Raw genomic sequence first — 56,613 nt, forward strand, 5'->3', positions numbered from 1 at the left:
TGGGTAGCTACGTGCGGACGGGATAAGCGCTGAAAGCATCTAAGCGTGAAGCCCCCCTCAAGATGAGATTTCCCAATTAGTAAGACCCCTTGAAGACGACGAGGTAGATAGGTTGGAGGTGGAAGTGCAGCAATGCATGGAGCTGACCAATACTAATCGGTCGAGGGCTTATCCTAATATTCTAAAGTTTAGGCTTTAGGAGCAAATGCAAGTTTCGAACTGCAAATTCATTCGTATCTAGTTTTCAAGGATTAAACCTTGAATAACAGCATAATGCTGAATACCGTTTGGTGGCGATAGCGAAGGGGTTCCACACGTACCCATCCCGAACACGACCGTTAAGCCCTCCAGCGCCGATGGTACTTGGACCGCAGGGTCCTGGGAGAGTAGGACGTCGCCAAGCACAAGAATCACTGTTGATTTCGATCAACGGTGTTTTTTTTCTGCCTTTTTAAATAATTCGACGGGTTTTTAAAGAAATAGTGGATCAGATTAGAAATAAGCCTTGATGTAGTGACAGATGAGCAACAGGAAATACACCAGTTAATATGACTTGTACACGGTTTGGGGATAACTTGAGTAGAATTTTTCCATTTCTACATCTAATTAAGTTCTATAAATACATATTGATGAAGAGACAGCTGAATAAACTAGTGAAATACCGTTAAATATAGCAATAAAGAATAGTATCAATTACTTAATAGTAAAATTCTAATTTCATGTACTATGGAAGCCATGTAATAAATAATTGGTGGATAACATCGCATGAGGAGACGACCAGAGAAGGGTCTTGAGCTTGATATGTGTATGAGTTGTTAATAAAGTTTAAATATATTACCGTATTTGTAACCCATTTGGAATAATTGAGAAGTCTTGAGCGGAAAAAGCGGTTGTTGTCAACAAAGTACTCACAGCTGTGTACGAAAAGCCTAATCGTTGAAAGAAAAAAGAATAACCCACAGAAGAATATTATTCTATCCACAAGCCCACACTAAAAATAATCTCACCCCTTGGCAAAATACAAGAATATGATATAATATTAACAAAGTCAAAGAAAGTCAAAGTCAACAGGGATGTTATATGCATATGCTGTTAGCGAGGCTTCTTATTGGCTTAACGTTTTAATAGTGGAGGATGAGTGATGCGTAATATTTCTGATATTATTGAACAATATCTGAAGAATATTTTGCATGAAAGTCCCGAAGGAACCGTGGAAATTCAACGCAATGATTTGGCTGAGAGATTTGACTGTGTTCCTTCACAGATCAATTATGTCATAAGTACTCGCTTTACGTTGGAGAAGGGTTATCTTGTGGAGAGCAAGCGAGGTGGGGGAGGTTACATTCGGATACAACGAATTGATCTTCCAGAACACTCGGATCTTCATATCCATCTCCGACAGACCATTGGCGAAGGTATTGACCAGACGACGGCGGAAGGGCTGATCTATCAACTGGAGGGGTCTTGTTTCCTTAACAAACGCGAAGCGAATTTAATGCGTGCAGCGATATCCAGGGAATGCCTCATGATCAAACTTCCTTACCGGGATGAGATTCGTGCCAGAATGATGTTAGCGATGTTGATCTCTTTATTAGGTAAATGACCTACGAAGAAAGCGAGGTACATCGACGTGCATTGTCAAGAATGCGGAACAAGACAGGCAACTCTTCATTTCACAAAGATTGTGAACGGAGAGAAAACAGAATTTCATATTTGTGAATCATGTGCAAGGGAAAAGGGAGAGATTGTTCCTGGAACCTCAGGAGGATTCTCAATACATAGCTTGTTGTCAGGGCTTATTGATTTTGACACAGCTAGTAAAGTTCAATCCGGAGCATCGAAAGCTGCTCAACCCCTGCGCTGTGAAGAATGTGGAATGACATATACACAATTCAGTAAAGCTGGACGTTTTGGATGTAGTTCATGCTATGAATATTTCGATGAACGTTTAAATCCATTATTTAAAAAAGTACATGGAAGTACAACTCATGTTGGTAAGATCCCAAAGAGAGGCGGAAGCCAAATACAGGTTAAACGCCAACTAGATGATCTCAAAGCAGAGCTGCAGAAACGAATCCTTGAAGAAGAATTTGAAGCAGCAGCAACACTACGTGATCAGATAAGGGAGCTCGAAAAGGGATTATCTGAATAGTAAAGTTCTATCAAGAAGGAGGAATGCGTGATGCCAAATCTCCGGTTTACCGAAAAAGCACTCAGCGACTGGATGCTCGGTAACGCAAATGATTCCGATATTGCCATCAGTAGTCGTGTAAGAGTAGCACGAAATTTGCAGTGTCTTCCATTTCCATTGGTTGCGACAAATGAGCAGTCTATAGAAGTGCTTGAGCGTCTTACCGACATGGAGAAGTATGATGATTTACAATCATTCGGTACTTTTTATATGCTTAACTTAAATGATATTTCACCATTAGACAAAAAAGTTCTAGTTGAGAAGCATCTGATTAGTCCTAGTTTAGCTGACGAATCACATTATGGTGCTGTTATTCTTAGTGAAGATGAATCTATAAGTATTATGGTTAACGAAGAAGACCATCTTCGCATTCAATGTCTATATCCTGGATTCCAAGTTCGTGATGCTTGGGAGAAAGCAACAGCAATCGATGATATTTTTGAGGCTCATATCGATTATGCATTCGATGATACGAGGGGTTACCTAACGAGTTGTCCAACTAATGTGGGGACGGGGCTCAGAGCTTCAGTTATGATGCATTTACCTGCACTGGTAATGACACAACAAATCAATCGAATTTTGTCTGCAGTATCCCAAGTAGGATTGACGGTAAGAGGAATTTATGGTGAAGGTAGCGAAGCAGTGGGTAATATATTTCAAATTTCCAATCAAATCACGCTAGGGCAGACGGAGAACGAAATCATCGATAATCTGCACAGTGTCGTATTACAAATTATTGAGCATGAGAAGAATGCCCGTGAACGATTGCTTAATGAATCTAAGCTCCGTATGACTGATCGGGTAAAGCGTTCCTATGGTATTTTGTCATATGCAGAAATTATTGATTCGAAAGAAGCCGCGCAGCGTTTATCAGATGTTCGTCTGGGTGTGGATCTTGGCATTATTGAAGGTCCTTCAACGCCAGTGATGAATGAGTTGAATGTGATGACGCAGCCGGGGTTTCTTCAAAAGACATTCGGGGAAATTATGGGGAACGAAGATCGTGACGTCTACCGTGCCAAATTGATTCGGGAGAAGTTACGAACGCATAAGGATAATTCATAAATCAAAATATAAAAGGGTTTCAAAATTCATGGAGGTGTAGGAGAATATGATGTTCGGGAGATTTACGGAACGTGCGCAGAAGGTGCTTGCTTTGGCTCAAGAAGAAGCAGTTCGTCTAGGACACAATAATATAGGTACAGAGCATATATTGCTAGGTCTTATTCGTGAAGGAGATGGCATTGCTGCTAAGGCTCTAATTGGTCTGGGTCTAGGACTCGAGAAGATTCAAGATGAAGTTGAGACACTGATTGGTCGAGGACAAGAACAACCAACAAATATTGCCTATACACCTCGTGCTAAGAAAGTTATTGAACTTTCAATGGATGAAGCTCGTAAGCTTGGACATACCTACGTGGGGACAGAACATATTTTGTTAGGTCTTATTCGCGAAGGCGAAGGTGTAGCTGCACGTGTGCTGAATAATTTGGGGATTAGCTTGAATAAAGCACGTCAACAAGTACTACAACTGTTGGGTAGCAGTGAAGCTGTATCTAGCCACAATGGTGCACAAGCAAATGTGAATACACCAACATTGGATAGCTTAGCACGTGATTTAACTGCTTACGCTAAAGAAGGCAATCTTGACCCTGTGATTGGTCGTAGTAAGGAAATTGAGCGAGTTATTCAGGTTCTTAGTCGTCGTACGAAGAACAACCCGGTACTGATTGGGGAACCTGGGGTTGGTAAGACAGCGATTGCTGAAGGACTCGCACAGAAGATCATTAATAATGAAATTCCAGAGACCCTTCGTGATAAGCGTGTTATGACGCTGGATATGGGATCGGTTGTTGCGGGAACGAAATATCGTGGTGAATTTGAAGATCGACTGAAGAAGATTATGGATGAAGTTCGTCAAGCAGGTAACATCATTCTATTCATTGATGAGTTGCATACATTGATTGGCGCTGGCGGAGCTGAAGGTGCAATTGATGCATCTAATATTCTGAAGCCATCCCTTGCTCGTGGTGAGTTGCAGTGCATAGGGGCAACAACACTTGATGAGTATCGTAAGTATATTGAGAAAGATGCTGCATTAGAGCGTAGATTCCAGCCAATTACTGTTGATCAGCCGTCGCCAGAAGAAGCTGTTCAGATTCTATTTGGTTTACGTGATCGTTATGAAGCACATCACCGTGTGAAGATTACAGATGAAGCAATTGTAGAAGCTGTTAAATTGTCAGATCGCTATATTCCAGATCGTTTCTTACCAGATAAAGCGATTGATTTGATCGATGAGGCAGGTTCGAAGGTAAGGTTGCATTCATACACGATTCCACCTAATTTGAAAGAATTAGAAAGCCGTCTTGAAGATATCCGTAAGGAAAAGGATGCTTCTGTACAGAGCCAAGAGTTCGAAAAGGCTGCTGCGCTACGTGATACAGAACAAAAAGTTCGTGAAGAACTGGATATTACGAAGAATCAGTGGAAAGAGAAACAAGGTAGTACGGATTCTGAAGTTACCCCAGATGATATTGCTCAAATCGTTGCGAGCTGGACTGGAATTCCAGTAAGTAAGCTTAAGGAAGAAGAGACTCAGCGTCTTCTGAACATGGAGTCGATTCTGCATGAACGTCTAATTGGTCAAGAAGAAGCAGTGAAATCTGTAAGTAGAGCGGTTCGTCGTGCTCGTGCAGGTCTTAAAGATCCTAAACGACCTATAGGTTCATTTGTTTTCCTTGGACCAACGGGTGTGGGTAAGACAGAATTAGCTCGTGCTTTGGCGGATGCCTTATTCGGGGATGAGAATGCAATCGTACGGATTGATATGTCTGAATATATGGAGAAACACTCCACATCTCGTCTTGTTGGAGCACCTCCAGGTTATGTAGGGTATGAAGAAGGTGGTCAACTTACGGAGAAAGTTCGTCGCAAACCATACTCTGTTGTACTATTAGATGAGATTGAGAAGGCACACCCGGAAGTGTTTAATATCTTGTTACAAGTACTTGAAGATGGTCGATTGACCGATTCTAAGGGACGTGTCGTAGACTTCCGTAATACACTAATCATTATGACTTCTAACGTAGGTGCTGAAGCCCTCAAACGTAACTCAACGTTAGGCTTCACAGCAGTTCAAGACGGGGGAGCAGAGTATTCCAACATGAAGGAAAAAGTAATGGGTGAACTTAAAAAGACATTCCGCCCAGAATTCTTGAACCGGATTGATGAAATCATTGTATTCCATTCGTTAGAAGAGAAACATATAGCGCAGATCGTAACGCTGATGTCGGAGGAACTTCGTAAACGACTACGCGAATATGATGTGGAATTCATCTTAACAGATGAAGCTAAAGCATTCTTAGCTAAAGAGGGTTATGACCCAGCCTTTGGTGCTCGTCCACTTCGTAGAGCGATCCAAAAACATATTGAGGATCGTTTATCTGAAGAATTGTTAGCTGGTAAAATAAGTAAAGGTGATTCCTTAATCATCGATAAGGGAGAAGAAGGATTGTCTGTAGAGAAGCAAGATCCTTCTGTTACTTCAGAATAATAAATACGATTGGATAGGATTTAATCTTGAAGTAGTGCTCTTCAGTAAATGAAGGGCACTATTTTTTTGTGGGTAATGGCTTCTCTTTTGAGTTATTATAAGAAGAGATGTAAACTTTTTATGTAAACTATTCGATATATAGATATAGATGGCTTACTTGACTACTAAATATGGCTGCTTTATAAGTATGAAATATGATTTGATTAACTGAGGAAGTGAATTTTAAATATGAAAAAGAAAACAATATATAAGTGTACCAGTTGTGGTCATGAGCATATAAAATGGCAAGGTTCGTGTAATGATTGTCGAGAATGGAATACGCTTGAAGAAGAAGAGATTGGCGATGTGAGTGGTGGACAAAAGAGTATTAGTAAGAAGAAAAATGTTAAAGTAAACCGTCTGACAGATACCATATCTCAAAACAGTGATAGGATTGTCACGAAATACAATGAATTTAACCGTGTAATGGGCGGAGGAATTGTAAAAGATTCGATTACGATAATTACTGCTATTCCAGGGGCAGGGAAATCAACCCTCTTGTTACAAATATCCGATGATATGGCGAAGCAAGGATTAAAAGTGCTATATGCTTCTGGTGAGGAAAGCGATTCACAGATCAAAACAAGAGCCGAGCGCGTGCTACAAGATATGCATAAGGATGTATGGGTATATTCTGATAATAGCTTGAACAACGTATTAGGTTGTATTGACCAAATAGACCCCGATGTTATTATCATCGATAGTATCCAAACTTTTGTATTAGATGAGTACCCTCAAAGACCGGGCTCTCCTACGCAAACGATGGAATGCGCGAATACCCTTTTGAAAATTGCCAAAGATGCGCAAAGACCAAGAGCGATCATTATGGTTGGACAGATGACCAAAGATAACGAACTGGCCGGCTTGAGAGCATTAGAACATTTGGTCGATACTGTTCTTATTCTCGAGGGAGAAGAAGGCGAAGAGTTGAAAATGCTATTTTCTTCTAAGAATCGTTATGGAAGCTCAGGAGAAATTGGGTTTTTCTCAATGGGAGAGCAAGGAATGACAGCCGTCGATAATCCATCCGAATTCTTTATGACGCAAAGAGATGATAATGATGTGATTAGCGGTAGTGCATTAACTGTTGTTAAAGAAGGAACCCGGCCCATTATTCTTGAGATAGAGAGCTTGGTATCATCAACCTTTATGCCATATCCGAGTCGAATTGCAGAATGTTTAAAGAAAGACCATGTAAATACACTCATAAGCATTATGGAACAAAGAGCTAGTATTCCGTTACACGATAAGAATGTCGTAGTGAAAACAACGGGGGGTATTCGTTTGAAAGAACAATCCTCCAACTTAGCAGCGATTATGAGTATTGTATCGTCATACAAGAATAAAGGAATTCCTAATGATACAGTTTTTATTGCCGATATTGGATTAACGGGTGAGTTGAAGAAAGTGCCTACCTTAGAATTACGTATTAAGGAACTTGAACGAATGGGGTTCAAACGTGTGTATGTTGCGTTTAATGGATTGAAGAGTACAACGACGTTTTCTAAAATCAAGGTTATTCCATGTAAGACGTTAAGCCAAGTGATCCAATCTGTATTTGGAACTTCTACTTCCAAAGGTGGTAGTAACCGTGCTCCTTGGGATGAGGAAGAATGAAGATATCTGTATAACAGTTTCTGTTAAAGGTAAGAATTATCCGTTATACTTAGTTGTAAGTATTTAGCATTTGGACGTTGTCATAAGTTCGATAGGGTTTAGGGTATCTATGTTAATGTAAAACAGCATGAATTTTGATTAGGAAATATATAATATAAATGTTCCATCAGAATCAAGATGCCTATATCAACGAGTGCTGGTGGCGTGAATCTTGACGAACCTGCGGTAGATTTGGCAATAGCTGTGAGATGATGCTCGAGAAGAGTTTGAAGGGATGGCGACATCCTAAATAAATGGAGCTGATGGGTGTAACTACTTGTGAGACACAAGCACTTGCTGTTGCGTTAGATTAGGGGGCATTTAATGATGAAAGAGAGTAATCAAGTAGATATAATGAATGATTTACTGAGGTTAGTTGCACCTGGAACAGCTTTTAGAGATGGCCTGGAAAATGTATTGCGTGCGAAGACGGGAGCGCTAATCGTTGTTGGCTATAGTCCTGAAGTCATGGAAGTTGTAGATGGAGGTTTTTCAATCAATTGTGATTTCTCACCCAATTATTTATACGAATTGGCCAAGATGGATGGAGCCATAATATTGAGTGAGGATCTCAAACGGATTTTGTATGCAAATACGCAGTTAATCCCCGACTCCTCCATTGCATCATCCGAAACGGGCATCCGGCATAGAACAGCAGAACGTGTAGCTAAGCAGACAGGCAAGTTGGTTGTTTCCATCTCGCAGCGACGTAATATTATTACCTTGTATCAGGGTGCTTTACGTTATTCACTTAAAGAGATTGGTGTTATTCTTACCAAAGCCAATCAAGCCATACAGACGTTAGAGCGATACAGGGCTGTCTTGAACCAATCACTCACCAATTTATCGGCATCCGAGTTCGAAGAACTCGTAACGATTCCAGAAGTGGTTAATGTCATTCAACGTGTGGAGATGGTGCTTCGCATCAAGACAGAGATTAAACGTTACATTACAGAATTAGGTAATGAGGGTCGTCTGATCAGCTTGCAGATGGAAGAACTAGTAAGTAACATGGAAGTGGAAGCGTGGTTGTTATTTAGAGACTATGCTCGTGATGACAACGAAGATAAGATTCGTGAGATTATTGCAGGACTCAAACGTGCGTCGGATGATGAATTGCTGGATCTTCACTATATCACTCGATTATTAGGGTATCCGACATCGTTTGTGACATCAGAGGAGTCTGTAGTCCCACGCGGATATAGAGTCTTGAATAAAATACCTCGATTGCCAAATGTAATCATTCATAATCTTCTGGAGCGGTTCGAACAATTGCCACAAATTATGACTGCAACCATTGAACAGTTGGACGAAGTGGATGGAATTGGTGAGGTTAGAGCTCGAAATATCAAAGAGGGCCTTATCCGATTACAAGAGCAAGTATTCATTGACAGGCAAGTATAAATGCCATACAATCAATGGATGATATGGGGTATATTGAACAAATTGAGGTGAATAAATGATAACGAAGTCAATTCCGAATATGTTTACTTTAGGTAATCTAGCTCTCGGAATGATTGCGATGATGATGGCGCTGAATGAAAAATACAGTATGGCTGCAATCATGATTATTATTGCGATGCTACTCGATGGCCTAGATGGTCGCGTGGCAAGAGCACTTCATGTGCAAAGCGAGTTCGGGAAAGAATTAGATTCCCTTTCGGATGTTATTTCTTTTGGTGCAGCACCTGCACTTATTATGTATATGGTTACAATGCAAGGTATACCGGATCCAATTGCTTGGAGTGCTACAGCCATATTCCCTATGTGTGGTGCACTTCGTCTAGCGCGATTTAATGTTCGAAAAGGGATGCCAGGTCATTTTGTTGGATTGCCTATTCCTGCTGCTGGTGGAGTATTAGCAACATTATCTCTTTTTCATAATGAGATTTCTGATACTTATATGATTATTGCCATGCTTTTGCTATCTTATTTAATGGTTAGTACGGTAAGATATCCCAATTTCAAAAAAGTAGGATTACCGAAGAAAGTTGTTATAGGCGCACCCGTTGTTATTGTTGTCGCTGTAGCGATTGCAGTAGTGTTTCCAGATCAAATATCGAAGCTGATATTTATACCACTTGTTATTTATGCGGTATATGGTGTGAAGCAGAGTATTGAGCGATCTTTGAGACGTCGTAAACATAAGAAGAAAGAAGAAGATCCACTTCATTCTGATCATTGAGATCCTTCATTCCTCTAGATGTACAAATAAAAAGCATTTATTTCATGCCTTATGGCAGTGAAATAAATGCTTTTTTTTATGTTTTATTATTGAAGACTATTTCCTCTAAGACATATTGAATAGACCCAGAGTAGAGCATTTCTTCGATTCATCTCGAACGACTTCATCCATATTAATTTCAAGCAAGTTACAAAGAGCTGACAAGTAGAACATGTTACGCCCTAATTCGGTACTGATAATCTCTTTGCAGTTCTCGCATAAGTGTCCATGTACGTGACTTCCTACTACTTCTTTTGTGGATGCTAGATCTAATCCAGGCTCAAATGCTTGCTTCGTGGCATGAAGTTCGATACAACCACAATCCGTAATGGATTTGGCAACAGCTCTGTTCAATGATGCGCTACTCTGCCCATTCTTAGACATGACATCGAGTAGACTGCGGTGACGGAGCAGCAGGTCGGATATTTGATCTTGGAATTCCTGTAAACTGACTGTACTCATTTTTCCAATCACCTCGTAAATTATGAATTGAATTCATTATATGCCAGTGGAATGTTTTTTTTCAACCTAAAAAGATCCAGTAAATTAGAAACAAAGAGATAGTTTATCACTCATGAATAAAAATTGGGCAATTTAGGGTTACGCACCAACAAATTGGATCATACTGGATAAAGATATCTATAAACGCTATATATTTTGAAGGAGATGTGGAATCTGATGTTAAAAAAAGCTATTTTAGTATTCATTGGACTATGTGGTGCATGGTTTGGATATACGGTTTATCAAATGTTAGGAAAATCATTCCCTGAGTGGATAAGCCTATTTGGTGAAAATGATGCTGTTAGGGGAGGATTGGTCTTTGCGGCACTAGGGGCTATTTTATTTATGTTGATCGGCTCTATGATTTACCCAACCGTGTTTGACAAGTTGCAAGGTATTGTTGGGGCATTTTCAAAAATGCCAATGAATGAGTTGACTGCTGGAGCGGCTGGGTTGACAGGTGGCCTTCTGTTGGCTCTGCTGCTGTATCCTAGCCTTGTGTGGCTCGGGAAAGTAGGACAAATGATAGAAGTGGGTATAACCCTGATATGCGGCTACATGGGCCTTAGAGTTGGCATGGAGAAGAAAGAGGAACTGGCAACGTTATGGACCTCAGGAAGATGGGGGCGGGCGGAGTTATCCGACGAAAGAATGTTGGAAGAGCATAAAATACTTGATACGAGCGTTATTATTGATGGACGGATTGCTGATATATGCAAGACCGGTTTTATAGAGGGGACGATTGTTATTCCTGAGTTTGTACTCGAAGAGCTTCAACATATCGCAGATTCGTCAGATTTACTCAAACGAAATCGGGGGCGTAGAGGTCTAGATATTTTGAATAAAATTCAGAAAGAATTAGCTATAAAAGTACTCATCTACGAAGGTGATTTCGAAGAAATTTCAGAAGTGGATAGTAAGCTTGTTAAGTTGGCTAAAGTATTAAAGGGAAAAGTAGTCACCAACGACTACAACTTGAACAAAGTATGTGAGCTACAAGGCGTGTCTGTTCTGAATATTAACGATCTAGCCAATGCAGTCAAACCTGTTGTTCTTCCTGGGGAAGAAATTATGGTGCAGGTGATCAAAGACGGTAAAGAGCATGGACAAGGTGTCGCCTATCTAGATGATGGAACGATGATTGTTGTAGAGGGTGGACGTGAATATATTGGCTCCCTTATGGAAGTGTTGGTAACGAGTGTACTACAGACCTCTGCGGGCCGAATGATCTTTGCGAAACCGAAACTGTTGGAAAAAGCCCAGTAAAAACGGTATGATGGAGATAACTATTTCCTTAATACTTGGGAATGAAGACAGGGGTATAATTATGGACAACAGTTTGGGGATCGTTATTGTATCAGCAGGTAAAGGTTCCCGGATGGGTACCCTTGAAAGTAAACAGTACTTGTTGCTACAGGACAAGCCCATTTTGATTCATACATTAGAAGTATTCAACAGTATGCCTCAAGTGAAAGAGATTGTTCTGGTAACGGGTCAGGATGATGTGGGGCGTGTCCAAGAATGGGTACACGAGTATAAAATGGACAAGGTGATCCAAGTGATCCCTGGTGGAAGTGAGAGACAGTATTCCGTATATAAAGGCTTATTAGAGATTGGGACGGAATGGGTCATGATACATGATGGTGTACGCCCCTTTGTGGACCAAGCCGACATTGAGGACTGTTATCAGATGGCACTTCGCACAGGAGCCGCTGTATTAGCAGTACCTGTGAAGGATACAATTAAACAAGTTGATGGATCAGGTATCATTGTCGATACACCAGATCGTCAAAGTCTGTGGGCTATTCAGACCCCACAGACTTTTCGTGTTTCTGATCTTCTTAGGTCTCATGAAGAGGCACAGAGAAGCGGGTTTGTGGGAACAGATGACTCTATGCTCGTAGAACGAATGGGTATTCCGGTAGCTGTCGTAAAGGGGAGTTATACCAACATCAAGATTACGACACCTGATGATTTAGAATATGCTGCATTTATAAAGAAACGTAAGGGAGAGGGATAGTCATGATAAGAGTAGGACAAGGTTTTGATGTACATCAACTAGTTGAAGGCAGGCCGTGTATTATAGGTGGGGTTACGATTCCCTATGAGTTGGGGTTAGTTGGACACTCAGATGCAGATGTGCTTCTACATGCTGTCACAGATGCAATTCTTGGTGCACTTGGACTTGGTGATATTGGTAAGCATTTCCCGGATACCGATCCTGACTATAAAGACGCTGACAGTCTCAAATTACTAGTACAGGTATGGAATCTTGCCAAAGAGAGAGGATATCGACTTGGTAACATAGATTCAACAATTATTGCTCAGAAACCTAAAATGGCTCCTTACATTCCTGAAATGATGGAGGTTATTGCAAAGGCGCTTGACGCAGATGTCTCTCAAGTCAACGTGAAGGCAACAACGACGGAGCAGTTAGGGTTCACAGGTCGCGGTGAGGGGATTGCCGCCCAATCTATTGTATGCCTAACCCAAGATATGCTATCATCTTGAAATATAAGTGAAGGATTGATATATACGAAGCGGAGGAATTAGATATGACCAGTGGAGTGCGCGTGCGATATGCACCTAGTCCAACAGGACATTTACATATTGGAAATGCAAGAACAGCTCTTTTTAACTATTTATATGCTCGTCATTTGGGGGGCAAGTTTATTATTCGCATTGAAGATACAGATGTGAAACGTAACGTTGAAGGCGGAGAAGAAAGCCAACTGAAATATTTGAAGTGGCTAGGGATTGAATGGGACGAAAGTATAGATGTAGGTGGGGCATACGGGCCGTATCGTCAGACTGAGCGACTGGACATTTATCGTACCTATTGGCAGGAACTGCTGGATAAAGGCCTTGCTTATCGTTGTTACTGCACAGAAGAGGAATTAGAACAGGAGCGAGAAGATCAGACTGCTCGTGGGGAAACACCGCGTTATTCAGGTAAACATCGTGACTTATCAGAAGAACAACAACGTGCGTTTGAGGCGGAAGGTCGCATTGCGAGTATACGTTTTCGCGTACCGGAAGACAAAACATATACTTTCAATGATATCGTTAAGGGCACGATTTCCTTCACTACACAGGATACAGGGGATTTCGTTATTGTGAAGAAAGATGGTATTCCAACGTATAACTTTGCTGTAGTGCTTGATGATCACCTTATGGAGATTTCCCATGTACTACGTGGCGAAGATCATGTCTCCAATACGCCGCGTCAATTGATGATCTACGAAGCTCTTGGATGGGATGCTCCGCAATTCGGTCATATGACGTTGATTGTGAATGAGAATCATAAGAAGCTTAGTAAGCGGGATGAGTCTATTGTTCAGTTTATTGAACAGTATGATCAACTGGGCTATTTACCAGAAGCATTATTTAACTTTATTTCCTTGCTTGGATGGTCACCTGAGGGTGAGGAAGAAATGTTCGTAAAAGAAGAGCTGATCGCTATATTTAACGCAGAACGCTTGTCTAAGAGTCCTGCAGTATTCGATCAGAATAAATTGGCTTATATGAACAATCATTATATTAAACATGCGGATCCAGATCGAATTGCGAAGCTTGCTATTCCACATCTGCAACGTACCGGTTGTTTGCCTGAAGCGTTGAATGCTGACCAGGAAGCATGGGCGAAGTCTCTGGTTGCTCTTTATCAGGAACAATTGAATTCCGCTTCTAACATTGTGGAATTGTCTGAGATGTTCTTCCGCTCCAATATTGAACTAGATGAAGAAGCGAAAGCTATCCTTGCGGAAGAGCAAGTACCAACGGTTCTTGCTGCATTCCTGACTAAGGTAGAAGCTACGGATGAATTTACTCCAGCTAACATGGCTGTTCTTATTAAGGAAGTACAGAAAGAGACCGGATTTAAGGGTAAACAATTGTTCATGCCAATTCGTGTTGCGTTAACGGGTCAGACGCATGGCCGAGATCTGAACCAAACCATCTATCTTCTTGGGCTAGATCGCGTTCAGAATCGGTTGAAGTCACAAATCTAGGATCGATGCATAACTTATGAAAAGATAATTGTGGATGCTGACGTCTTGTCAGTTCCTTGTCTTTTCGTTATAATACATCCAATAACTTTATCATCAGGGTCTGATTGTATATCGTGAGTATTACGTATAGTAGTTAATAGCTAAGATCAGGAAAAGTAGTTTACTTTGGCATATTCCAGAGAGGATAACCTTGGGGATTTCATTTGTTTTCCCCTATGGCTGTGAGTTATCTATGTGTCAGTAATCGAAAATGCACCTGTGAGCTGCGCGACCGAGCGAAGGAGCGAACAAAAGTTACGCTATCGTTAGGTTGTGCCGGATTGTCCTCCGTTATAAGGCATTAAGAGGAGATGCGTCGTCATGTTAATGGGTACAATATTAACAAGCATCTCAAGCAGAGTGGAACCACGGTTAAACGTCTCTGCAGCGTATGCTGCAGGGGCGTTTTTTGAGTTCTAAGACGGATACACGATGATACCTATGATTCTCACAGAGCGAGGAGTCCTACAGTGCTAGTTGAATCTAATAGGTCATGACAGAGATAAGGTGTTATGGGAGCACAAGGAGAGCTGAAAAGCGTCGAAGAGGAGAATAATATGTTTAAGAACATGAAATCAGATATCCAAGCGGTATTTGAAAACGACCCTGCAGCTAGACGATTATTTGAAGTTATCTTCACCTATTCGGGACTCCACGCGATTTGGGCACAAAGAGTTGCCCATGCTTTGTACAAACGTCGCTGGTTTACATTGGCACGTACGATCTCACAGTGTAGCCGGTTTATGACGGGGATTGAAATTCATCCGGGGGCAACCATCGGAAAAAGATTGTTTATCGATCATGGAATGGGTGTCGTTATTGGCGAGACTTGTGAAATAGGAGACGACGTGGTGATCTATCAAGGGGTAACTCTTGGGGGGACGGGTAAGGAAAAAGGGAAACGTCATCCTACGATTGGGAATAATGTTGTCATTGCATCAGGGGCCAAAGTATTGGGTTCTTTTACAGTAGGCGACCAATGTAATATTGGAGCTAACTCCGTTGTTCTGAAGGAGGTTCCACCTAATAGTACCGTGGTGGGTATCCCAGGTAGGGTTGTTAAGAAGGATGGTAGACGTATTGATCGTCTTAGTCATCAATTACCGGATCCTGTCGTCGACGCTATGCGTTTACTCCAAATGGAGATTGAGGAACTTCGCATGGAACTGGACCTCGTAAAGCGCGAAAGGCATCAACTACATGAACAGGAACTATCTACTCATAGTGAGTAATGAGGAAGAATAAGAACGGGAGGATAATGTTTATATGGCACTTAAAATTTATAATACGCTGACCCGGAATAAAGATCTCTTTGTACCACAGGAACCTGGAAAGGTAAAAATGTATGTATGCGGACCAACCGTTTACGACTTTATCCATATCGGAAATGCACGTCCTATGATTGTGTTTGATGTGGTTCGAACATACCTAGAACAACTGGGTAATGAAGTGAACTATGTTGTAAACTTCACGGATATTGATGATAAGCTAATTCGTAAAGCGGAACAAACAGGTAGTACAGTTCCTGAGGTAGCCGATACTTTTATTGGTGCTTACTACGAAGATCTTGAGGGTCTTGGTCTCACGCGTGCGACTTTGAATCCACGTGTAACGGAAAATATGGATTCTATTCTTGAATTTATTCAGGAGCTTGAGCAGAAAAGCTTCGCTTATGAGAATGGCGGAGACGTATTCTACCGTACTCACAAATTCAAAGATTATGGTAAGTTGTCTCACCAGAATATCGAAGAACTACAGTTCGGCATTCGAATTGGGGTGGATGAACGTAAAGAACATCCAGAGGATTTCGTACTTTGGAAGGCAGCCAAGCCAGGAGAAATAGCTTGGTCTAGTCCATGGGGTGATGGAAGACCTGGTTGGCATATTGAATGTTCAGCTATGGCTCGTAGATACCTTGGGGATAGCATCGATATTCATGGGGGAGGACAGGATTTACAATTCCCTCATCATGAATGTGAAGTTGCACAGACAGAAGCACTAACAGGTAAGAAGTTCGCTAATTATTGGATGCACAATGGATACATTAATATTAATAATGAAAAAATGTCCAAATCCCTAGGCAATGGAATATTGGTTAAAGATTTGCGTAAACAGTATAAATGGGAGTCCATCCGCTACTTTATGTTATCTAGCCAATATCGTAACCCACTTAATTTCAACGATGAGACTATTGATCAAGCGGAGAAGAGTACAGAACGAATCCGAAATGCTGTAGACAATGTCAAACATCGCTTGACGGCAGTAGTGGAAGATAAGGCGGCTACCGTTAATGAGGCTTTACAGGACAGACTGACGGATATAATAGCTACTTATCATGCCAAAATGCAGGATGATTTCAATACACCTGATGCGATTACAGCTATGTTTGAATGGGTATATGAAGCTAATGCCTTATTGCAGGAGCCGGTAGTGAAAGCTGTTGATTTGCATGCTTTGCTTCAAGCTTTTAATGAGATGAATCAAGTGCTAAGACTTTATGCTGTCCATGAAGGCGAACTTATCGATGAAGAGATTGAAAAGTTGATCGTCGAAAGAGTTAATGCTCGCAAGGACAAAAATTGGGGTCGTGCTGATGAAATTCGAGATCTACTTGATTCCCGAGGTATTGTTCTAGAAGATACTGCGCAAGGAATGCGCTGGCGGCGTAAATGACAGGCGGGCGTGATCAAGAGCTAGTTGGGGGGAATAAGGATCTGTGGTTTCCTTTCCCTCCTTCTAAGCAGCCTAAGTTGATTCCACCGATTGTATTAGCCTATATTGGAGACGCACTTTATGAAGTAGCTGTACGTCAATATCTGATTTCCAAGCCTAATCTACGACCACATCATCTTCATCGCTCGGCCACCAAAATGGTATCAGCCAAAGCGCAAAGCAAAATCGTTACACATTTAGATGCGATCTTAACAGAAGATGAACGAGATATAGTAAGACAGGGACGTAATGCTAAATCCGGAAGCGTACCTAAGAATGCAGATGTGCTGGAATATCGTCATGCGACAGCGTTTGAAGCTTTGATAGGTTATCTGTACTATACGAAGCAGAATGAAAGAATGGATGAACTCATTGAAATGAGTATTCAATATATAGATCAACAGAGTTAATTTGAACTCAAGTGAAGGAGGAAGTAGCATGGAAAATAATGATATGATCGCGGGTAAACATTCCGTAACCGAAGCTCTTCGTTCAGGAAGAAGCATTAATAAAATATGGATCTCTGAGAATGCACAAAAGCATTTAACACTTCCGATTATCGCGGAAGCTAAGAAACGTGGAGTCGTTATTCAACAAGTAGACAAGCGTAAGCTGGACTCACTGGTTCCAGATGTACAGCATCAAGGGGTAGTTGCTCAAGTTGCACCATACGAGTATGCGGAAGTTGACGATATTATAGCTATCGCTGAACAAAAAGGTGAGAAGCCATTTTTGATTTTGCTTGATGAAATTGAAGATCCGCATAACTTGGGATCCATCTTGCGTACAGCCGATTGTACAGGGGCTCACGGTGTAATAATCCCTAAACGTAGATCAGCACAAGTAACAGCAACAGTATCCAAGACATCTGCGGGAGCTGTTGAATATGTTCCTGTTGCTCAAGTGACTAATTTAGGGCAAACGATAGATAAGTTGAAGGAAATGGGCGTCTGGGTTGTAGGTACAGATGTTGAAGCTGTCCAGGAAATCTATGAGACAGATGTGTTCGAAGGACCTGTGGCCGTGGTTATTGGAAACGAAGGTACGGGTATGGGGCGTCTGATTAAAGAAAAATGCGATGTATTGGTAAAGTTGCCAATGGCGGGTAGAATAAATTCGCTTAATGCCTCCGTGGCGGCTGGGGTAGTTATGTATGAAGTGCTGCGCAGACGTCATATCCAAGGGTAACCTTGTATGGTAGATTTGCGAGATGTGCTTCTAGTTGATGCATACAATATGATCGGTGGATGGCCTGAGCTTGCACAAGTAGCGCCAATCAATATGCAAGAAGCAAGGGATCGCCTTCTTGAACGAATGGCAGATTATCAGGCATTCTCAGGTACACACGTTATTGTAGTCTTTGATGCCTATCGTGTTCCAGGATTGGGAAAGTCCTTCTCGCAGAGTAAAGTCGAAGTGTATTTTACGAAAGAAAAAGAAACGGCAGATGAGACCATTGAACGCTTGGTTGGTGAAATGAGTCGTAAGAGACGCCAGATTTATGTGGCAACGAGTGATCTTATTGAGCAACATGTTATATTTGCTAAGGGAGCACTTCGACTGTCTGCACGTGAATTACTTATTGAGGTAGAGAATAGCGAACATGAAATTAAAAAACGAATTGAACAAGACAACAGTAGATCAAATCGAAATACACTAGATGGCAAATTGAGCCCAGATCAGCGTAAACTATTCGAACGTTGGCGTCGTGAGTAATGAAATGAATTTATATTTCCAATTCTACCCACTGGACAATGTTGTATAAATGACATTAATATGGTTGACGTTCATAGGTTACATAATATATACTGATCCTATATTTCACAGAGTAACGGTGTACCTTGCGTTGCAGCCGGGGGGATTCTGGTGAGTGTCGACCTGAAGGATTCAATGTTGTCAGAATATATGTGCCTCAGTGATGAGGACATTGTCGAAGCTTTCCGCTTAGGCGAAAGTGAAGCTCTGGAGTTCTTGATCAACAAGTATAGGAATTTTGTGCGCGCTAAAGCCAGGTCTTATTTTTTGATCGGTGCTGATCGTGAGGATATCGTCCAAGAAGGAATGATTGGTTTATACAAGTCGATAAGGGATTTCAAAGGGGATAAGCAGTCTTCGTTTAAAGCCTTCGCTGAATTATGTATTACAAGACAGATCATTACGGCGATTAAGACAGCAACGAGACAGAAGCACATTCCACTGAATTCATATATATCGTTGGACAAGCCCATTTATGATGAAGATTCCGACCGGACGTTGCTCGATGTCATTTGTGGATCGCAAATATGTGATCCGGAACAACTAATTATTAACAAAGAAGAGTTTGTTGGTCTTGAAGACAAAATGTCGGAAATTCTAAGTGATTTGGAACGTAAAGTTCTTATGTTGTACTTGGACGGTCGATCGTATCAGGAAATTTCGGTTGATCTTAAGAGGCATGTGAAATCGATTGATAACGCTCTCCAGCGTGTGAAACGTAAGTTGGAGAGATACTTAGAAGTAAGAGATAACTGAACAGACGCTTTATATAAAGGGAAGGCTCGATCTTGAGTCTTTTTTTTTCTCACAAGAAATACAATGTTTAGTCCCTGTAAGAATGACCATACTAGTGAATGATTGCAGGCAGTTAGTCATAGAGAAAATAGGGTTGAGACGGCCTATAATAAGGAACTGTGTATACTTCTATTACCTTCATTCTTTCGTTGACATGGTATGACCCATGTGATAAAGTGTTTTAGGTAGGCCTAAATTCGCGTGGTTTTAATGAATGAGAAAGCAGAAGTCATCATGTATTCTTTCTTATTCATCTCGCAGAAACGGCTTTTTCCTTTCAGCAATGAAGGGTTGGACGTTTCTAATTGGGATCAATATAGAGTCTTCTTAAAGGAGACATCTACGGGAGGTGTACATCATGCGGGTAATTATTACTTTGGCTTGTACAAATTGCAAGCAAAGAAACTACGCTACCACGAAGAACAAGCGGAACAACCCCGACCGCATGGAGATGAAGAAGTTTTGCAAGTATTGCAACGTGCAAACTCCTCATCGCGAAACCAGATAAGAATAGTCTTATTGGAGGTGTAGTCGGTCGTGAAACGCAGCTTCAAGTCTCTTTTTTCCTTTTTCTCAGAAAGCTGGGCGGAACTTAAAAAGGTTCGCTGGCCCAATCGTAAAGAACTGACGAACTATACGCTTATTGTTATTGGAACGGTTACGTTTGTCACAATTTATTTTTGGGTACTAGACATCGGTATTTCCGCTGTGATCGAAGCGATTATTTAAGAAGGGTCCCAGGTGGCTTGATATGGAGAAAAGATGGTATGTCGTTCATACCTATTCAGGGTATGAGAATAAGGTCAAGGCCAATTTGGAAAAACGCGTTGAGTCCATGGGTATGGAAGATAAGATATTCCGCGTTCTTGTTCCGATGGAAGAAGAAATTGTAAACAAAGACGGTAAGAAAAAAACCGTTATGCGTAAAGTTTACCCCGGATATGTCATTGTCGAAATGATCCAGACTGATGATTCTTGGTATGTTGTTCGCAATACACCAGGAGTTACAGGTTTTGTAGGTTCAACAGGGTCAGGTTCTAAACCTACAGCTCTGCTTCCAGAAGAAATGGAATCAATCCTTAAACACATGGGAATGACTGAACCGAAAGCCCTAGTCGAGTTCGAACTTAAGGAATCCGTTAAGATTAAAGTCGGTCCTTTTGCGAATTTCGTCGGCTCCGTGGAAGAAATCTTGGTAGACAAGAGCAAAGTTAAGGTACACGTCAACATGTTCGGACGGGAAACCCCAGTTGAGTTGGATTTCACTCAAGTGGAGAAGATTGAATAATCTTATCGTTTCTTGTGGGAGGACAGAGATGTCCGCTTAACCACTATTGATTCAAGGAGGTGTTTTACATGGCTAAAAAGGTAATCAAAATGGTAAAACTGCAGATTCCTGCAGGTAAAGCGAATCCGGCACCGCCGGTAGGTCCAGCATTGGGTCAAGCAGGTGTCAACATTATGGCATTCTGTAAAGAGTTCAATGCACGCACAGCAGATCAAGCTGGATTGATTATTCCGGTTGAAATCTCAGTGTTTGAAGATCGCTCCTTTACGTTTATCACCAAAACTCCACCTGCTGCAGTTCTACTTCGTGTAGCTGCTAAGATAGAGAAGGGTTCTGGCGAACCTAACAAGAAAAAAGTTGCAACGGTTAAACGTGCAGTAGTACGCGAAATCGCTGAACAAAAAATGCCTGACCTTAATGCTGCATCCGTTGAGGCTGCTATGCGTATGGTTGAAGGTACTGCCCGCAGTATGGGAATTACGATCGAAGATTAATTTTAGGTTTTTCTGCTTCACGCAGGTCTGAATAAGACCAGCATATGTGGGAGGAATTTCCGTTAAAACCACAAAGGAGGAACATTTCATGGCTAAACATGGTAAGAAGTACCAAGAAGCTGCAAAGCTTATTGATAACGAAACAGTATATGAGCCTGCTGAAGCCGTACAATTGGTGAAAAAGGCAGCGACTGCTAAATTTGACGAAACTGTCGAAGCGGCTGTTCGTTTGGGTGTAGACCCTCGTAAACAAGACCAAGCCGTTCGTGGTGTAGTTGTCTTGCCTCACGGTACAGGTAAAACACAACGCGTATTGGTTTTTGCAAAAGGTGATAAAGCGAAAGAAGCGGAAGCTGCTGGTGCAGATTTTGTTGGTGATTTAGATATGATCAACAAAATTCAACAAGGCTGGTTCGATTTCGATGTCTGCGTAGCAACACCTGATATGATGAGTGAGGTTGGTAAACTGGGTCGTCTACTTGGTGGTAAAGGTCTAATGCCTAACCCTAAAGCGGGCACAGTTACTTTCGATGTTACTAAAGCTGTTCAAGAAATTAAAGCTGGTAAAATCGAATACCGTCTCGATAAAGCAGGTCAAATTCACGCGCCAATCGGTAAAGTTTCATTCAGTGAAGAACAATTGAATGAGAACCTTAAATCTTTACTTGAAGCGTTAAACCGTGCAAAACCAGCATCTGCTAAAGGTGTATATCTGAAGGGGATTGCAATTTCCTCGACGATGGGTCCAAGTGCACGTGTAAATACAGCTTCTTACAAATAATACATGTTGACGTGTTCAACGATGTTTGTTATTCTGTAATAGTTGTGTGAATGACTTGAGATTGATCTTAAAGTTGAATATGCTTACCGTAGACAGTAGGTGCCAATAGGCTTAATTTCCTACCGAGGTGTTGTGATAGAACGTCAGCAGTGATTGGACGAAAGTCCTTGCAAATGATGATTCATCAGGCCTTCGTAGATTCTACGGAGGCTTTTTACTTGCCTAAGTAGAATGTCAGAGTCGCGATTTCGTGATTCTGTATAGTAAACTATCAGGAGGTGTACAAATTGGCAAATACAAAAGTAATTCAAGCTAAACAAGAAGCAGTAGACGCTGTAACAGCAAAACTACGCGGAAGCGTAACAACTGTTGTTGCTGACTATCGTGGATTGAATGTTGCTCAAATCACTGAATTGCGTAAGCAACTTCGTGAAGCAGGAATTGAGTTTTCAGTATTGAAAAACTCCTTGTTGCGTCGTGCGACTGCTGCTACAGATCTTACAGAATTGGATGCAATTCTTACGGGTCCGACAGTTGTAGCATTCGGTGGAGAAGATGTTGTAGCACCTGCTAAAATTCTTAACGATTTCGCTAAGAAGAATACAGCATTGAAATTGAAAGGTGCCGTAGTTGAAGGTAAAGTCATTAGCGTTGATCAAATCAAAGCTCTTGCTGAACTTCCTTCTCGCGATGGACTTCTTTCTATGCTTCTCAGCGTGCTTCAAGCGCCTGTGCGTAACTTCGCACTTGCTGTTAAAGCAGTTGCTGACAAAGAAGAACAAAGCGCGTAAGCACATTGTTCTTCAAAAGTTCCATCATAAAAAATTGATTTTAATATAAAATTGGAGGTTCACCCACATGAGTAACGAACAAATTTTGGAAGCCATTAAAGGTATGTCTGTATTGGAATTGAACGATCTTGTAAAAGCAATCGAAGAAGAATTCGGCGTAACTGCTGCTGCTCCAGTAGCTGCTGCAGGTGCTGCTGCTGTTGAAGCAGAAGAGCAATCCGAGTTTGACGTAGTCTTGATGAGCGCTGGCGCTTCCAAGATCAACGTAATCAAAGCAGTTCGCGAAATCACTGGTCTTGGTTTGAAAGAAGCTAAAGACTTGGTAGACAACGCTCCAAAAGCTTTGAAAGAAAAAGTTTCTAAAGAAGAAGCTGAAACTGTAAAAGCTAAATTGGAAGAAGCAGGCGCTAACGTAGAAGTTAAGTAATTTAACTTTCGTTTGCAATAAGCTTATACTTTCTTATATTGTTCAAAAAAAACAAACCCCTTGAACTAAATTCAAGGGGTTTGTTTTAATTAGTGGATTGATGTCTAAATTATAGACATTGGGAAAAAATAGAATGGAACGCAGATTCGGAGGATTAGGATGCCGCAGCACTATTATTCGAACCAACCGGATGCACAGCACGACCGCAGAACGATTGAAGAGCAATTAAAGGGATCGACGTATCGCTTTATAAGTGATGCTGGAGTGTTTTCCAAAAAAGGCGTGGATTATGGAAGTAAGGTATTGATTGAAGCCATGGAGTTTTCACCTGGAGCAGAAGTACTTGATGTTGGGTGTGGGTATGGCCCGATGGGTCTTACTGCAGCGCGGATGGTAAAGGATGGTCATGTGACGATGGTGGATGTCAATAGTCGAGCGGTCGAACTTGCCAAAGAAAATGCTTTGCTAAATGGAATCACGAATGTTTCTATTATGGAGAGTGATTTGTTTACAGCGGTTAAAGGTAAAAGCTTCGATGTTATTCTAACTAATCCTCCGATCCGTGCTGGAAAAGAAACGGTGCATGCTATTTTTGAACAAGCTTATGAGCATTTACGTGAAGGTGGAGCGCTTTGGGTAGTCATCCAGAAGAAACAAGGTGCGCCATCGGCAAAAGAAAAGCTTACGGATTTGTTCGGAGATGTGCAGGAGGTTACGAAGGATAAGGGTTATCGAATATTTAAGGCTTTAAAACCTTTGAAATAATCCGCAATAGGACTATTGACTTGATATTTCAAATATGATACTATTATGAAATGTCAGTATTAGGATAGGCTTCTTGTCTTTAGTTTGCTCAAATGTCAAGTGCTTTGTTAGAACTAAATAACATAGCCATGCATGTATTGAAATGCTATGCAGATGTTAAGCAGGTCTGTTGAACGTGAAGTCCAAGTGATGTAAGGATCCACGGTAAGATGCTCTTTGTTCGAAAGAATTCGGGTAAGGGCTTTTCTTTATTTGTGGAAGAACGCTCTGTATGGTTCCATTATAATTGTCCAAACAGAGGTTCGCAATGTATTTTTAAAGTGAGTAGACATGAGGGGTGAGTTAAAGTTGGCAGGACATCTTGTTCAGTATGGTCGACGCACTCGGCGAAGTTATGCACGAATTAACGAAGTACTCGAAATTCCGAACCTGATTGAAATCCAACAAAAATCTTATGATTGGTTTTTGGAGGAAGGATTACGGGAGATGTTTCACGATATTTCGCCGATCCAAGATTTCACAGGTAATTTGGTGCTGGAGTTTATTGACTACAGCCTAGGTGAACCGAAATACAACATTGACGATGCAAAAGAGCGTGACGTCACGTATGCGGCACCACTACGGGTTAAAGTGAGACTCATTAACAGAGAAACAGGAGAAGTCAAAGAACAGGAAGTGTTCATGGGAGACTTCCCACTAATGACGGAGACCGGTACATTTATTATTAATGGTGCAGAACGGGTAATTGTCAGCCAGTTGGTTCGCTCTCCTAGCGTCTATTTCAGCACCAAAATCGACAAAAATGGTAAACGGAATTACACAGCTACAGTAATCCCTAACCGTGGAGCATGGCTTGAACTGGAAACGGATGCGAAGGATATCATGTATGTCCGTATTGATCGCACACGTAAAATACCGGTAACTGTATTACTTCGAGCACTAGGTTTTGGTAGTGATGCTGAAATTCTTGATTTGCTTGGAAATGATGAATATATCCAGAACACATTAGATAAAGACAGCACGGATTCTACGGAAAAAGCGCTTATTGAAATTTATGAACGTCTTCGTCCGGGTGAACCTCCAACTTTGGATAATGCCAAGAGTCTATTGGTAGCTCGATTCTTTGATCCAAAACGTTATGATCTAGCTAATGTAGGTCGTTACAAAATCAATAAAAAATTACACATTAAGAATCGCTTATTCAATCAAAAGTTGGCTCAGAATCTAGTTGATCCGGAAACGGGAGAAATCCTGGCTGAATCCGGTCAAATGGTAGACCGTCGTTTGTTGGATGAATTGCTTCCTCATTTTGAGAATGGTGTTGGTCTCAAAACGTACCATGTAGCTAATGGAGCGTTGGACGCAGGTGAAGTTCCACTGCAAAGCATCGATGTCTTCTCTCCAATTGAAGAAGGAAAAATCATCAAAGTGATTGCTAATGCTAATATCGATAAATCAGTTAAAAACATTACGCCAGCTGATATTATCTCATCCATCAGTTATTTCATTGATTTGCTGCATGGTGTAGGTAATACGGATGATATTGACCATCTAGGTAACCGTCGTCTGCGTTCTGTTGGTGAGTTGTTGCAAAACCAATTCCGTATTGGTCTATCGAGAATGGAACGTGTCGTTCGTGAGAGAATGTCCATTCAGGATGCGAATGTTATCACGCCACAAGCGTTGATTAACATTAGACCAGTAATTGCATCAATTAAAGAATTCTTTGGTAGTTCTCAGTTGTCACAGTTTATGGACCAGACCAATCCACTTGGCGAATTGACGCACAAACGTCGTCTATCAGCTTTGGGACCCGGCGGTTTGACTCGTGAACGTGCTGGATTTGAAGTTCGTGATGTTCATCCAAGTCATTATGGCCGGATGTGTCCGATTGAAACACCAGAAGGCCCGAACATCGGATTGATTAACTCGTTGTCAACTTTTGCACGTGTTAATGAATATGGCTTTATTGAAGCTCCGTATCGTTGGGTAGATCCGAAGACGGGTATCGTTACGGAACAGATCGATTATCTAACTGCTGATGAAGAAGATAACTATATTGTCGCGCAAGCGAACGCTAAGTTGACAGAAGAAAGCAAGTTTGCAGACGAAATTGTTATCGTTCGTTATAACAAACAGGCTGATAATATTCTTTCAATGCCAAGTGATCGCGTCGATTATATGGACGTATCTCCGAAACAAGTAGTGTCGGTCGCTACGGCGCTTATTCCTTTCCTTGAGAACGATGACTCCAACCGTGCACTAATGGGATCAAACATGCAGCGCCAAGCGGTGCCATTGCTAATTCCTAAGGCTCCATTGGTTGGTACAGGAATGGAACACAAAGCAGCGAAAGACTCTGGCGTATGTATTGTGTCCAAACATGACGGTATTATCGAAAGATCTTCAGCTAATGATATCTGGATACGCCGTGTTGAACTTGTAGATGGTAAAGAAGTGAAGGGCGATCTCGTTAAACATAAATTACACAAATTTATGCGCTCGAATCAGGGTACTTGTATTAACCAACGTCCTATCGTTAAGAGAGGCGACGTCGTGAAAGTGGGAGATATCCTAGCGGATGGACCTTCTACTGAAATGGGCGAAATTGCCTTGGGTCGTAACGTAGTCGTTGCCTTCATGACTTGGGAAGGTTACAACTATGAGGATGCGATCCTTCTAAGTGAGAAGATGGTTAAGGAAGATGTATACACTTCGATCCATATTGAAGAATATGAATCTGAAGCACGTGATACGAAACTTGGACCTGAAGAGATTACTCGTGATATCCCTAACGTTGGGGAAGACGCACTTCGCAATCTAGATGAACGAGGCATTATCCGCATTGGTGCGGAGATTAGTGCTGGCGACATCTTAGTGGGTAAAGTAACACCTAAGGGTGTAACTGAACTGACTGCGGAGGAACGCTTGCTCCATGCTATCTTTGGTGAGAAAGCTCGTGAAGTTCGTGATACTTCTCTACGCGTTCCACATGGTAGTGATGGTATTATCGTCGATGTGAAGGTATTTACTCGTGAGAACGGTGATGAATTACCTCCAGGTGTTAACCAAATGGTTCGTGTATATATTGCACAGAAACGTAAGATCTCTGAAGGTGACAAAATGGCAGGACGCCACGGTAATAAGGGTGTCGTTGCTCGTATTTTACCAGAAGAAGATATGCCGTTCCTTCCTGATGGAACTCCAGTACAGGTCGTTCTAAACCCTCTAGGGGTACCTTCACGTATGAACGTCGGTCAATTGCTCGAAGTACACTTAGGTATGGCAGCAATGCGCCTTGGTATTCACGTAGCAACACCAGTATTTGATGGTGCTAACGAGAATGATGTATTTGATACGATGGAAGAGTCAGGCATGAATCGTAATGGTAAGACAAAATTGTATGATGGTCGTACAGGTGATATGTTCGAACGTGAAGTTACCGTCGGCGTCATGCATATGATCAAACTTGCGCACATGGTTGATGATAAAATCCATGCTCGTTCCACAGGTCCTTACTCACTTGTTACACAACAACCGCTGGGTGGTAAAGCTCAATTCGGTGGTCAACGTTTCGGTGAGATGGAAGTTTGGGCACTTGAAGCTTATGGTGCCGCTTATACACTACAAGAAATCTTGACAGTTAAATCCGATGATGTTGTAGGTCGGGTGAAGACTTACGAATCCATTGTTAAGGGTGAGAATGTTCCGGAACCTGGTGTTCCTGAATCATTCAAGGTTCTAATTAAAGAACTTCAATCACTAGGAATGGATGTTAAGATCCTTAGTGGTGACGAACAAGAAATCGAGATGAGAGAACTCGATGACGAGGATGAGCAGGCAGGAGATAAGCTGAGTCTCAACTTGGAAGGCGCGGAAGTCGGAGTGGAATAAGGTATCGTGATCGGCAGTAAGGGTTACCTTGCTGCCCGACTCACGTCATTAAATAATATAGTACTAGATTAAGGAGGGTTGCTCCTTGTTGGATGTTAACAATTTTGAATACATGAAAATCGGGCTCGCTTCTCCCGAGAAGATTCGGTCATGGTCCCGCGGAGAAGTTAAAAAACCGGAAACGATTAACTATCGTACGTTAAAACCGGAAAAAGAAGGCCTGTTCTGTGAAAAGATCTTTGGACCAACGAAAGACTGGGAATGTCATTGTGGTAAGTACAAACGTGTCCGTTATAAAGGCGTAGTATGCGATCGTTGTGGCGTTGAAGTCACTCGTGCGAAAGTGCGTCGCGAACGTATGGGACACATTGAACTTGCTGCTCCTGTATCTCATATCTGGTATTTCAAAGGTATCCCTAGCCGTATGGGTCTGGCTTTGGATATGTCTCCAAGATCACTTGAAGAGATCATTTACTTCGCATCTTATGTTGTAACAGATCCTGGTGAAACTCCACTAGAGAGAAAACAACTCTTGTCTGAAAAAGAATATCGTAGTTATCGTGAGAAATATGGCTACGGATTCCATGCTGGCATGGGTGCAGAAGCTGTGAAGAAACTTTTGCAGGATATCGATGTTGATAAAGAACTCGTATTCCTAAAAGAAGAACTTCGCACTGCCCAAGGTCAACGTCGTAATCGTGCGATAAAACGCCTTGAAGTCATTGAAGCATTCCGTAATTCCGGGAACAAGCCGGAATGGATGATCATGGATGTACTACCGGTTATTCCTCCAGAGCTTCGTCCGATGGTACAGTTGGATGGTGGACGTTTCGCAACGTCTGACTTGAATGACTTGTATCGCCGTGTAATTAACCGTAACAATCGTTTGAAACGTCTATTGGATCTTGGAGCGCCTGACATTATCGTTCAGAACGAGAAACGTATGCTTCAAGAAGCAGTAGATGCTCTTATTGATAATGGACGTCGTGGTCGTCCTGTTACGGGTCCAGGTAATCGTCCGTTGAAATCCCTCAGCCACATGCTGAAAGGTAAACAAGGACGTTTCCGTCAGAATCTACTCGGTAAACGTGTCGACTATTCTGGTCGTTCTGTTATCGTTGTTGGACCATACCTTAAGATGTATCAATGTGGTCTACCTAAGAAAATGGCACTGGAATTGTTTAAACCTTTCGTAATGAAAGAATTGGTTAATAAAGGCCTTGCCCATAACATTAAGAGTGCGAAACGCAAAGTTGAACGCGTAAGCCCTGAAGTTTGGGATGTATTAGAAGAAGTCATTAAAGAGCATCCAGTTCTACTTAACCGCGCTCCTACGCTTCACCGTCTCGGTATCCAAGCGTTTGAACCGATCCTAGTAGAAGGTCATGCTATTCGACTTCACCCACTTGTATGTACGGCTTACAATGCCGACTTTGATGGTGACCAAATGGCTGTTCACGTTCCATTGTCTGCAGAAGCTCAGGCTGAAGCGCGTATTCTTATGTTAGCATCAGGTAACATACTGAATCCGAAAGACGGTAAACCAGTCGTAACACCATCTCAAGATATGGTTCTTGGTACGTTCTACCTCACGATGGATAATAAAGAAGAAAAAGGAACAGGAATGATCCTTCGTACAGTGAATGATGCTGTATCTGCTTATCAACGTGGAACGGCGGGTCTTCATGCGCGTGTGGCTATCCCAGTTAAAGCATTGGGTAAAACCAACTTTACAGAGAAGCAACAAAATGCGTTGTTGATTACAACTGTAGGTAAAATTATCTTTAACGAAATCTATCCAAGCAGCTTCCCATACATTAATGAGGCGACACGTGATAACTTGTTCAACGGTACACCTGAACGTTACTTCGTGTATGAGAAAGGTGCAGATGTTCGTGCACTGATTGATAGCCTTCCAATTGCTGGGGCAGTCGGTAAGGAATATCTCGGACAGATTATTGCTCGCTGTTTCGAAACATACCATACGACTAAAACATCGGTTATTCTTGATAAAATCAAACAACTCGGATTTACGTATTCAACACGTTCGGGGATTACAGTAGCTGTATCAGACGTTATTGTACCTAAAGAGAAAGATGAGATTCTTCATGCATCTGATGCTAAGGTTAGCGTTGTTACGAATCAGTATCGCCGTGGTTTGATTACGAATGAAGAGCGTTATGACCGAGTTATCGGAATTTGGTCTAAGACAAAAGATGAGATTACAGAAGTGCTTATGAAATCCATGGATCGATATAACAATATTATGCTCATGGTTGATTCTAAAGCGCGTGGTAATAAATCGCAGATCACACAGTTGGGTGGTATGCGCGGTCTGATGGCCAATCCATCAGGACGTATCATCGAGTTGCCGATCAAATCTAACTTCCGTGAAGGTCTAACGGTACTTGAGTACTTCCTATCTACTCACGGAGCGCGTAAAGGTCTTGCCGATACAGCACTACGTACAGCCGATTCAGGTTATTTAACACGTCGTCTCGTTGATGTGGCACAAGATGTTATTGTCCGCGAAGAGGATTGTGGTACCGATAAAGGCTTTAGTGTAGCGAAGATTCAAGATGGTAAAGAAGTCATTGAGGATCTGTATGACCGTATTGAAGGTCGTTATTGCTTCGAGACGGTTCGTCATCCACAGACCGGAGAGGTTATTGTTAATCGCAATGATCTAATCGACTCTGACAAAGCAACTGCTATTGTAGAAGCAGGAGTTGAAAAACTTCAAATTCGTTCTGTACTAAGTTGCCGTGCTCGACATGGTGTATGTAAGACTTGTTACGGTCGGAACTTGGCAACTGGTAAACATGTTGAGATTGGTGAAGCGGTTGGTATTATCGCAGCACAATCCATCGGTGAACCGGGAACGCAGCTTACAATGCGTACCTTCCATACCGGGGGTGTTGCAGGAGACGATATCACACAAGGTTTGCCGCGTATTCAAGAGCTATTTGAGGCTCGTATACCAAAAGGGCAAGCAACAATCAGTGAAATTGATGGTGTCGTTAAAGAAATTCGTGAAACGAAAGATCGTCGTGAGATTGAAGTTCAGGGTGAAGCAGAAACCAAAACATATTTGGTTACTTATGGATCTCGTCTTCGTGTTAGTGAAGGCCAAGAAATTGAGGCTGGTGACGAGCTTACAGACGGTTCAATCGATCCGAAAGAAATTCTACGTATTAAGGGTATTCGCGGGGTACAGAACTACATCTTGCAGGAAGTTCAACGTGTATACCGTAACCAAGGCGTAGAAATCAACGATAAGCATATTGAAGTTATGATTAAACAGATGCTTCGTAAGATTCGAATTGTCGATGCAGGAGAGACTACTCTTCTTCCAGGGGCATTCTCGGATATTCATGAATATGAAGCAGCTAATAAAGTGGCTATTATTTCTGGTAAAGAACCAGCAGTTGCCAAACCAGTTCTTCTTGGTATTACGAAAGCTTCTCTTGAGACTGATTCATTCTTGTCTGCGGCTTCTTTCCAAGAAACGACTCGTGTATTAACAGATGCTGCAATTAAGGGCAAAGTTGATAAACTTCTCGGCTTGAAAGAAAATGTAATCATCGGTAAGTTAATACCGGCGGGTACAGGTTTGAATCGTTATCGTAGTGTGACTTACGCTGATCCAGAATTGTTGAATAAGGCGCCTAAAGTGCTGGAACCTGTTACTGTAGAATAATTTAGATGGTTGCTGTGAAGTCATACGTCAAGTTCGTTCGACTTCACAGTACCACCTTCATTAATCGATAATACAACAAATGCCTTGACATCGATGATATGAGATGCTAATATATCATAGGTGCGTGAGTAACTGCATTATTCCTGTTCTTTTGGAGGATTCGTAAAAGATGTCTAATGATAAAGGATTACAGGATGCTCATGTTAGAATCGGCACCAAACAAACCATGCGTACCGTTGAGTGTGGTCAAGCTACTGAAGTATATGTAGCCTTAGATGCGGACAACCGGCTTATTTCAAAGATTGTAGCACTGTGCGAAAAGCATAGCGTCAACATAACGTATGTGGACACCATGATTGAATTGGGCGAAGCATGCAGCATTGAGGTGGGTGCAGCAATGGCTGCTGTCATTAAACAGTAGTTGTAAGAAGTTTTTGTGAGAAAGATACAAATTCTTTTCCGCAAAGACTTTTCATTTGTCCTTTTATGAACCACCTGGGTCTGTGGGCTTGGGATGCGGTTATAGATGGACAGTAATATAGGAAGGGGGTGGCAACAACATGCCAACAATTAATCAGTTAGTTCGTAAAGGACGCCAATCTAAGATTTACAAGTCTAAATCCCCAGCATTACAAAAAGGGTATAACGCTTTGAAGCGTGAAGAGACTGGATTGAGCGCTCCACAAAAACGTGGTGTATGTACTCGTGTAGGTACTATGACTCCACGTAAACCAAACTCCGCACTTCGTAAATATGCCCGTGTTCGTTTGACGAACCGCATTGAGGTGACTGCTTATATCCCAGGAATCGGACACAACTTGCAAGAGCACAGTGTCGTATTGGTTCGTGGAGGAAAAGTAAAAGACCTTGCAGGAGTTCGTTATCACATCGTTCGCGGTGCTCTTGATACTGCAGGCGTTAACAACCGGATGCAAGCTCGTTCCAAGTATGGTACGAAACGTCCGAAAGTCAAAAAATAATAGTGAATTCAATAGAATTCAATGATTTGAGAAAGGGGGATATCCATGCCACGCAAGGGTCCAGTTACTAAAAGAGACGTTTTACCAGATCCGTTGTACAATAGCAAGCTAGTTACTCGTCTAATCAACCGCATTATGTTGGATGGTAAGAGAGGTACTGCAGCGACAATTCTATATAACGCGTTCAAGCTTATTCAAGAACGTACGGAGAAAGATCCGATGGAAGTATTTGAAGCAGCTATTAAGAACATCATGCCAGTTCTAGAAGTTAAAGCACGTCGTGTAGGGGGTTCTACCTACCAGGTACCACTAGAAGTGAAACCTGAAAGACGTACTGCTCTAGGTTTACGTTGGCTCGTGAACTACTCCCGCAACCGCGGAGAGAAGACTATGGAAGAACGTTTGGCTGCAGAAATTATTGACGCTTCTAACAACACAGGCGCTTCTGTTAAGAAACGCGAAGATACACACAAAATGGCTGAAGCAAACAAAGCGTTTGCTCACTATCGTTGGTAGAATCTATTTTAATATAACTTTGTTATTGAAGGGAGACTGTTTTTATGGCAAGAGAGTTCTCCTTGAGTAATACACGTAATATTGGGATCATGGCTCATATTGACGCAGGTAAGACTACTACCACTGAACGGATCTTGTTCTACACAGGTATAACGCACAAAATTGGTGAGGTTCACCAAGGGGCTGCGACTATGGACTGGATGGAGCAAGAACAGGAGCGCGGAATTACAATTACTTCCGCTGCTACTACCGCTTCTTGGAAGGGTCACCGCGTTAATATCATTGATACCCCGGGACACGTTGACTTCACTGTTGAAGTTGAACGGTCCCTTCGTGTATTGGATGGGGCAGTAGGTGTGTTCAGTGCAAAAGAGGGCGTAGAACCTCAGTCCGAAACCGTATGGAGACAGGCTGACCGTTATGGCGTACCACGTATTGCATATGTGAACAAGATGGATATTATCGGTGCTGATTATCTTAATGTTATTGAATCTATGCGTGATCGTCTTGCTGCGAATGCAGTAGCTATTCAACTTCCGATTGGTGCAGAAAATGAATTCATCGGGATTATCGACCTTATTGAGCAAAAAGCTCATATGTACAAGGATGATCTAGGTCAAAACATTGAGGTAGTTGAAATTCCTGAAGAATTCAAGGCTCAAGTTGAAGAACTTCGTGCAATTCTGTTTGAGAAAGTTGCAGAATTAGATGAAGAACTAACAATGAAGTACCTTGAAGGTGAAGAAATTACGATTCCAGAATTGAAAAAAGCTCTTCGTAAAGGTGTTGTTGAAACGAAGATTTTCCCAGTTATCTGTGGATCTTCTTATCGCAACAAGGGAGTTCAATTGATGATGGATGCTGTAGTTGATTATCTTCCAGCTCCAACTGACGTTCCAGCTATCGTTGGTCACCTTGATGATGGTACTGAAACAATTCGTCAGGCTGATGATAAAGCTCCTTTCGCAGCGCTTGCATTTAAGATTATGACTGACCCTTACGTTGGTAAACTTACGTTCTTCCGTGTATATTCCGGTGTATTGCAATCCGGTTCTTATGTACTGAATGCAACAAAAGGTAAACGCGAACGTATCGGACGTATCCTTCAAATGCATGCTAACAGCCGTCAGGAAATCGCCGAAGTTTACTGCGGTGATATCGCTTCAGCTGTTGGATTGAAAGATACAAGTACTGGTGATACACTCTGTGATGAGAAGCACCCAGTTATTCTTGAATCAATGAACTTCCCTGAACCAGTTATCTCTATCGCAGTTGAACCTAAAACGAAGGCTGACCAAGATAAACTTGGTGTTGCACTCGGTAAGTTGACTGAGGAAGACCCTACACTTCGTGCTCATACAGATGAAGAGACAGGTCAGACGATTCTAGCAGGTATGGGTGAACTTCATCTTGATATCATCATCGATCGTATGCGTCGTGAGTTTAACGTAGAAACCAATGTGGGTAAACCACAGGTTGCTTATCGTGAAACTTTCCGTGCAGCAGCACGTGTTGAAGGTAAGTTCGTACGTCAATCTGGGGGCCGTGGACAATACGGTCACGTATGGGTTGAATTCGAACCACTTGAAGCAGGTACTGGTAATACTTTCGAAAGCAAGGTTGTCGGTGGATCTGTTCCTAGAGAATATGTTGCTCCAGCACTTGCAGGGATTGAAGAAGGAATGAAGAGCGGTGTTATCGCAGGCTTCCCGCTTGTTGATGTCAAAGCTACCATCGTTGATGGTTCATACCATGATGTCGATTCCAATGAAATGGCATTTAAAGTTGCAGGTTCTCTAGCGCTTAAAGCTGCTAAAGACAAGTGTAAGCCTGTCCTTCTTGAGCCTATCATGAAAGTTGAAGTTGTTGTGCCAGAAGAGTATATGGGTGATGTTATGGGCATGCTGAACTCCCGTCGTGGACGGATTGAAGGTATGGATTCCCGTGCAGGCGGCCAGATCATTCGTGCTAAGGTGCCATTGTCTGAAATGTTTGGATATTCCACAACACTTCGTTCAGGTACTCAAGGTCGCGGTGTATTCTCAATGGAGCTTTCTCATTATGAAGAAGTTCCGAAGAGTATCTCTGAAGAAATTATCTCCAAGACTAAGGGTGGAGAATAATCACCACTTTTTTTCACAGAACGAAGCGAAAGAAGTGATTCTTTTACTTCGGGCTGTATAAACATAAACAATTTATTTATTGAAGGAGGAAGTGTTTAAAATGGCAAAGGCTAAATTTGAACGCAATAAAACACACGTAAATATCGGTACTATTGGTCACGTCGATCATGGTAAAACGACTCTTACTGCAGCAATTACAACTGTATTGTCCAAAACTTACGGGGGTGCTGCTGTAGCATTCGATCAAATCGATAAAGCTCCAGAAGAGCGCGAACGTGGTATTACAATCTCTACAGCTCACGTTGAATATGAAACTCCTACGCGTCACTATGCACACGTAGACTGCCCAGGTCACGCCGATTATGTTAAAAACATGATCACTGGTGCTGCTCAAATGGACGGAGCTATCCTAGTTGTTTCTGCAGCTGATGGTCCTATGCCACAGACTCGCGAGCATATCCTATTGTCTCGTCAAGTTGGTGTTCCATACATCGTTGTATTCTTGAACAAATGTGATGTTGTAGAAGACGAAGAGCTTCTTGAATTGGTAGAAATGGAAGTTCGTGACCTGTTGAATGAATATGATTTCCCAGGCGACGACACTCCAATCTTCCAAGGTTCAGCTCGTGAAGCTTTGGCTAATCCAGACGGAGAATGGGCTGCTAAGATCGTTGAAATGTTCAACGTTATCGATGAGTATGTTCCAGATCCAGTTCGTGATACTGACAAACCTTTCTTGATGCCTATCGAGGATGTATTCTCTATCACTGGTCGCGGTACCGTTGCTACAGGTCGTGTAGAACGTGGAACTGTTAAGATCGGCGAAGAAGTCGAAATCGTTGGTATTACTGAAGAATCCAAGAAATCCATCGTTACTGGTGTGGAAATGTTCCGCAAATTGCTTGATTCCGCTCAAGCTGGTGACAACATCGGAGCATTGCTTCGTGGAGTAGACCGCACAATGATCGAGCGTGGTCAAGTTCTTGCTAAACCAGGTTCTGTTAAGCCTCACACAGAATTTTCTGCACAAATCTACGTGTTGACTAAAGAAGAAGGCGGACGTCATAAACCTTTCTTCACTGGTTACCGTCCACAGTTCTACTTCCGTACAACTGACGTAACTGGCGTTATCACTTTGCCAGAAGGAACTGAAATGGTTATGCCTGGTGACAACATCACTGTAACTGTTACATTGATCAACCCAATCGCGATTGAAGAAGGTACTAAATTCTCCATTCGTGAAGGCGGACGTACTGTTGGTGCAGGTGCTGTAGCAACAATCACTAAATAATAAAGACTTTGGTCTTTGAATCATAAGCAACAGTGTACTGTAACGAGCAACAGTGTGATGTGAACGCAAGTCAACAGAGGATTCTATCCTTTAAACGATAGAATCCTCTGTTTTTAATTTCAAAAGCTGATTTGGGTAAAATTACTGGCGAACTGATTCATCAAATGAACAGTTTAAGGTTGCCTACTTAGCGAATAAAGTGTATTATATAAACTTAGCCACGAGGTAATAACTTAACTTTCTATTTAATACTTGCTTTATACCCAAGTATTCTATATAATTATGAATGTTGTTCTGAGACGTTGCGATGATGTGAGAGGTTACTGACACACCTGGCCCCTTTGCCATGGAGCGGTTGTCTAGAAAATTTTCACGGAGTATGTCCGATACCAAATTGGGCGATAGAAGGAGGGACTAAAATGGCAAAGCAAAAAATTCGTATTCGTTTGAAAGCTTACGATCACAGAATTCTTGATCAATCCGCTGAGAAAATTGTTGAAACTGCAAAACGTTCGGGTGCTAGTGTTTCCGGACCGATTCCACTTCCAACTGAAAAACAAATCATTACCATTCTCCGTGCGGTACACAAGTATAAGGATTCGCGGGAACAGTTTGAACAACGCACTCATAAGCGTTTGATCGACATCGTTAACCCGACTCCACAAACTGTGGATGCCCTAATGCGCTTGGACCTGCCGTCCGGTGTAGATATTGAAATTAAATTGTAATTTGTTTTACTAGTATGAATTTATAAAGGAAACGAGGTGTCAACATGAAAGGTATCTTAGGAAAAAAACTCGGGATGACTCAAGTATTTACCCCTGAAGGTAATGTAATTCCTGTAACAGTAATTGAAGCAGGACCTTGTGTTGTTTTGCAAAAGAAAGACCTAGAGAACGATGGTTATGAAGCAGTTCAACTAGGCTTTTCCGATAAAAAGGAAAGAAACGCGATCAAGCCAGAAATAGGCCATGCGAAAAAGGCAAATACTGCGCCTAAGCGCTACGTTCGCGAAATTCGCGGGATTGACTCCACAAGTGTTGAAGTGGGTCAAGAGTTGAAGGCTGATGTCTTCACAGAAGGTGAATTTGTTGACGTAACAGGTACTTCAAAAGGTAAAGGATTCCAAGGTGTAATTAAACGTTGGAACCAAAGCCGCGGACCAATGGCTCACGGATCGCGTTATCACCGTAGACCAGGTTCCATGGGTTCCATCCAAGCGAACCGTGTACCTAAGGGCAAACGCCTTCCAGGACATATGGGACATACGACAATTACAGTACAAAGACTTGAAGTTATCAAAGTAGATGTAGAACGTAATGTTTTACTTGTTAAAGGTGCTGTACCAGGACCTAGAAACAGCTACGTGAAAATCAAAGAAACGGTGAAGAAATAATCACCATAGAAAGGAGGAACAACAATGCCCAAAGTAGTGCTTTTTAATGTAGGTGGAGCTGAAGTAGGAGAAGTGGAATTGAGTGACACTGTATTCGGTATTGAACCGCATGTACATGTTATGAACCAAGCTGTCTTATTACAAAGAGCTTCTTTACGTCGTGGTACTCACAAAGTTAAAGGACGTTCTGAAGTTCGCGGTGGCGGACGTAAACCTTGGAAACAAAAAGGTACAGGTCGCGCTCGTCAAGGTTCAATTCGTTCGCCACAATGGAAAGGCGGCGGCGTAGTATTCGGACCAACACCACGCAGTTATACATTCAAACTGCCTAAGAAGGTTCGTCGTTTGGCAATTAAATCCGCATTGTCATCTAAAGTATTGGATAATAACATTATCGTTCTAGATGCATTGACGTTGAATTCGCCAAAAACGAAAGAATTTGCAGCGATATTAAGTAACTTAAAAGTCGATCGTAAAGCTCTAATTGTTACACCTAGTTATGATGATACAGTAGCTATGTCTGCTCGTAACATTCCTGGTGTGAAATTTGTAGCAGCAGACGGCATTAATGTCCTTGACGTACTATTGTACGACAAGTTGATCATTACGAAGGAAGCAGTTCAGAAGGTAGAGGAGGTGTTCGCGTAATGAAGGATCCTCGCGATGTGATCAAACGTCCGGTTATTACGGAACGTACGTCCGAATTTATGAGCGATATGAAATATGCTTTTGAAGTGGACATCCGTGCCAATAAAACCGAAATTAAACAAGCTATTGAAGCTATATTCAAAGTTAAAGTAACAAATGTTAATACAATGCGTGTACCGCAAAAACCTAAACGTTACGGTAAATATTCCGGTTATACATCGGAATGGAAGAAAGCTATCGTATCGCTTAGCAAAGATAGCAAGCCGCTTGAATTTTTTGAAGCAGTAGAGTAGTAAAATCGCTAAAGTAAGGAGGAAAACTCTGTGCCAATTAAAAAGTATAAACCTACTTCCCCGGCTAGAAGACACATGTCTGTGTCCACGTTTGAAGAAATCACTACAAACGAACCGGAAAAATCCTTGTTGTCTCCCCTTTTCAAACATGCGGGACGTAATAACCAAGGTAAAATTACAGTTCGTCACCATGGCGGCGGACACAAACGTAAATACCGTATTATTGACTTCAAACGGACTAAAGACGGCATACCAGGTCGCGTTGCTACGATTGAATACGATCCGAACCGTACTTCCAATATTGCTTTGATCCACTATGCAGACGGAGAGAAACGTTATATTATCGCTCCTCAAGGTCTAAAAGTTGGAGATCAAATCGAATCAGGACCAGCATCCGATATCAAAGTTGGTAACACGCTTCCTATGGAAAACATTCCAGTAGGTACAGTTATCCACAATATCGAATTGCAACCAGGTAAAGGTGGACAATTAGTACGCGCAGCTGGTACTGAAGCTCAACTTCTTGGTAAAGAAGAAAAATACGTATCCGTACGTTTGTCTTCTGGTGAAGTTCGTAAATTGTTGAAAGTTTGTCGCGCTACAATCGGTGCTGTCGGCAATGCTGATCACGAGTTAATCAAGATCGGTAAAGCAGGACGTAGCCGTTGGATGGGACGTCGCCCAGAAGTACGCGGAGTAGTAATGAACCCGAACGATCACCCACACGGTGGTGGTGAAGGACGCGCTCCAATCGGACGTAAATCTCCATTGTCTCCATGGGGTAAACCAACCCTTGGTTACAAAACGCGTAAAAAAGGTAAAGCTTCTGACAAATATATCGTTCGCCGCCGCACAAAATAATGCACACTGTGCATAACTTTGTGAAGTGCCGAAAGTAACGAGAAGATTTGATGAAGGGAGGATTCATATATGAGTCGCAGTTTAAAAAAGGGACCTTTCATTGATGGTTACCTGTTGAAAAAAGTTGATGATATGAACGCATCTGAGAAAAAGGCTGTTATTAAGACTTGGTCTCGTCGTTCCACTATTTTCCCACAGTTCATCGGACTTACATTTGGCGTGTATGATGGACGTAAGCACGTTCCAGTATACGTAACGGAAGATATGGTAGGACACAAATTGGGCGAGTTTTCTCCAACACGTACTTACAGAAGTCATTCGGATGATGATAAGAAAACAAGAAGATAATATTTTAAGCTCTTTGTCTGAGAGGAGGTAACACAATGGAAGCAAAAGCACATGCTAAATCTATTCGGATTTCTTCCCGTAAAGTTCAACTAGTAATTGACTTGATTCGTGGTAAAGAAGTTGGCGCTGCAATCGCAATTCTTCGTCACACTCCGAAAGCCGCTTCCCCGGTTGTGGAAAAGTTGTTGAACTCAGCGATCGCAAATGCTGAACACAACTATTCACTAGATGTTAACAAATTGTTTGTTAGTGAAGTTTATGTCAACCAAGGACCGACGATGAAACGTTTCCGTCCTCGTGCGATGGGACGCGCTAGCAAGATTAACAAGCGTACTAGCCACATTTCTTTGGTGGTATCTGAGAAATAAGGAGGGATAACGAGTGGGCCAAAAAGTAAATCCAATAGGACTACGTGTAGGCATTATTCGTGATTGGGAATCTAAATGGTTTGCCGGTAAAGAGTTCGGTACTCTTTTAATCGAAGACATTAAAATTCGCGAATACGTTAAAAATAAATTAAAAGATTCAGCTGTTTCTCATATTGAAATTGAGCGCGCAGCTGGTCGTGTGAATGTTACTATTCATACAGCTAAACCAGGAATGGTAATCGGTAAGGGTGGTGCTGAAGTAGAAGTACTTCGTACTCAAATTGCTAAGATTTCTCTTGGTAAGAAAGTTCACATTAACATTTCTGAAATTAAACACCCTGAACTAGATGCTATTCTTGTAGCTGAAAGCATTGCACAACAATTGGAACGTCGTGTTTCCTTCCGTCGTGCTTTGAAACAAGCAATGCAAAGAACTATGCGCTCTGGTGCAAAAGGGATTAAAACACAAGTAGGCGGACGTCTTGGCGGTGCTGAGATTGCTCGTTCAGAAGGCTACAGTGAAGGAACTGTTCCACTTCATACACTTCGTGCTGATATTGACTACGGTACAGCTGAAGCAGCTACTACTTTCGGTCTAATCGGAGTGAAAGTATGGATCTATCGTGGAGAGGTTCTTCCTACGGCTAAGAAACAGGCTGCGCAGGAAGGAGGCAACTAATCATGTTGGTACCAAAACGTGTAAAACACCGCAAACAACAACGCGGACACATGAGAGGTCAAGCTAAAGGCGGAACTGAATTGAACTTCGGAGAATTCGGTCTTGTAGCACTAGAACCATCATGGATTACTAACCGCCAGATTGAAGCTGCGCGTATCGCTATGACGCGTTACATCAAACGTGGTGGTAAAGTATGGATTAAAATTTTCCCGGATAAGCCAATCACACAGAAGCCTCTAGAAGTACGTATGGGTAGTGGTAAAGGTAACGTGGAAAAATGGGTTGCTGTTGTAAAACCTGGTAAGATTATGTTTGAACTTGGTGGAGTGCCTGAAGAAATCGCTCGTGAAGCGATGCGTCTTGCTTCTCATAAATTGCCAATCAAAACTAAGTTTATCAAACGTGAAGAAGTGGGTGGTGAAGCAAATGAAAGCTAGTGAACTTCGTAACCTAACCTCTGCTGAGATAGAACAGAAAGTATCCGGATTTAAAGAAGAACTCTTTAACCTCCGTTTTCAACTGGCTACTGGTCAGCTTGACAACCCGACTCGGATTCGTGATGTTCGTAAAGAAATAGCTCGTGCTAAAACTATTATCCATGAAAGACTACTTGGAATTAGTTAATTGAATCGGACTAACGTCGTCTATATTCAGGAAGGAGGCTTACAATGAGCGAGGAACGTAATGCACGTAAAGTACAAGTGGGTAAAGTAGTCAGCGATAAAATGGATAAAACTATTGTTATTGCTGTTGAATCTCATAAAAAGCATAACTTGTATCACAAGAGCATTAAACACACTAAGAAGTTTAAGGCGCATGATGAAAACAACGATGCTAAAATCGGGGATGTAGTTAAAGTTATGGAGACCCGTCCACTATCTAAGGATAAACGCTGGAGATTAGTCGAAATCGTGGAAAAAGCGATTATCATCTAAATCCTTTATACGTTTTGTTCGAAAGGAGGAAATATAAATGATTCAACCATTTACTCGTTTGCATGTAGCTGACAACTCCGGAGCGAAGGAACTTATGTGTATCCGCGTTTTAGGAGGAACAGGTCGTCGTACAGCAGCAATTGGTGATATGATCGTATGTGCTGTTAAAGCAGCAACACCAGGCGGCGTTGTCAAAAAGGGTGATGTAGTAAGAGCTGTAGTAGTTCGTACTAAACGTACTGTTCGTCGTAAAGACGGTTCGTATATCGCTTTTGATGAAAATGCAGCAGTTGTCGTTAAAGATGATAAGAGCCCACGTGGAACTCGTATTTTCGGACCTGTTGCTCGCGAACTTCGCGACAGAGACTTCATGAAAATCGTTTCCTTGGCACCGGAAGTTATCTAAATCTAAGTAACCTTAAACTTGCAAGGAATAGCAAGCCGCAGGAGGTGTAACAAATGCCAAAAGTGAAAAAAGTTCTGGAATCCCACAGCCATAAATTGCATGTCAAAAAAGACGATGTAGTCATGGTAATCAGCGGGAAAGACAAAGGTAAAAAAGGTCGTATCATTGCTTCTTATCCTCGTCAAAACCGGGTCTTGGTTGAAGGTGTAAACATGATGAAGAAACATCAAAAACCTAACCAATCTAACCCGCAAGGCGGTATCATTGAGCAAGAAGCTGCAATTCACGTTTCTAACGTGATGCATATCGATCCAAAGAGCGGAAGCGTAACTCGTATCGGATACAAAGTATTGGATAACGGACAAAAGGTTCGCGTAGCGAAAAAATCCGGAGAAGTTATCGACTAATCGAATATTGATGAAAGGAGGTTTGTGATTCATGGCAGTAAGAATAAAAGATCGTTACTTGAACGAAATTACACCTGCTTTGATGCAGAAGTTTAATTATACAACAGTTATGCAAGTACCTAAGATTGAGAAGGTTGTTATCAACATGGGTGTTGGTGAAGCAGTTTCTAACTCTAAAGTACTTGATGCGGCTGTAAATGATATGCAATTGATCACTGGTCAAAAGCCAATTATCACTCGTGCTAAGAAATCCATCGCTGGATTCAAATTACGTGAAAACATGCCAATCGGTGTGAAAGTAACGTTACGTGGAGAACGCATGTATTATTTCTTGGACAAATTGTTTAACATTACTCTTGCTCGTGTTCGTGATTTCCATGGTGTATCCAATAAAGCCTTTGACGGCCGTGGTAACTACACGCTTGGACTCAAGGAACAGTTGATTTTCCCTGAGATTGAATATGACAAGGTAGATAAAGTACGTGGTATGGATATCGTTATTGTAACGACAGCCAATACTGATGAAGAGTCGCGCGAGCTTCTCACTCAAATGGGAATGCCTTTTGCAAAGTAATTCCGCAAATCCATTTCTCCGAAAATTATTAGGAGGTGTCAGTCTAAGTGGCAAAAACTTCGATGATAGTAAAACAACAACGTACGCCTAAGTTTAAAGTACGTGGTTATACTCGTTGCGAACGTTGTGGTCGTCCACATTCAGTACTGCAGAAGTTTAAAATTTGCAGAATTTGTTTCCGTGAATTAGCTCATGCGGGCCAGATTCCTGGCGTGAAAAAAGCAAGCTGGTAAGAAGTCCATAAACGGGAAGGAGGTTTACACACATGACTATGTCTGATCCAATTGCAGATATGCTTACTCGTATTCGTAACGCTAATACAGTACGTCACGAAACGGTTGAAATGCCTGCATCTACGATGAAAAAACAAATCGCTGATATTTTGAAGCGTGAAGGATTCATCCGTGACGCAGAAGTTGTCGCTGATAACAAACAAGGGATTATCCGTATTTTCTTGAAATATGGACAAAACAACGAACGTGTTATCACAGGTTTGAAGAGAATTAGTAAACCAGGCCTTCGCGTGTATACGAAGAGCAACGAAGTTCCTCGTGTACTCGGCGGTCTAGGTATCGCGATTGTCTCCACTTCAAAGGGAGTTATGACCGATAAAGAAGCTCGTCAATCTAAATCTGGCGGAGAAGTTGTCTGCTACGTTTGGTAATATAATGTCACAAGACAAGGAGGTGCAACATATATGTCTCGTATTGGTCGCAAACCAATCGCAGTACCAAGTGATGTAGAAATCACTTTGAATAACGCTGTTATTACTGTTAAAGGACCTAAAGGAACTTTGACTCGTGAACTTCATAAAGACATGAAGGTAACAGTTGATAATAATGAAATTCTTGTTGAACGTCCTTCTGACAATAAACTGCATCGTTCTCTTCACGGAACAACCCGCAGCGTTGTCAGCAATATGGTTAGTGGTGTAACTGTAGGTTTCTCTAAGAACCTAGAATTGGTTGGGGTCGGATATCGCGCAAGCAAATCCGGAGATAAAATCGTTCTAAACGTAGGTTACTCACATCCAGTTGAAATTGCTCCAGAACCAGGTATTGAGTTTGAAGTACCTGTAAATACAAAGATCACTGTTAAAGGGATCGATAAAGAACGCGTAGGAGCTTATGCTGCTAAAATCCGTTCGGTACGTGAGCCTGAACCTTATAAAGGTAAAGGAATTAAGTATGAAGGTGAACGCATTATCCGTAAGGAAGGTAAAGCAGGTAAGAAAAAATAAGTTATTTTTTCTTATTCCTGAGTTACCATGTGCGTCTTAACGTGATGCTTTGAAGGTAAACTGAAAGGAGTGAAATGGAAGTCATGATTAATAAAGAAGATAAGAACAAGGCACGTGTAAGAAGACATCTTCGTGTTCGTAAGAAAATTACTGGAACCGTTGAACGTCCACGTCTTAACGTTTTCCGTTCTTCCAAACATATCTATGCTCAATTGATTGATGACGTTGCTGGTGTTACATTGGTAGCAGCATCAACTGTTGATAAAGAATTGAGTGAAGGAATTACTAATGGCGCTAACGTAGAGTCAGCTCGTAAAGTTGGCGAATTGGTTGCTAAACGTGCAAAAGATAAGGGCTATGCTTCGGTTGTATTTGACCGCGGAGGCTACTTATATCACGGACGAATTCAAGCACTTGCAGATGCAGCTCGCGAAGCAGGCTTAGAATTCTAAGATATTTTTAAAAAGGAGGTTAACGACTTGCGTGTAGATCCGAATACTTTAGAACTGACTGAAAGAGTTGTAAATATTAACCGCGTAGCAAAAGTTGTAAAAGGCGGACGCCGTTTTAGCTTTAGCGCGTTGGTAGTTGTCGGCGATGGCAAAGGTTATGTTGGCGCCGGTATCGGTAAAGCAGGCGAAGTACCTGATGCGATTCGCAAAGGTATTGAAGATGCTAAGAAAAATCTAATTCATGTTCCACTTGTTGGAACATCAATTCCTCACACTGTAACAGGTAAATTCGGAGCTGGTCGCGTCTTTATGAAACCAGCATCAGAAGGTACTGGAGTTATCGCTGGCGGTCCTGTACGTGCAGTACTTGAACTTGCTGGTGTGGGTGATATCTTGACAAAATCTCTGGGTTCTTCGAACTCCATGAATATGGTCAACGCAACTTTAGAGGGCTTGTCCCGTCTAAAACGCGCTGAGGATGTTGCGAAATTACGCGGCAAATCCGTCGAAGAATTGCTCGGTTAAGGAGTGAATGTCATGACAAAACAACTTGAAATTACCCTAGTTCGTAGTTTGATTGGTCGTCCTGGTGATCAGCGTGCGACTGTCAACACACTTGGTTTGAAAAAAATCAACAAAACTGTTGTTCATAACGACAATCCTGCGATTCGCGGAATGATCAATAAAGTGTCCCATTTAGTATCAGTAACAGAAATCGAAGGTTAATCTAAAAAGATTAACCTACAAATCTTAAGGAGGTGCAACGAACGATGAAATTACATGAGCTTTCCTCTGCCCCTGGTTCCCGTAAAGAACGCAAACGTGTTGGACGCGGTACTAGTAGTGGTACAGGTAAAACATCAGGTCGTGGCCATAAAGGTCAAAACTCTCGTTCCGGCGGTGGAGTTCGCCCTGGTTTCGAAGGTGGACAAAACCCGTTGTATCGTCGCTTACCTAAACGCGGGTTTACTAACCCTACGCGTAAAGAATATGCGATCGTGAACATCGAAGATCTTAACAACTTCGCAGCAGATACAGAAGTAACACCAGAATTTTTGTTCGAAAACGGAATCGTGAAAAATGCTAAAAGCGGAATCAAGATTCTTGGCAACGGCGAAGTAACAGTTAAGCTGTCTGTCAAAGCGAATAAGTTTTCTCAATCTGCGGTGGAGAAAATAGAGGCTGCCGGCGGTAAAACCGAGGTGATCTAATGTTTAAGACGATCAAAAATATTTGGCACATTGAGGATCTACGCAAAAGAATCGTGTTCACTCTATTCATACTATTCATTTATCGTATCGGTAGCTTTGTTCCAGTACCTGGTGTTGATAAATCGGTACTATCGAATACTAACAATGCAGGTGCAGATTTGTTTGGTCTTCTCAATACGTTCTCGGGTGGCGCATTAATGCATTTCTCAATATTCGCCCTCGGGATTACGCCTTATATTACGGCATCCATTATAGTGCAATTACTTTCGATGGATGTTATACCAAAGCTTTCCGAGTGGGCCAAACAAGGCGAACACGGAAAGAAGAAATCAGCACAGTTGACGCGATATGGTACAATCGTATTAGGTATAATTCAAGCATTTGCTATGTCTGTCGGGTTTAACCGTATGTATGGCACTGTTATGATTCCTAATGCAACCTTTGCTAAATATGTTCTGATTGCTATTGTCTTGACGGCGGGTACTGCCTTCCTGATGTGGTTAGGTGAGCAAATTACGGAAAGAGGTATTGGAAATGGGATATCGATGCTGATCTTTGCTGGTATCGTAGCGAACATTCCAACCTATATTCGTACAACGGCTCAGTCTTCCTTCATCCAAGATAATCAAGCGTTTATGAATACGTTGAAGACGATCCTTCTATTTGTAGTCGTTGTACTGATTGTTATCGGTGTTATATACATCCAACAAGCGATTCGTAAGATTCCAGTACAATATGCAAAACGTGTCGTTGGAAACAAAATGTATGGAGGACAAAATACGCATATACCGCTTAAGATCAATGCTGCGGGCGTAATTCCAGTCATTTTCGCCATATCATTGCTTCAATTCCCAGTGATCATTGCTAACTTTTTCAACACACACACATGGGCTAAATGGGTTGTAAAAAACCTGAGTCATGATCAGCCACTTGGTATGGTTTTGTATGTTATCATGATTATTGGATTTACATTCTTCTATACTTTTGTACAGATGAATCCTCAGCAAATGGCTGAAAATATGAAGAAAAACGGTGGATACATTCCTGGGATTCGTCCTGGTAAAGCAACTGAGAAATATATGACTCGTGTTATGTCTCGTTTGACAATGACTGGTGCCATATTCCTAGCTGCTATATCGTTATTACCGATCTTCTTAGGTACATTGGCTGGTTTGCCTAAATCCGTGCAAATCGGAGGTACAGCACTTCTCATCGTTATCGGTGTAGCGCTGGACACTATGAAGCAAATCGAAGGTCAATTGATCAAACGTCATTACAAAGGTTTCATTAATAAATAAAAGGTCCGGTGAAGTTGTCAAAACTTCCTGGCACCTGCATTTCTTGCAATAGGAATTCTTGGGGGAGTGATAATCGTGAACATTCTTTTCATGGGACCTCCTGGGGCAGGTAAAGGAACACAAGCGGCGGCCATTGTTAACGAATTTGGTATTCCTCATATATCTACTGGCGATGCATTTCGTCTGGCGATTAAACAGGAAACACCGATTGGAGTTAAGGCCAAAGAATATATGGATCAGGGCTTACTTGTACCGGATGATGTAACCATTGGTATTGTGGGTGAACGTCTACAGCAGTCCGATTGCGAAAATGGTTTTTTATTGGATGGTTTTCCAAGAACCCTTTCGCAAGCGGAAGCGCTGGAAGAAATATTATCCAATTTGAATACTCAATTGAACTACGTTATTAATCTGAAGGTTGATCGCGACAAATTAATGGCGCGTTTGACTGGACGTCGTATTTGTAAAGACTGTGGATCTTCGTATCATGTGATCTTTAACCCGTCTAAACAGGAAGGTGTTTGTGATATAGATGGAGGGGAACTTTACCAGCGCTCTGATGATAACGAAGAGAGTGTAGGTAAACGACTTGACGAATATATCAACAAAACAGCACCTCTCCTAGATTTTTATCAGGAAAAAGGTTTATTGCGTCAGATCGATGGTGAAATGGAAATTGATACGGTTACAACTGAAATCGTATCAATATTGCGAGGTTAGGTGTAATGATCATAGTTAAGTCCAAAACGGAACGTGGGCTTATGAGCGAAGCAGAGCATGTTGTGACTACACGTCAACTTGCTGAACCGTACATTCGTAGTCAAGCTTTAGTGCCGTCTGATAAGGACTACAATGGTTTCCTTACTAGCATTTGCACTTCGGTCTTAGTCCCTGGATCCTCCGGTATACGCAAGTTAAACGAAGACCACATTGTTATGTTAGACATCAGAGCGGAGTACAGTGGACTCACAAAACTAAAGTGGTAGGTGATTGTTTATGAATAAGCAATCCATACCGACTATTGGTCAAATTGTGAAGATACTGAGAGGCAAGGATGCCGGACAGTTAGCTGTAGTCCTCACCCATGCCGATAACAAGTTCGTCTATATTGCGGATGGGGATAAACGTAAGTTTGATCAAGCGAAGAAGAAAAACCTTCTTCATTTGGAAACCCAGTCGTATATTAGCAGTGAGGTTGTAAACAGTTTAATGGAAAACGGTCGGGTCACAAACGGAAAGCTGCGTCATGCAGTGATGATGTCTAGACAATCAACCGAATCACATGCGCAAGAGAAAGGAGACTAATTGTGGCTAAAGAAGACGTAATTGAAGTAGAAGGTACGGTCCTTGAATTGCTCCCAAATGCAACGTTTAAGGTTGAACTTGAGAACGGTCATCAAATACTTGGTCATGTTTCAGGGAAGCTACGGATGCACTTTATCCGTATTCTGACAGGAGACAAAGTGGTCGTACAGTTATCACCGTATGATTTAACTAAAGGTCGTATAACTTACCGCAAATAATATAATCTACAGATGTTGGCTGTAACCTGTTTTGCCCGGCAAAATAGAGCTGATTCTTACGATGAAAGTTTCTTGATTAGAGCTTTCTAAATGCTTTCGATGTCAGTTTTGCAATGCAAAACTTGGTATATGCTTTCGAAGTCAGTTTTGCTTCGCAAAACTTTGAGGAGGTAATTAACATGAAGGTAAGACCTTCTGTAAAACCCATGTGCGAAAAATGCAAAGTCATTCGTCGTAAAGGGACAGTAATGGTGATTTGTGAAAATCCGAAACATAAACAAAAACAAGGTTAAGAAGGGGGTGTAGCGTAAAATGGCTCGTATAGCTGGAGTGGATTTACCACGTGATAAGCGCGTTGAGATCGCCTTGACTTACATTTTCGGAATCGGTAGAACGACTTCCCAGAAAATTTTACAAGAAACAGGCATCAGTTCAGAAACTCGCGTTAGAGATCTAACTGAAGATGAAGTCAGCAAATTGCGTGAAACGATCGACAAAACGGTTAAAGTTGAAGGTGACCTACGTCGTGAAATTTCCTTGAATATTAAACGTCTAGTTGAAATTGGTTGCTATCGTGGTGTGCGTCATCGCCGTGGGTTGCCGGTTCGTGGACAACGTACTAAGACGAATGCACGTACACGCAAAGGCCCTCGTCGTACGGTAGCGAACAAGAAGAAATAATAAGGGGGGATAAAAGACAATGGCAAAACCAAAAAAAGTCGTGCGTACTAAACGCCGCGATCGTAAAAATATTGAATCTGGCGTGGCACATATTCGTTCCACGTTCAACAATACGATTGTAACGATCACTGATCCACACGGTAATGCAATCTCTTGGGCTAGTTCAGGCGGACTAGGATTCAGAGGTTCACGTAAGTCCACTCCATTTGCTGCACAAATGGCCGCTGAAACAGCAGCTAAAGCAGCTATGGAACATGGAATGAAATCAGTTGAAGTTATGGTTAAAGGTCCTGGAGCTGGTCGTGAAGCTGCGATTCGTTCTTTGCAAGCTGCTGGTCTGGAAGTCAACCTAATTAAGGATGTAACTCCAGTTCCGCATAACGGGTGCCGCCCACCAAAACGTCGTCGTGTCTAATTAAGTCAACCAGAACAATGTGGTATAAAACCCGCGCGTTTTGCTAACAATGGTTGTTTAGGTATACCACAGGATACTCTAGACAAGATGACTGTTATATAGGAGCGACGTTTGAAGGAGGGTACATGCGTGATTGAAATCGAAAAGCCGAAAATTGAGACCATTGACGTCAATGAAAATGGGACTTATGGTAAATTCGTAGTAGAACCACTGGAACGTGGATATGGTCAGACTTTGGGGAATTCACTTCGCCGAATCTTACTATCTTCACTGCCTGGTGCAGCCGTAACATCTGTTCAGATTGACGGCGTTTTGCATGAATTCACAACAGTACCGGGAGTAATGGAAGACGTAACGGAGATTATCCTGAACTTGAAAGCTCTATCCCTCAAAATTCATTCTGACGAAGAGAAAGTGTTCGAGATTGATGCTGAAGGCGAAGGGGTTATCACGGCAGCTGATATCCGTGCGGACAGTGATGTTGAAATTCTAAATCCTGACCTCCACATTGCGACATTGGGTCCTGGTTCCAGACTACACATGCGTATTTTTGCAAGTCGTGGACGTGGTTATGTTCAAGCAGATAAGAATAAACGTGATGACCAACCAATCGGCGTCATTCCGGTTGATTCCATCTACACTCCTATCTCACGCGTCAATTATGGCGTTGAGAACACACGTGTTGGTCAAGTGACTAACTACGACAAGCTTACAATGGAAATCTGGACTGACGGAAGCGTTAGACCAGAAGAAGCTGTTAGTCTTGGAGCTAAAATTTTGACCGAGCATGTTAATCTATTCGTTGGTCTGACTGACGAAGCTAAAGATGCTGAAATTATGGTCGAAAAAGAAGAAGACAAAAAAGAAAAAGTGCTTGAGATGACGATCGAAGAGCTCGATCTATCAGTCCGTTCTTACAACTGCCTCAAGCGTGCTGGTATCAATACAGTACAAGAACTTACAACTAAGACCGAAGAAGATATGATGAAGGTTCGTAACTTGGGCCGCAAATCTTTGGAGGAAGTACAAGAAAAGCTCGAGGAACTCGGTTTGGGACTTCGGACTGAAGAATAGCTTCTAAGATTGTTAGTGAAGGAGGGAAAAACATGGCATACCAAAAGTTGGGCCGCGATGCTAGCGCACGTAAAGCATTATTTCGTGACTTGGTAACGGACCTATTCTTATATGAACGCATCCAAACAACGGAAGCGAAAGCTAAAGAAGTTCGTTCGATCGCTGAAAAGTTGATCACGAAAGCGAAAAAGGGAGACCTTCACGCACGTCGTCAAGTAGCAGCATTCGTACGTCGTGAAACATTGGATGGCGAGCAAGATGCTATTCAAAAATTGTTTACCGATTTGGCACCTCGTTACTCTGAGCGTCCAGGTGGATACACTCGTATCCTAAAACTAGGACCTCGTCGTGGCGATGCTGCGCCAATGGTTTACTTAGAATTAGTAGACCGCGCGTAAATATCGAAATGTTGAAAGGGTAAGCAGTAATCGTTGATTCTGTATTAACCCTTTTTTCACTTCATTTCGGAATAGAGGAAGCTCCGAAAGGAGCTTCTTTTTTAAATGATAAGAAAGTGTAAGTTCCAGAACCTTTGCTTATCAATCAAGTAGCAATAGGGTACCGTTTAAGTTACGGTGATCGGATCTATTTGATGATTAAGCTTTGCTAAATGAGGTGATGTTACTTTGCGCAACTTATGTATGAAGGTCAGTTACGAGGGAACGAATTATAACGGCTTTCAGACACAAACGGATGGCAGAACGGTTCAGGATCACCTTGAGAAGGCAATTAAGATGCTTACAGGTGATGAGGTGAAGATTATAGCTTCAGGGCGGACAGATGCAGGTGTTCACGCCTACGGTCAGGTATTCAATTTCCAATCTCTATCTGCTATTCCCGTAGAACGGTGGGCAATGGCCCTGAACACAAGGCTACCAGAGGATATCGTAGTTAGAGAGGCAATAGAAGTACCGGAACTCTTTCACGCTCGACGATCAGCCAAACGTAAAACATACCGTTACACAGTAAATGCAAATCAATTTATTGATGTGTTTGCGCGAAATACCCAATTTCATCATCATGGGAGATTGGATATCGGTGCAATGCAGAGCGCTATAAAGCACTTCATAGGAACACATGACTTCACATCATTTGCTTCTCGTAATTCTACGAAGACATGTCATGTTCGCACATTGTTTGACGCTTATATTGAAGTGGATGATTCGATGTGTAGGTCAGCTTCCAGAGATCAAGGTGTTATTCATACGTATGTAACAGGGAGTGGCTTTTTACAGCACATGGTTCGTATTATGATGGGAACATTACTGGAAGTTGGAGAAGGGAAGAAGTCTCCTGATGACATACCAGTCATTATGGCGGCTTTAGATCGGACACAAGCTGGTCCAACGGCGGAAGGAAAGGGCCTTACGCTTTGGGATGTGGATTACAGTGATCATATGAAAAAAACTTTATAAATCTCTTGCGATTTACTTGTGGATACTGTAGAATAAAAATTGTGTTTTCTTAATGGCTTTCCCACAGCCCCAAATAAGATGATCACAATTATGCTTTAAATTAATTGATAACATTTACTAACTACTATGAACGAAGATAAATGAAATATGTTTGATTTTCGGACGATAACAAGGAGGAACTATTTTATGCGTACCACCTATATGGCTAAGCCAAATGAAGTAGAGCGCAACTGGCACATCATCGATGCTGATGGTAAAACGCTAGGTCGTTTGGCAACTGAGGTTGCTGCTCTTATTCGCGGCAAACACAAGCCACAATTCACTACACACGTTGACTCTGGCGACTTTGTAGTTGTAATCAACGCTGAGAAGATCCATTTGACAGGAAGAAAGTTGAGTGACAAGAAATACTATCGTCACTCACAGCACACTGGTGGTTTGAAAGTAACTACAGCTCAAGAAATGCTGAATACTTTCCCTGAACGTGTTATTGAAGCAGCTGTTAAAGGCATGATTCCTAAAACTCGTATGGGTGATAAGATGAAGCTTAGACTTAAAGTTTACGCAGGTACAGAACATCCACACGCAGCACAAAATCCAGAAGTTTACGAACTTCGCGGCTAATTTAAAAGGAGGACAGTTTCATGGCACAAGTACAATACTATGGGACAGGTCGTCGTAAACATTCGGTAGCACGTGTTCGTCTTATACCGGGTGAAGGACGCATTGTCATTAATAAACGCGACATTAATGAATATTTCGGTCTAGAAACACTTAAGTTGATTGTTAAGCAACCTCTTAACTTAACAGAAACACTTGGCAAATACGATGTTCTCGTAATTGCTCATGGTGGTGGAACATCAGGTCAAGCTGGAGCAATTCGTCACGGTATTTCTCGTGCATTGCTTAAAGTAGATCCTGAAATGCGCGGTTCTCTTAAGAAAGCAGGATTCTTAACTCGTGATCCACGTATGAAAGAACGTAAGAAATACGGACTTAAAGCAGCACGTCGTGCTCCTCAGTTCTCCAAACGTTAATATTGCTGAAAGACCCATTCTTACGAATGGGTCTTTTTTTGTCTATTTATTACTACAATAAAGTAGATTGGGCGAATACATATTGACACATTCAACTGGTAATATTTATAATAAGTTTAATTCATATTGAATTAGTTGGAATTCATCTTTATTATTTTTAATGTATTGGGGGAGACAAATTTATGAATTTGTTAGAGAAAGAGCAACTCATCAGAGAAAAGTCAGAAGAGTTTGAGGATGCCTTACCTGAGGACGTCATTAGATGGGCGATCGATACCTTTCCGAACATTACATTTGCCTGCAGTTTTGGGGCAGAAGACGTTGTACTTGTTGATATGATTCAAAAAATAAGTCCATCAACCGATATTTTTTATTTGGATACGGATTTTCATTTTAAAGAAACGTATGAGACAAGAGATCAAATGGCTAAGAAATATGGATTGGAATTTGTTCGTGTATCCCCTAAATTAACACCTGAAGAGCAAGCATTGGAACATGGTGAAGCTTTATGGACTGTCGACGCTAATCAGTGTTGTAACATACGGAAGGTTGAACCACTAACTCGTATCCTGTCTCAGTATGATGCATGGATAACGGGTATTCGGCGTGATCAGGCACCAACACGTGCCAATACAAAGAAAGTAGAATACGACGCTAAATTCGGGCTTGTTAAATTTAATCCTATAGCATCATGGACGACGGATGATGTGTGGAACTACATCCGCAGTAATGATGTACTTTATAATCCACTTCATGATCAAAATTACCCTAGTATTGGTTGCGAATATTGTACTCGCCCAGTTATGCCTGGTGAAGACCCTCGTGCAGGTCGGTGGGCTGGTAATGAGAAGACAGAATGCGGACTTCATAAGTAATTTTTAGATAAATTATATATAAGGAGCGAAATGAATGACTTCGATATTACCACATGGTGGCAAATTAATTCAGAGACTTGTACAGGGTGAGGAAAGAGAAGCATTATTACAAGCTGCTCATGGATTTCAACAAATCATCATTAACACATGGACCATTTCAGATTTAGATCTCATCGCTGTGGGGGCCTTTTCGCCACTCACTGGCTTTATGAATGAAGATGATTATCGATCCGTTATTTCTAGTATGAGACTTGCGAATGGGACTGTATGGTCTATTCCAATTACACTGGCTGTAGATGCTCCTATAGCGGCAAATCTATCTCTTGGTGAACAAGTTGCTCTTGTGGGTGATTCGGATGGAATCGTGTACGGTACGCTCACTGTGGGGAGTATCTATAATGTAGATCAAGCAGAAGAAGCCCTTAATGTATTTAAAACCAATGATCCTGAACATCCAGGGGTCAAAAAGTTGATGGAACGTTCTAACACCTACGTGGGTGGTTCAATTCAAGTCTTGAATAGACCTGAACCTGCTAAATTCAAAGAATTCTATTACGACCCTGCTGAGACACGCCGTTTGTTTGCAGAGAAAGCTTGGAAGACAGTCGTTGGATTCCAGACTAGAAATCCTGTTCATCGCGCGCATGAATATATTCAGAAGAGTGCAATGGAGATCGTGGATGCCTTATTCTTAAACCCCTTAGTAGGTGAGACGAAATCAGATGATGTTCCTGCTGATGTACGGATGAAGAGTTATTTAACGCTTTTGAAAAATTATTATCCTGAGGATCGTGCCTTTCTTGGCGTATTCCCAGCAGCGATGAGATATGCTGGACCACGTGAAGCTATCTTTCATGCGATTGTTAGGAAGAACTATGGTTGTACTCACTTCATCGTGGGACGAGATCATGCAGGAATAGGAGATTATTACGGTACGTATGAAGCACAGGAAATATTCAAGAATTTCACGGCAGAAGAATTAGATATTACGCCTTTATTTTTTGAACATAGTTTCTTCTGTACGAAATGTGGAAATATGGCTTCTAGTAAAACATGTCCACATGGAAGTGAGGATCATATGACTCTATCGGGTACGAAAGTTCGTGGATTGCTACGTGAGGGACTTTGTCCTCCACCGGAATTCACGCGGCCTGAAGTTGCCAAGGTTCTTATTGAAGGAATGGCAGAGCAAGTTACGTTATAAGGTACTATTTGTCCACCTCCACCCATATAGATGTTTAAGAGTCTATAAGGACAGGAGGTGGCCTTTTTTATGTCCAAGCCTAAGTCTGGCGCAATAACGATATGGATCCGGCTTAGAACAATCAAAAAGCTACTAGTTGGAGTTTGTTTACTGATTGTTTTTGTAGGTATAGTTACATACGAGGTTCCTACTGAAAGAGCGACGAAATACTGGAGTTTGCCCTTGGCAGGGAAAGTGATTGTCCTAGATGCTGGTCATGGGGGCGTGGATGGGGGAGCAGTAAGTCGGCAAGGTGTCATTGAGAAGGATATCAACCTTGCTATTACACTGTATCTTCGTGATTACCTGCAAGAGGCTGGAGCTGTGGTTAAGATGACGCGTGAAGGAGATTATGATCTGGCGTCGCCAGATACTAAGGGATATTCGAAGCGTAAATCAGAGGATTTGAAGCAACGTGTGAAGAAGATAGAAGAACAACAGCCATATTTATTTCTTAGTGTTCACATGAATAGTATACCTTCAAATCTCTGGCGAGGAGCTCAAGTATTCTATTATCCGAATCATCCCGACAATGCTAACTTGGCTACTTTAATGCAAGATGAAATGAAACGTAATTTGGAGAATACGGATCGTATTGCCAAAACAGTTAACACTGTGTATTTGCTTCGTACGCTCAAAATTCCTGCTGCATTGGTGGAAGTAGGTTTTCTATCGAATGCTGAGGAAGCGATGTTATTAAGAGATG

The 56,613-nt window shown here is 41.9% G+C and carries 70 protein-coding genes, 2 rRNA genes and 2 other annotated features (1 of these 74 only partly in view); of the genes, 71 read left to right on the forward strand and 1 reads right to left on the reverse strand.

What is annotated here, in order from left to right:
• From BW961_RS25505 to pssA, 9 genes are all read left to right on the forward strand, one after another.
• Positions 1-176: ribosomal RNA gene (locus BW961_RS25505) — 23S ribosomal RNA — on the forward strand; the annotation flags it as partial.
• Between the two features lie 110 nt (positions 177-286).
• Positions 287-403, forward strand: a 5S ribosomal RNA gene (gene rrf / locus BW961_RS25510).
• A gap of 738 nt (positions 404-1,141) precedes the next feature.
• Complete coding sequence (locus BW961_RS25515; RefSeq protein WP_068591096.1) at positions 1,142-1,603, forward strand: CtsR family transcriptional regulator; 462 nt, start codon at positions 1,142-1,144, stop codon at positions 1,601-1,603.
• 27 nt (positions 1,604-1,630) lie between these two features.
• A complete protein-coding gene (gene mcsA / locus BW961_RS25520) occupies positions 1,631-2,152 on the forward strand; it encodes a protein-arginine kinase activator protein McsA (protein WP_068591098.1) in 522 nt (173 codons plus the stop codon).
• A gap of 30 nt (positions 2,153-2,182) precedes the next feature.
• The gene (gene mcsB, locus BW961_RS25525; protein WP_068591100.1) at positions 2,183-3,256 is read left to right on the forward strand and encodes a protein-arginine kinase McsB; all 1,074 of its coding nucleotides are present in this window, start codon (positions 2,183-2,185) and stop codon (positions 3,254-3,256) included.
• 46 nt (positions 3,257-3,302) lie between these two features.
• The gene (gene clpC, locus BW961_RS25530; protein WP_068591101.1) at positions 3,303-5,747 is read left to right on the forward strand and encodes an ATP-dependent protease ATP-binding subunit ClpC; all 2,445 of its coding nucleotides are present in this window, start codon (positions 3,303-3,305) and stop codon (positions 5,745-5,747) included.
• A gap of 228 nt (positions 5,748-5,975) precedes the next feature.
• Complete coding sequence (radA, locus tag BW961_RS25535; RefSeq protein ID WP_068591103.1) at positions 5,976-7,403, forward strand: DNA repair protein RadA; 1,428 nt, start codon at positions 5,976-5,978, stop codon at positions 7,401-7,403.
• 366 nt (positions 7,404-7,769) lie between these two features.
• A complete protein-coding gene (gene disA, locus BW961_RS25540; RefSeq protein WP_068591216.1) occupies positions 7,770-8,846 on the forward strand; it encodes a DNA integrity scanning diadenylate cyclase DisA in 1,077 nt (358 codons plus the stop codon).
• A gap of 55 nt (positions 8,847-8,901) precedes the next feature.
• Complete coding sequence (pssA, locus tag BW961_RS25545; protein ID WP_068591105.1) at positions 8,902-9,627, forward strand: CDP-diacylglycerol--serine O-phosphatidyltransferase; 726 nt, start codon at positions 8,902-8,904, stop codon at positions 9,625-9,627.
• 105 nt (positions 9,628-9,732) lie between these two features.
• Here pssA and BW961_RS25550 read toward each other — a convergent pair whose 3' ends face one another.
• Entirely contained in the window at positions 9,733-10,128 is a 396-nt protein-coding gene (locus BW961_RS25550; protein WP_068591107.1) for a nucleoside triphosphate pyrophosphohydrolase family protein, read from the reverse strand.
• A gap of 216 nt (positions 10,129-10,344) precedes the next feature.
• On the opposite strand from BW961_RS25550, the gene BW961_RS25555 reads away from it, so the two are divergent.
• From BW961_RS25555 to cwlD, 62 genes are all read left to right on the forward strand, one after another.
• Positions 10,345-11,433: a PIN/TRAM domain-containing protein gene (locus BW961_RS25555; protein WP_068591109.1), complete on the forward strand. Its 1,089-nt coding sequence runs from the start codon at positions 10,345-10,347 to the stop codon at positions 11,431-11,433.
• A gap of 61 nt (positions 11,434-11,494) precedes the next feature.
• The gene (ispD, locus tag BW961_RS25560; RefSeq protein WP_068591111.1) at positions 11,495-12,187 is read left to right on the forward strand and encodes a 2-C-methyl-D-erythritol 4-phosphate cytidylyltransferase; all 693 of its coding nucleotides are present in this window, start codon (positions 11,495-11,497) and stop codon (positions 12,185-12,187) included.
• A gap of 2 nt (positions 12,188-12,189) precedes the next feature.
• Positions 12,190-12,678 (forward strand): 2-C-methyl-D-erythritol 2,4-cyclodiphosphate synthase, encoded by a 489-nt coding sequence (ispF, locus tag BW961_RS25565; protein WP_068591114.1) that lies wholly within the window; start codon positions 12,190-12,192, stop codon positions 12,676-12,678.
• A gap of 44 nt (positions 12,679-12,722) precedes the next feature.
• Complete coding sequence (gltX, locus tag BW961_RS25570; RefSeq protein ID WP_068591116.1) at positions 12,723-14,177, forward strand: glutamate--tRNA ligase; 1,455 nt, start codon at positions 12,723-12,725, stop codon at positions 14,175-14,177.
• Positions 14,178-14,310: 133 nt separating this feature from the next.
• Positions 14,311-14,603: a binding site (T-box leader), on the forward strand.
• A gap of 125 nt (positions 14,604-14,728) precedes the next feature.
• Positions 14,729-15,448, forward strand: coding sequence for a serine O-acetyltransferase (gene cysE, locus BW961_RS25575; RefSeq protein ID WP_076577035.1), 720 nt, complete (start codon positions 14,729-14,731; stop codon positions 15,446-15,448).
• A gap of 34 nt (positions 15,449-15,482) precedes the next feature.
• Positions 15,483-16,889: a cysteine--tRNA ligase gene (cysS, locus tag BW961_RS25580; RefSeq protein ID WP_068591119.1), complete on the forward strand. Its 1,407-nt coding sequence runs from the start codon at positions 15,483-15,485 to the stop codon at positions 16,887-16,889.
• Complete coding sequence (locus tag BW961_RS25585; RefSeq protein ID WP_068591121.1) at positions 16,886-17,338, forward strand: Mini-ribonuclease 3; 453 nt, start codon at positions 16,886-16,888, stop codon at positions 17,336-17,338. Before cysS ends, BW961_RS25585 begins: the two co-directional genes overlap by 4 nt.
• Before the next feature lie 28 nt (positions 17,339-17,366).
• On the forward strand, positions 17,367-18,116 hold the full coding sequence (gene rlmB / locus BW961_RS25590; protein ID WP_068591123.1) for a 23S rRNA (guanosine(2251)-2'-O)-methyltransferase RlmB: 750 nt from the start codon (positions 17,367-17,369) through the stop codon (positions 18,114-18,116).
• A gap of 6 nt (positions 18,117-18,122) precedes the next feature.
• On the forward strand, positions 18,123-18,644 hold the full coding sequence (locus tag BW961_RS25595; protein ID WP_068591125.1) for an NYN domain-containing protein: 522 nt from the start codon (positions 18,123-18,125) through the stop codon (positions 18,642-18,644).
• 150 nt (positions 18,645-18,794) lie between these two features.
• Positions 18,795-19,439 (forward strand): RNA polymerase sporulation sigma factor SigH, encoded by a 645-nt coding sequence (sigH, locus tag BW961_RS25600; protein ID WP_068537361.1) that lies wholly within the window; start codon positions 18,795-18,797, stop codon positions 19,437-19,439.
• 397 nt (positions 19,440-19,836) lie between these two features.
• Positions 19,837-19,986: a 50S ribosomal protein L33 gene (gene rpmG / locus BW961_RS25605; protein ID WP_076577037.1), complete on the forward strand. Its 150-nt coding sequence runs from the start codon at positions 19,837-19,839 to the stop codon at positions 19,984-19,986.
• A gap of 29 nt (positions 19,987-20,015) precedes the next feature.
• Positions 20,016-20,207, forward strand: coding sequence for a preprotein translocase subunit SecE (gene secE, locus BW961_RS25610; protein ID WP_068591128.1), 192 nt, complete (start codon positions 20,016-20,018; stop codon positions 20,205-20,207).
• A gap of 22 nt (positions 20,208-20,229) precedes the next feature.
• Positions 20,230-20,766 carry a transcription termination/antitermination protein NusG gene (gene nusG / locus BW961_RS25615; RefSeq protein WP_068591130.1) on the forward strand — a complete coding sequence of 179 codons (537 nt, stop codon included), beginning with the start codon at positions 20,230-20,232 and terminating at the stop codon, positions 20,764-20,766.
• Positions 20,767-20,834: 68 nt separating this feature from the next.
• A complete protein-coding gene (gene rplK, locus BW961_RS25620; protein WP_068591132.1) occupies positions 20,835-21,260 on the forward strand; it encodes a 50S ribosomal protein L11 in 426 nt (141 codons plus the stop codon).
• Positions 21,261-21,348: 88 nt separating this feature from the next.
• Positions 21,349-22,041, forward strand: a complete 693-nt coding sequence (gene rplA / locus BW961_RS25625) for a 50S ribosomal protein L1 (RefSeq protein WP_068591134.1) — start codon at positions 21,349-21,351, stop codon at positions 22,039-22,041.
• A 68-nt stretch (positions 22,042-22,109) separates the two neighbouring features.
• Positions 22,110-22,267 (forward strand) — a sequence feature (ribosomal protein L10 leader region).
• Between the two features lie 61 nt (positions 22,268-22,328).
• Positions 22,329-22,832, forward strand: coding sequence for a 50S ribosomal protein L10 (rplJ, locus tag BW961_RS25630; RefSeq protein WP_068591137.1), 504 nt, complete (start codon positions 22,329-22,331; stop codon positions 22,830-22,832).
• Between the two features lie 67 nt (positions 22,833-22,899).
• Positions 22,900-23,259, forward strand: coding sequence for a 50S ribosomal protein L7/L12 (gene rplL / locus BW961_RS25635; RefSeq protein WP_068591139.1), 360 nt, complete (start codon positions 22,900-22,902; stop codon positions 23,257-23,259).
• A gap of 159 nt (positions 23,260-23,418) precedes the next feature.
• Complete coding sequence (locus BW961_RS25640) at positions 23,419-24,024, forward strand: class I SAM-dependent methyltransferase (RefSeq protein WP_068591141.1); 606 nt, start codon at positions 23,419-23,421, stop codon at positions 24,022-24,024.
• A gap of 348 nt (positions 24,025-24,372) precedes the next feature.
• Complete coding sequence (rpoB, locus tag BW961_RS25645; RefSeq protein WP_068591143.1) at positions 24,373-27,918, forward strand: DNA-directed RNA polymerase subunit beta; 3,546 nt, start codon at positions 24,373-24,375, stop codon at positions 27,916-27,918.
• An 85-nt stretch (positions 27,919-28,003) separates the two neighbouring features.
• Positions 28,004-31,618 carry a DNA-directed RNA polymerase subunit beta' gene (rpoC, locus tag BW961_RS25650; protein ID WP_068591144.1) on the forward strand — a complete coding sequence of 1,205 codons (3,615 nt, stop codon included), beginning with the start codon at positions 28,004-28,006 and terminating at the stop codon, positions 31,616-31,618.
• 169 nt (positions 31,619-31,787) lie between these two features.
• Positions 31,788-32,039 (forward strand): ribosomal L7Ae/L30e/S12e/Gadd45 family protein, encoded by a 252-nt coding sequence (locus tag BW961_RS25655; protein WP_068537341.1) that lies wholly within the window; start codon positions 31,788-31,790, stop codon positions 32,037-32,039.
• A 139-nt stretch (positions 32,040-32,178) separates the two neighbouring features.
• Positions 32,179-32,598, forward strand: a complete 420-nt coding sequence (rpsL, locus tag BW961_RS25660; protein ID WP_068537339.1) for a 30S ribosomal protein S12 — start codon at positions 32,179-32,181, stop codon at positions 32,596-32,598.
• Between the two features lie 45 nt (positions 32,599-32,643).
• Positions 32,644-33,114 carry a 30S ribosomal protein S7 gene (gene rpsG / locus BW961_RS25665; RefSeq protein ID WP_068591146.1) on the forward strand — a complete coding sequence of 157 codons (471 nt, stop codon included), beginning with the start codon at positions 32,644-32,646 and terminating at the stop codon, positions 33,112-33,114.
• Positions 33,115-33,158: 44 nt separating this feature from the next.
• Positions 33,159-35,237, forward strand: coding sequence for an elongation factor G (fusA, locus tag BW961_RS25670; RefSeq protein ID WP_068591148.1), 2,079 nt, complete (start codon positions 33,159-33,161; stop codon positions 35,235-35,237).
• Positions 35,238-35,337: 100 nt separating this feature from the next.
• A complete protein-coding gene (gene tuf / locus BW961_RS25675; protein ID WP_068591151.1) occupies positions 35,338-36,528 on the forward strand; it encodes an elongation factor Tu in 1,191 nt (396 codons plus the stop codon).
• Between the two features lie 419 nt (positions 36,529-36,947).
• Complete coding sequence (gene rpsJ / locus BW961_RS25680) at positions 36,948-37,256, forward strand: 30S ribosomal protein S10 (protein WP_036652923.1); 309 nt, start codon at positions 36,948-36,950, stop codon at positions 37,254-37,256.
• A gap of 44 nt (positions 37,257-37,300) precedes the next feature.
• A complete protein-coding gene (gene rplC / locus BW961_RS25685) occupies positions 37,301-37,924 on the forward strand; it encodes a 50S ribosomal protein L3 (RefSeq protein WP_068591153.1) in 624 nt (207 codons plus the stop codon).
• A gap of 24 nt (positions 37,925-37,948) precedes the next feature.
• Positions 37,949-38,572, forward strand: a complete 624-nt coding sequence (gene rplD / locus BW961_RS25690; protein WP_068591155.1) for a 50S ribosomal protein L4 — start codon at positions 37,949-37,951, stop codon at positions 38,570-38,572.
• The gene (gene rplW, locus BW961_RS25695) at positions 38,572-38,865 is read left to right on the forward strand and encodes a 50S ribosomal protein L23 (protein WP_068537324.1); all 294 of its coding nucleotides are present in this window, start codon (positions 38,572-38,574) and stop codon (positions 38,863-38,865) included. Before rplD ends, rplW begins: the two co-directional genes overlap by 1 nt.
• Before the next feature lie 30 nt (positions 38,866-38,895).
• Complete coding sequence (rplB, locus tag BW961_RS25700; protein WP_068591157.1) at positions 38,896-39,726, forward strand: 50S ribosomal protein L2; 831 nt, start codon at positions 38,896-38,898, stop codon at positions 39,724-39,726.
• Positions 39,727-39,795: 69 nt separating this feature from the next.
• Positions 39,796-40,074 (forward strand): 30S ribosomal protein S19, encoded by a 279-nt coding sequence (gene rpsS, locus BW961_RS25705; RefSeq protein WP_068591159.1) that lies wholly within the window; start codon positions 39,796-39,798, stop codon positions 40,072-40,074.
• Between the two features lie 35 nt (positions 40,075-40,109).
• The gene (rplV, locus tag BW961_RS25710; protein ID WP_068537318.1) at positions 40,110-40,442 is read left to right on the forward strand and encodes a 50S ribosomal protein L22; all 333 of its coding nucleotides are present in this window, start codon (positions 40,110-40,112) and stop codon (positions 40,440-40,442) included.
• A gap of 13 nt (positions 40,443-40,455) precedes the next feature.
• Entirely contained in the window at positions 40,456-41,121 is a 666-nt protein-coding gene (gene rpsC, locus BW961_RS25715) for a 30S ribosomal protein S3 (protein WP_068591161.1), read from the forward strand.
• Positions 41,122-41,123: 2 nt separating this feature from the next.
• The gene (rplP, locus tag BW961_RS25720; protein WP_068537314.1) at positions 41,124-41,558 is read left to right on the forward strand and encodes a 50S ribosomal protein L16; all 435 of its coding nucleotides are present in this window, start codon (positions 41,124-41,126) and stop codon (positions 41,556-41,558) included.
• Positions 41,548-41,745, forward strand: a complete 198-nt coding sequence (gene rpmC / locus BW961_RS25725) for a 50S ribosomal protein L29 (protein ID WP_068537312.1) — start codon at positions 41,548-41,550, stop codon at positions 41,743-41,745. The genes rplP and rpmC overlap by 11 nt, the downstream gene beginning before the upstream one ends.
• A gap of 44 nt (positions 41,746-41,789) precedes the next feature.
• On the forward strand, positions 41,790-42,056 hold the full coding sequence (gene rpsQ / locus BW961_RS25730; protein WP_068591163.1) for a 30S ribosomal protein S17: 267 nt from the start codon (positions 41,790-41,792) through the stop codon (positions 42,054-42,056).
• 37 nt (positions 42,057-42,093) lie between these two features.
• Entirely contained in the window at positions 42,094-42,462 is a 369-nt protein-coding gene (rplN, locus tag BW961_RS25735; protein WP_068591165.1) for a 50S ribosomal protein L14, read from the forward strand.
• Positions 42,463-42,515: 53 nt separating this feature from the next.
• Positions 42,516-42,869, forward strand: coding sequence for a 50S ribosomal protein L24 (gene rplX, locus BW961_RS25740; protein ID WP_068650939.1), 354 nt, complete (start codon positions 42,516-42,518; stop codon positions 42,867-42,869).
• Between the two features lie 31 nt (positions 42,870-42,900).
• Positions 42,901-43,443, forward strand: coding sequence for a 50S ribosomal protein L5 (rplE, locus tag BW961_RS25745; protein ID WP_068591167.1), 543 nt, complete (start codon positions 42,901-42,903; stop codon positions 43,441-43,443).
• A gap of 47 nt (positions 43,444-43,490) precedes the next feature.
• Positions 43,491-43,676, forward strand: a complete 186-nt coding sequence (locus BW961_RS25750; RefSeq protein ID WP_068591169.1) for a type Z 30S ribosomal protein S14 — start codon at positions 43,491-43,493, stop codon at positions 43,674-43,676.
• 32 nt (positions 43,677-43,708) lie between these two features.
• Positions 43,709-44,107 carry a 30S ribosomal protein S8 gene (gene rpsH, locus BW961_RS25755; RefSeq protein WP_068591172.1) on the forward strand — a complete coding sequence of 133 codons (399 nt, stop codon included), beginning with the start codon at positions 43,709-43,711 and terminating at the stop codon, positions 44,105-44,107.
• A 33-nt stretch (positions 44,108-44,140) separates the two neighbouring features.
• The gene (gene rplF, locus BW961_RS25760; protein ID WP_068591174.1) at positions 44,141-44,683 is read left to right on the forward strand and encodes a 50S ribosomal protein L6; all 543 of its coding nucleotides are present in this window, start codon (positions 44,141-44,143) and stop codon (positions 44,681-44,683) included.
• An 83-nt stretch (positions 44,684-44,766) separates the two neighbouring features.
• Positions 44,767-45,135, forward strand: a complete 369-nt coding sequence (gene rplR, locus BW961_RS25765; protein ID WP_076577040.1) for a 50S ribosomal protein L18 — start codon at positions 44,767-44,769, stop codon at positions 45,133-45,135.
• Between the two features lie 27 nt (positions 45,136-45,162).
• The gene (rpsE, locus tag BW961_RS25770) at positions 45,163-45,660 is read left to right on the forward strand and encodes a 30S ribosomal protein S5 (RefSeq protein ID WP_068537297.1); all 498 of its coding nucleotides are present in this window, start codon (positions 45,163-45,165) and stop codon (positions 45,658-45,660) included.
• A gap of 12 nt (positions 45,661-45,672) precedes the next feature.
• Positions 45,673-45,861 carry a 50S ribosomal protein L30 gene (gene rpmD / locus BW961_RS25775; RefSeq protein WP_068591176.1) on the forward strand — a complete coding sequence of 63 codons (189 nt, stop codon included), beginning with the start codon at positions 45,673-45,675 and terminating at the stop codon, positions 45,859-45,861.
• A 44-nt stretch (positions 45,862-45,905) separates the two neighbouring features.
• On the forward strand, positions 45,906-46,346 hold the full coding sequence (rplO, locus tag BW961_RS25780; RefSeq protein WP_068537293.1) for a 50S ribosomal protein L15: 441 nt from the start codon (positions 45,906-45,908) through the stop codon (positions 46,344-46,346).
• Positions 46,346-47,644: a preprotein translocase subunit SecY gene (gene secY, locus BW961_RS25785; protein ID WP_068591178.1), complete on the forward strand. Its 1,299-nt coding sequence runs from the start codon at positions 46,346-46,348 to the stop codon at positions 47,642-47,644. Before rplO ends, secY begins: the two co-directional genes overlap by 1 nt.
• A gap of 75 nt (positions 47,645-47,719) precedes the next feature.
• A complete protein-coding gene (locus BW961_RS25790) occupies positions 47,720-48,364 on the forward strand; it encodes an adenylate kinase (RefSeq protein WP_068591179.1) in 645 nt (214 codons plus the stop codon).
• A gap of 5 nt (positions 48,365-48,369) precedes the next feature.
• Positions 48,370-48,630 (forward strand): M24 family metallopeptidase, encoded by a 261-nt coding sequence (locus BW961_RS25795; RefSeq protein WP_068591181.1) that lies wholly within the window; start codon positions 48,370-48,372, stop codon positions 48,628-48,630.
• A gap of 10 nt (positions 48,631-48,640) precedes the next feature.
• Positions 48,641-48,949: a KOW domain-containing RNA-binding protein gene (locus tag BW961_RS25800; RefSeq protein WP_068591183.1), complete on the forward strand. Its 309-nt coding sequence runs from the start codon at positions 48,641-48,643 to the stop codon at positions 48,947-48,949.
• Positions 48,950-48,951: 2 nt separating this feature from the next.
• A complete protein-coding gene (infA, locus tag BW961_RS25805) occupies positions 48,952-49,167 on the forward strand; it encodes a translation initiation factor IF-1 (protein WP_068537283.1) in 216 nt (71 codons plus the stop codon).
• A 179-nt stretch (positions 49,168-49,346) separates the two neighbouring features.
• The gene (rpmJ, locus tag BW961_RS25810; RefSeq protein WP_026688601.1) at positions 49,347-49,460 is read left to right on the forward strand and encodes a 50S ribosomal protein L36; all 114 of its coding nucleotides are present in this window, start codon (positions 49,347-49,349) and stop codon (positions 49,458-49,460) included.
• 19 nt (positions 49,461-49,479) lie between these two features.
• Positions 49,480-49,848 (forward strand): 30S ribosomal protein S13, encoded by a 369-nt coding sequence (gene rpsM / locus BW961_RS25815; protein WP_068591185.1) that lies wholly within the window; start codon positions 49,480-49,482, stop codon positions 49,846-49,848.
• A gap of 19 nt (positions 49,849-49,867) precedes the next feature.
• Positions 49,868-50,263, forward strand: a complete 396-nt coding sequence (gene rpsK, locus BW961_RS25820) for a 30S ribosomal protein S11 (RefSeq protein WP_068537278.1) — start codon at positions 49,868-49,870, stop codon at positions 50,261-50,263.
• Positions 50,264-50,392: 129 nt separating this feature from the next.
• A complete protein-coding gene (locus tag BW961_RS25825; protein ID WP_068591187.1) occupies positions 50,393-51,337 on the forward strand; it encodes a DNA-directed RNA polymerase subunit alpha in 945 nt (314 codons plus the stop codon).
• A 32-nt stretch (positions 51,338-51,369) separates the two neighbouring features.
• A complete protein-coding gene (rplQ, locus tag BW961_RS25830; RefSeq protein WP_068591189.1) occupies positions 51,370-51,735 on the forward strand; it encodes a 50S ribosomal protein L17 in 366 nt (121 codons plus the stop codon).
• A gap of 228 nt (positions 51,736-51,963) precedes the next feature.
• A complete protein-coding gene (gene truA / locus BW961_RS25835) occupies positions 51,964-52,752 on the forward strand; it encodes a tRNA pseudouridine(38-40) synthase TruA (RefSeq protein ID WP_068591191.1) in 789 nt (262 codons plus the stop codon).
• A gap of 186 nt (positions 52,753-52,938) precedes the next feature.
• The gene (gene rplM / locus BW961_RS25840) at positions 52,939-53,376 is read left to right on the forward strand and encodes a 50S ribosomal protein L13 (protein WP_068591193.1); all 438 of its coding nucleotides are present in this window, start codon (positions 52,939-52,941) and stop codon (positions 53,374-53,376) included.
• A 20-nt stretch (positions 53,377-53,396) separates the two neighbouring features.
• Complete coding sequence (rpsI, locus tag BW961_RS25845) at positions 53,397-53,789, forward strand: 30S ribosomal protein S9 (RefSeq protein WP_068591195.1); 393 nt, start codon at positions 53,397-53,399, stop codon at positions 53,787-53,789.
• A 182-nt stretch (positions 53,790-53,971) separates the two neighbouring features.
• On the forward strand, positions 53,972-54,664 hold the full coding sequence (locus tag BW961_RS25850) for a phosphoadenylyl-sulfate reductase (RefSeq protein WP_068591197.1): 693 nt from the start codon (positions 53,972-53,974) through the stop codon (positions 54,662-54,664).
• 34 nt (positions 54,665-54,698) lie between these two features.
• The gene (gene sat / locus BW961_RS25855; protein ID WP_068591200.1) at positions 54,699-55,868 is read left to right on the forward strand and encodes a sulfate adenylyltransferase; all 1,170 of its coding nucleotides are present in this window, start codon (positions 54,699-54,701) and stop codon (positions 55,866-55,868) included.
• Between the two features lie 69 nt (positions 55,869-55,937).
• A protein-coding gene (gene cwlD / locus BW961_RS25860; RefSeq protein ID WP_068591202.1) for an N-acetylmuramoyl-L-alanine amidase CwlD crosses the window boundary here: on the forward strand, positions 55,938-56,613 show its 5' portion. The gene runs 89 nt beyond the window's last position; only the first 676 of its 765 coding nucleotides appear in the window; its start codon is at positions 55,938-55,940; the stop codon falls past the right edge of the window.

The organism is Paenibacillus macquariensis (assembly GCF_900156375.1).
Taxonomy (GTDB): Bacteria; Bacillota; Bacilli; order Paenibacillales; family Paenibacillaceae; genus Paenibacillus_AQ; species Paenibacillus_AQ macquariensis.

What these genes read in the sequence shown, in the direction of transcription:
- rplK (WP_068591132.1), top strand. Translation starts at nt 20,835, where the DNA reads ATGGCTAAAAAGGTAATCAAAATGGTAAAACTGCAGATTCCTGCAGGT.
- BW961_RS25800 (WP_068591183.1), top strand. Translation starts at nt 48,641, where the DNA reads ATGAATAAGCAATCCATACCGACTATTGGTCAAATTGTGAAGATACTG.
- rpsS (WP_068591159.1), top strand. Translation starts at nt 39,796, where the DNA reads ATGAGTCGCAGTTTAAAAAAGGGACCTTTCATTGATGGTTACCTGTTG.
- rplR (WP_076577040.1), top strand. Translation starts at nt 44,767, where the DNA reads ATGATTAATAAAGAAGATAAGAACAAGGCACGTGTAAGAAGACATCTT.
- rplX (WP_068650939.1), top strand. Translation starts at nt 42,516, where the DNA reads ATGCCAAAAGTGAAAAAAGTTCTGGAATCCCACAGCCATAAATTGCAT.
- rplL (WP_068591139.1), top strand. Translation starts at nt 22,900, where the DNA reads ATGAGTAACGAACAAATTTTGGAAGCCATTAAAGGTATGTCTGTATTG.
- rplM (WP_068591193.1), top strand. Translation starts at nt 52,939, where the DNA reads ATGCGTACCACCTATATGGCTAAGCCAAATGAAGTAGAGCGCAACTGG.
- rpsQ (WP_068591163.1), top strand. Translation starts at nt 41,790, where the DNA reads ATGAGCGAGGAACGTAATGCACGTAAAGTACAAGTGGGTAAAGTAGTC.
- rplE (WP_068591167.1), top strand. Translation starts at nt 42,901, where the DNA reads ATGGCAGTAAGAATAAAAGATCGTTACTTGAACGAAATTACACCTGCT.
- rpmJ (WP_026688601.1), top strand. Translation starts at nt 49,347, where the DNA reads ATGAAGGTAAGACCTTCTGTAAAACCCATGTGCGAAAAATGCAAAGTC.
- BW961_RS25515 (WP_068591096.1), top strand. Translation starts at nt 1,142, where the DNA reads ATGCGTAATATTTCTGATATTATTGAACAATATCTGAAGAATATTTTG.
- rpsM (WP_068591185.1), top strand. Translation starts at nt 49,480, where the DNA reads ATGGCTCGTATAGCTGGAGTGGATTTACCACGTGATAAGCGCGTTGAG.
- rplN (WP_068591165.1), top strand. Translation starts at nt 42,094, where the DNA reads ATGATTCAACCATTTACTCGTTTGCATGTAGCTGACAACTCCGGAGCG.
- BW961_RS25550 (WP_068591107.1), bottom strand. Translation starts at nt 10,128, where the DNA reads ATGAGTACAGTCAGTTTACAGGAATTCCAAGATCAAATATCCGACCTG.
- rpsJ (WP_036652923.1), top strand. Translation starts at nt 36,948, where the DNA reads ATGGCAAAGCAAAAAATTCGTATTCGTTTGAAAGCTTACGATCACAGA.
- BW961_RS25850 (WP_068591197.1), top strand. Translation starts at nt 53,972, where the DNA reads ATGAATTTGTTAGAGAAAGAGCAACTCATCAGAGAAAAGTCAGAAGAG.
- rplO (WP_068537293.1), top strand. Translation starts at nt 45,906, where the DNA reads ATGAAATTACATGAGCTTTCCTCTGCCCCTGGTTCCCGTAAAGAACGC.
- mcsB (WP_068591100.1), top strand. Translation starts at nt 2,183, where the DNA reads ATGCCAAATCTCCGGTTTACCGAAAAAGCACTCAGCGACTGGATGCTC.
- fusA (WP_068591148.1), top strand. Translation starts at nt 33,159, where the DNA reads ATGGCAAGAGAGTTCTCCTTGAGTAATACACGTAATATTGGGATCATG.
- rplD (WP_068591155.1), top strand. Translation starts at nt 37,949, where the DNA reads ATGCCCAAAGTAGTGCTTTTTAATGTAGGTGGAGCTGAAGTAGGAGAA.
- rplQ (WP_068591189.1), top strand. Translation starts at nt 51,370, where the DNA reads ATGGCATACCAAAAGTTGGGCCGCGATGCTAGCGCACGTAAAGCATTA.
- rpmD (WP_068591176.1), top strand. Translation starts at nt 45,673, where the DNA reads ATGACAAAACAACTTGAAATTACCCTAGTTCGTAGTTTGATTGGTCGT.
- BW961_RS25640 (WP_068591141.1), top strand. Translation starts at nt 23,419, where the DNA reads ATGCCGCAGCACTATTATTCGAACCAACCGGATGCACAGCACGACCGC.
- rplF (WP_068591174.1), top strand. Translation starts at nt 44,141, where the DNA reads ATGTCTCGTATTGGTCGCAAACCAATCGCAGTACCAAGTGATGTAGAA.
- rpmG (WP_076577037.1), top strand. Translation starts at nt 19,837, where the DNA reads ATGCGGGTAATTATTACTTTGGCTTGTACAAATTGCAAGCAAAGAAAC.
- ispD (WP_068591111.1), top strand. Translation starts at nt 11,495, where the DNA reads ATGGACAACAGTTTGGGGATCGTTATTGTATCAGCAGGTAAAGGTTCC.
- rpsG (WP_068591146.1), top strand. Translation starts at nt 32,644, where the DNA reads ATGCCACGCAAGGGTCCAGTTACTAAAAGAGACGTTTTACCAGATCCG.
- secY (WP_068591178.1), top strand. Translation starts at nt 46,346, where the DNA reads ATGTTTAAGACGATCAAAAATATTTGGCACATTGAGGATCTACGCAAA.
- rpsK (WP_068537278.1), top strand. Translation starts at nt 49,868, where the DNA reads ATGGCAAAACCAAAAAAAGTCGTGCGTACTAAACGCCGCGATCGTAAA.
- cysS (WP_068591119.1), top strand. Translation starts at nt 15,483, where the DNA reads ATGGCACTTAAAATTTATAATACGCTGACCCGGAATAAAGATCTCTTT.
- BW961_RS25585 (WP_068591121.1), top strand. Translation starts at nt 16,886, where the DNA reads ATGACAGGCGGGCGTGATCAAGAGCTAGTTGGGGGGAATAAGGATCTG.
- rplA (WP_068591134.1), top strand. Translation starts at nt 21,349, where the DNA reads ATGGCTAAACATGGTAAGAAGTACCAAGAAGCTGCAAAGCTTATTGAT.
- sat (WP_068591200.1), top strand. Translation starts at nt 54,699, where the DNA reads ATGACTTCGATATTACCACATGGTGGCAAATTAATTCAGAGACTTGTA.
- rpmC (WP_068537312.1), top strand. Translation starts at nt 41,548, where the DNA reads ATGAAAGCTAGTGAACTTCGTAACCTAACCTCTGCTGAGATAGAACAG.
- BW961_RS25555 (WP_068591109.1), top strand. Translation starts at nt 10,345, where the DNA reads ATGTTAAAAAAAGCTATTTTAGTATTCATTGGACTATGTGGTGCATGG.
- ispF (WP_068591114.1), top strand. Translation starts at nt 12,190, where the DNA reads ATGATAAGAGTAGGACAAGGTTTTGATGTACATCAACTAGTTGAAGGC.
- nusG (WP_068591130.1), top strand. Translation starts at nt 20,230, where the DNA reads ATGGAGAAAAGATGGTATGTCGTTCATACCTATTCAGGGTATGAGAAT.
- pssA (WP_068591105.1), top strand. Translation starts at nt 8,902, where the DNA reads ATGATAACGAAGTCAATTCCGAATATGTTTACTTTAGGTAATCTAGCT.
- clpC (WP_068591101.1), top strand. Translation starts at nt 3,303, where the DNA reads ATGATGTTCGGGAGATTTACGGAACGTGCGCAGAAGGTGCTTGCTTTG.
- rpsI (WP_068591195.1), top strand. Translation starts at nt 53,397, where the DNA reads ATGGCACAAGTACAATACTATGGGACAGGTCGTCGTAAACATTCGGTA.
- tuf (WP_068591151.1), top strand. Translation starts at nt 35,338, where the DNA reads ATGGCAAAGGCTAAATTTGAACGCAATAAAACACACGTAAATATCGGT.
- BW961_RS25655 (WP_068537341.1), top strand. Translation starts at nt 31,788, where the DNA reads ATGTCTAATGATAAAGGATTACAGGATGCTCATGTTAGAATCGGCACC.
- disA (WP_068591216.1), top strand. Translation starts at nt 7,770, where the DNA reads ATGAAAGAGAGTAATCAAGTAGATATAATGAATGATTTACTGAGGTTA.
- radA (WP_068591103.1), top strand. Translation starts at nt 5,976, where the DNA reads ATGAAAAAGAAAACAATATATAAGTGTACCAGTTGTGGTCATGAGCAT.
- rlmB (WP_068591123.1), top strand. Translation starts at nt 17,367, where the DNA reads ATGGAAAATAATGATATGATCGCGGGTAAACATTCCGTAACCGAAGCT.
- cysE (WP_076577035.1), top strand. Translation starts at nt 14,729, where the DNA reads ATGGGAGCACAAGGAGAGCTGAAAAGCGTCGAAGAGGAGAATAATATG.
- BW961_RS25795 (WP_068591181.1), top strand. Translation starts at nt 48,370, where the DNA reads ATGATCATAGTTAAGTCCAAAACGGAACGTGGGCTTATGAGCGAAGCA.
- gltX (WP_068591116.1), top strand. Translation starts at nt 12,723, where the DNA reads ATGACCAGTGGAGTGCGCGTGCGATATGCACCTAGTCCAACAGGACAT.
- rplC (WP_068591153.1), top strand. Translation starts at nt 37,301, where the DNA reads ATGAAAGGTATCTTAGGAAAAAAACTCGGGATGACTCAAGTATTTACC.
- rpsH (WP_068591172.1), top strand. Translation starts at nt 43,709, where the DNA reads ATGACTATGTCTGATCCAATTGCAGATATGCTTACTCGTATTCGTAAC.
- rpsL (WP_068537339.1), top strand. Translation starts at nt 32,179, where the DNA reads ATGCCAACAATTAATCAGTTAGTTCGTAAAGGACGCCAATCTAAGATT.
- rplW (WP_068537324.1), top strand. Translation starts at nt 38,572, where the DNA reads ATGAAGGATCCTCGCGATGTGATCAAACGTCCGGTTATTACGGAACGT.
- BW961_RS25595 (WP_068591125.1), top strand. Translation starts at nt 18,123, where the DNA reads ATGGTAGATTTGCGAGATGTGCTTCTAGTTGATGCATACAATATGATC.
- rplP (WP_068537314.1), top strand. Translation starts at nt 41,124, where the DNA reads ATGTTGGTACCAAAACGTGTAAAACACCGCAAACAACAACGCGGACAC.
- rplV (WP_068537318.1), top strand. Translation starts at nt 40,110, where the DNA reads ATGGAAGCAAAAGCACATGCTAAATCTATTCGGATTTCTTCCCGTAAA.